This is a genomic window from Luteolibacter sp. (genome assembly GCF_058122085.1).
In genome coordinates this window covers 1-43,242 of the sequence record NZ_JBIKBQ010000012.1, presented here as the reverse complement: position 1 = coordinate 43,242, position 43,242 = coordinate 1, and the positions used below count along the sequence as shown (strand labels likewise).

At 62.2% G+C, this 43,242-nt stretch carries 39 protein-coding genes; 19 read left to right on the top strand and 20 right to left on the bottom strand.

Annotated features, from left to right (window positions below):
• From glgP to AC4DF4_RS03325, 8 genes are all read right to left on the bottom strand, one after another.
• Nucleotides 1-1,634, bottom strand: a 1,634-nt coding sequence (gene glgP, locus AC4DF4_RS03360) for an alpha-glucan family phosphorylase (protein ID WP_490046699.1), incomplete at its 3' end; no start/stop codon positions are given.
• A 49-nt stretch (nt 1,635-1,683) separates the two neighbouring features.
• A complete protein-coding gene (gene phoU / locus AC4DF4_RS03355) occupies nt 1,684-2,388 on the bottom strand; it encodes a phosphate signaling complex protein PhoU (RefSeq protein WP_490046698.1) in 705 nt (234 codons plus the stop codon).
• Between the two features lie 30 nt (nt 2,389-2,418).
• A complete protein-coding gene (gene pstB / locus AC4DF4_RS03350; protein ID WP_490046697.1) occupies nt 2,419-3,219 on the bottom strand; it encodes a phosphate ABC transporter ATP-binding protein PstB in 801 nt (266 codons plus the stop codon).
• 16 nt (nt 3,220-3,235) lie between these two features.
• The gene (gene pstB / locus AC4DF4_RS03345) at nt 3,236-3,994 is read right to left on the bottom strand and encodes a phosphate ABC transporter ATP-binding protein PstB (protein ID WP_490046696.1); all 759 of its coding nucleotides are present in this window, start codon (nt 3,992-3,994) and stop codon (nt 3,236-3,238) included.
• A gap of 2 nt (nt 3,995-3,996) precedes the next feature.
• The gene (locus tag AC4DF4_RS03340; protein ID WP_490046695.1) at nt 3,997-5,124 is read right to left on the bottom strand and encodes a PstA family ABC transporter permease; all 1,128 of its coding nucleotides are present in this window, start codon (nt 5,122-5,124) and stop codon (nt 3,997-3,999) included.
• 12 nt (nt 5,125-5,136) lie between these two features.
• The gene (gene pstC, locus AC4DF4_RS03335) at nt 5,137-7,044 is read right to left on the bottom strand and encodes a phosphate ABC transporter permease subunit PstC (RefSeq protein WP_490046694.1); all 1,908 of its coding nucleotides are present in this window, start codon (nt 7,042-7,044) and stop codon (nt 5,137-5,139) included.
• A 108-nt stretch (nt 7,045-7,152) separates the two neighbouring features.
• Nucleotides 7,153-7,962 (bottom strand): phosphate ABC transporter substrate-binding protein, encoded by an 810-nt coding sequence (locus AC4DF4_RS03330; RefSeq protein ID WP_490046693.1) that lies wholly within the window; start codon nt 7,960-7,962, stop codon nt 7,153-7,155.
• 38 nt (nt 7,963-8,000) lie between these two features.
• Nucleotides 8,001-9,299 (bottom strand): porin, encoded by a 1,299-nt coding sequence (locus AC4DF4_RS03325; protein ID WP_490046692.1) that lies wholly within the window; start codon nt 9,297-9,299, stop codon nt 8,001-8,003.
• A gap of 424 nt (nt 9,300-9,723) precedes the next feature.
• On the opposite strand from AC4DF4_RS03325, the gene AC4DF4_RS03320 reads away from it, so the two are divergent.
• The 8 genes from AC4DF4_RS03320 (at nt 9,724) to AC4DF4_RS03285 (ending at nt 20,207) form a co-directional block, all read left to right on the top strand.
• Nucleotides 9,724-10,335, top strand: coding sequence for an HNH endonuclease (locus tag AC4DF4_RS03320; RefSeq protein ID WP_490046691.1), 612 nt, complete (start codon nt 9,724-9,726; stop codon nt 10,333-10,335).
• A 337-nt stretch (nt 10,336-10,672) separates the two neighbouring features.
• On the top strand, nt 10,673-11,575 hold the full coding sequence (locus AC4DF4_RS03315; protein ID WP_490046690.1) for a cytochrome c3 family protein: 903 nt from the start codon (nt 10,673-10,675) through the stop codon (nt 11,573-11,575).
• A 115-nt stretch (nt 11,576-11,690) separates the two neighbouring features.
• Entirely contained in the window at nt 11,691-13,913 is a 2,223-nt protein-coding gene (locus AC4DF4_RS03310; protein WP_490046689.1) for a hypothetical protein, read from the top strand.
• A 37-nt stretch (nt 13,914-13,950) separates the two neighbouring features.
• A complete protein-coding gene (locus AC4DF4_RS03305; RefSeq protein WP_490046688.1) occupies nt 13,951-14,292 on the top strand; it encodes a c-type cytochrome in 342 nt (113 codons plus the stop codon).
• A 115-nt stretch (nt 14,293-14,407) separates the two neighbouring features.
• On the top strand, nt 14,408-15,904 hold the full coding sequence (locus AC4DF4_RS03300; RefSeq protein ID WP_490046687.1) for a NapC/NirT family cytochrome c: 1,497 nt from the start codon (nt 14,408-14,410) through the stop codon (nt 15,902-15,904).
• Between the two features lie 87 nt (nt 15,905-15,991).
• A complete protein-coding gene (locus tag AC4DF4_RS03295; RefSeq protein WP_490046686.1) occupies nt 15,992-17,161 on the top strand; it encodes a hypothetical protein in 1,170 nt (389 codons plus the stop codon).
• 20 nt (nt 17,162-17,181) lie between these two features.
• Nucleotides 17,182-18,330 carry a cytochrome c biogenesis ResB family protein gene (locus tag AC4DF4_RS03290; protein ID WP_490046685.1) on the top strand — a complete coding sequence of 383 codons (1,149 nt, stop codon included), beginning with the start codon at nt 17,182-17,184 and terminating at the stop codon, nt 18,328-18,330.
• The gene (locus tag AC4DF4_RS03285) at nt 18,327-20,207 is read left to right on the top strand and encodes a cytochrome c biogenesis protein (RefSeq protein WP_490046684.1); all 1,881 of its coding nucleotides are present in this window, start codon (nt 18,327-18,329) and stop codon (nt 20,205-20,207) included. The genes AC4DF4_RS03290 and AC4DF4_RS03285 overlap by 4 nt, the downstream gene beginning before the upstream one ends.
• A 9-nt stretch (nt 20,208-20,216) precedes the next feature.
• Here the strand turns inward: AC4DF4_RS03285 and purH are convergent, their stop codons facing one another.
• The 7 genes from purH to AC4DF4_RS03250 form a co-directional block, all read right to left on the bottom strand.
• Nucleotides 20,217-21,758, bottom strand: a complete 1,542-nt coding sequence (purH, locus tag AC4DF4_RS03280; RefSeq protein WP_490046683.1) for a bifunctional phosphoribosylaminoimidazolecarboxamide formyltransferase/IMP cyclohydrolase — start codon at nt 21,756-21,758, stop codon at nt 20,217-20,219.
• Nucleotides 21,759-21,864: 106 nt separating this feature from the next.
• Nucleotides 21,865-22,287 (bottom strand): hypothetical protein, encoded by a 423-nt coding sequence (locus AC4DF4_RS03275; protein ID WP_490046682.1) that lies wholly within the window; start codon nt 22,285-22,287, stop codon nt 21,865-21,867.
• A gap of 13 nt (nt 22,288-22,300) precedes the next feature.
• Nucleotides 22,301-22,762, bottom strand: coding sequence for a tRNA (cytidine(34)-2'-O)-methyltransferase (locus AC4DF4_RS03270; protein ID WP_490046681.1), 462 nt, complete (start codon nt 22,760-22,762; stop codon nt 22,301-22,303).
• A 9-nt stretch (nt 22,763-22,771) separates the two neighbouring features.
• Nucleotides 22,772-23,443: a hypothetical protein gene (locus tag AC4DF4_RS03265; protein WP_490046680.1), complete on the bottom strand. Its 672-nt coding sequence runs from the start codon at nt 23,441-23,443 to the stop codon at nt 22,772-22,774.
• A 29-nt stretch (nt 23,444-23,472) separates the two neighbouring features.
• Nucleotides 23,473-25,659: a DNA helicase RecQ gene (recQ, locus tag AC4DF4_RS03260; RefSeq protein WP_490046679.1), complete on the bottom strand. Its 2,187-nt coding sequence runs from the start codon at nt 25,657-25,659 to the stop codon at nt 23,473-23,475.
• Nucleotides 25,660-25,733: 74 nt separating this feature from the next.
• Nucleotides 25,734-27,416, bottom strand: a complete 1,683-nt coding sequence (gene lnt, locus AC4DF4_RS03255; protein ID WP_490046678.1) for an apolipoprotein N-acyltransferase — start codon at nt 27,414-27,416, stop codon at nt 25,734-25,736.
• A 42-nt stretch (nt 27,417-27,458) separates the two neighbouring features.
• Complete coding sequence (locus tag AC4DF4_RS03250) at nt 27,459-28,670, bottom strand: SulP family inorganic anion transporter (protein WP_490046701.1); 1,212 nt, start codon at nt 28,668-28,670, stop codon at nt 27,459-27,461.
• A 190-nt stretch (nt 28,671-28,860) separates the two neighbouring features.
• Here AC4DF4_RS03250 and AC4DF4_RS03245 point away from each other — a divergent pair, with 190 nt between their 5' ends.
• The 3 genes from AC4DF4_RS03245 (at nt 28,861) to AC4DF4_RS03235 (ending at nt 30,996) form a co-directional block, all read left to right on the top strand.
• Complete coding sequence (locus tag AC4DF4_RS03245) at nt 28,861-29,235, top strand: hypothetical protein (protein WP_490046677.1); 375 nt, start codon at nt 28,861-28,863, stop codon at nt 29,233-29,235.
• A gap of 16 nt (nt 29,236-29,251) precedes the next feature.
• Entirely contained in the window at nt 29,252-29,707 is a 456-nt protein-coding gene (locus tag AC4DF4_RS03240; RefSeq protein WP_490046676.1) for a hypothetical protein, read from the top strand.
• Between the two features lie 74 nt (nt 29,708-29,781).
• The gene (locus tag AC4DF4_RS03235; protein ID WP_490046675.1) at nt 29,782-30,996 is read left to right on the top strand and encodes a methyltransferase family protein; all 1,215 of its coding nucleotides are present in this window, start codon (nt 29,782-29,784) and stop codon (nt 30,994-30,996) included.
• Nucleotides 30,997-31,015: 19 nt separating this feature from the next.
• On the opposite strand, the gene AC4DF4_RS03230 is transcribed toward AC4DF4_RS03235, so the two are convergent.
• Entirely contained in the window at nt 31,016-32,383 is a 1,368-nt protein-coding gene (locus tag AC4DF4_RS03230) for a Fic family protein (RefSeq protein ID WP_490046674.1), read from the bottom strand.
• A 241-nt stretch (nt 32,384-32,624) separates the two neighbouring features.
• Between AC4DF4_RS03230 and AC4DF4_RS03225 the strand changes: the two genes are divergently transcribed.
• The gene (locus AC4DF4_RS03225; RefSeq protein ID WP_490046673.1) at nt 32,625-33,608 is read left to right on the top strand and encodes a hypothetical protein; all 984 of its coding nucleotides are present in this window, start codon (nt 32,625-32,627) and stop codon (nt 33,606-33,608) included.
• Nucleotides 33,609-33,620: 12 nt separating this feature from the next.
• Here AC4DF4_RS03225 and AC4DF4_RS03220 read toward each other — a convergent pair whose 3' ends face one another.
• Nucleotides 33,621-34,838 (bottom strand): glutamate-5-semialdehyde dehydrogenase, encoded by a 1,218-nt coding sequence (locus AC4DF4_RS03220; RefSeq protein WP_490046700.1) that lies wholly within the window; start codon nt 34,836-34,838, stop codon nt 33,621-33,623.
• 127 nt (nt 34,839-34,965) lie between these two features.
• Between AC4DF4_RS03220 and AC4DF4_RS03215 the strand changes: the two genes are divergently transcribed.
• From AC4DF4_RS03215 to AC4DF4_RS03200, 4 genes are all read left to right on the top strand, one after another.
• Nucleotides 34,966-35,769: a transporter substrate-binding domain-containing protein gene (locus AC4DF4_RS03215; RefSeq protein WP_490046672.1), complete on the top strand. Its 804-nt coding sequence runs from the start codon at nt 34,966-34,968 to the stop codon at nt 35,767-35,769.
• The gene (locus AC4DF4_RS03210; RefSeq protein ID WP_490046671.1) at nt 35,770-36,546 is read left to right on the top strand and encodes an amino acid ABC transporter permease; all 777 of its coding nucleotides are present in this window, start codon (nt 35,770-35,772) and stop codon (nt 36,544-36,546) included.
• Nucleotides 36,536-37,267, top strand: a complete 732-nt coding sequence (locus AC4DF4_RS03205; RefSeq protein ID WP_490046670.1) for an amino acid ABC transporter ATP-binding protein — start codon at nt 36,536-36,538, stop codon at nt 37,265-37,267. The genes AC4DF4_RS03210 and AC4DF4_RS03205 overlap by 11 nt, the downstream gene beginning before the upstream one ends.
• 75 nt (nt 37,268-37,342) lie before the next feature.
• Nucleotides 37,343-37,519, top strand: a complete 177-nt coding sequence (locus AC4DF4_RS03200) for an entericidin A/B family lipoprotein (protein WP_490046669.1) — start codon at nt 37,343-37,345, stop codon at nt 37,517-37,519.
• A 70-nt stretch (nt 37,520-37,589) separates the two neighbouring features.
• On the opposite strand, the gene AC4DF4_RS03195 is transcribed toward AC4DF4_RS03200, so the two are convergent.
• Entirely contained in the window at nt 37,590-38,195 is a 606-nt protein-coding gene (locus tag AC4DF4_RS03195) for a hypothetical protein (protein ID WP_490046668.1), read from the bottom strand.
• Between the two features lie 327 nt (nt 38,196-38,522).
• Nucleotides 38,523-39,095, bottom strand: a complete 573-nt coding sequence (locus AC4DF4_RS03190; protein WP_490046667.1) for a hypothetical protein — start codon at nt 39,093-39,095, stop codon at nt 38,523-38,525.
• Between AC4DF4_RS03190 and AC4DF4_RS03185 the strand changes: the two genes are divergently transcribed.
• The 3 genes from AC4DF4_RS03185 to AC4DF4_RS03175 all read left to right on the top strand — a co-directional run bounded on the left by AC4DF4_RS03185 (nt 39,094) and on the right by AC4DF4_RS03175 (nt 42,672).
• Nucleotides 39,094-39,633, top strand: coding sequence for a hypothetical protein (locus AC4DF4_RS03185; protein ID WP_490046666.1), 540 nt, complete (start codon nt 39,094-39,096; stop codon nt 39,631-39,633). The genes AC4DF4_RS03190 and AC4DF4_RS03185 overlap by 2 nt on opposite strands.
• 157 nt (nt 39,634-39,790) lie before the next feature.
• The gene (locus AC4DF4_RS03180; protein WP_490046665.1) at nt 39,791-41,635 is read left to right on the top strand and encodes a 2-oxoacid:acceptor oxidoreductase subunit alpha; all 1,845 of its coding nucleotides are present in this window, start codon (nt 39,791-39,793) and stop codon (nt 41,633-41,635) included.
• Between the two features lie 5 nt (nt 41,636-41,640).
• The gene (locus AC4DF4_RS03175) at nt 41,641-42,672 is read left to right on the top strand and encodes a 2-oxoacid:ferredoxin oxidoreductase subunit beta (RefSeq protein WP_490046664.1); all 1,032 of its coding nucleotides are present in this window, start codon (nt 41,641-41,643) and stop codon (nt 42,670-42,672) included.
• A gap of 17 nt (nt 42,673-42,689) precedes the next feature.
• Here the strand turns inward: AC4DF4_RS03175 and AC4DF4_RS03170 are convergent.
• Nucleotides 42,690-43,242 (bottom strand): glutamate ligase domain-containing protein (locus AC4DF4_RS03170; protein ID WP_490046663.1); only part of this gene is annotated, 553 nt, incomplete at its 5' end.

Sequence of the window (43,242 nt, the reverse complement as noted above, 5' to 3'; positions counted from 1 at the left end):
CCGTTGAGGGCGATGGCGTGGCGCATGATGTCGAGAAAGCGGTCTCGTTCGTTATAGTAAAGCGGAATCACGACGCGCTCGATTTTTTCATAGAGCGACGCGGCGTCGAGCGGCGTGGTTTGTGCCGGATCGGCCGATCGCGACAAGCTGCCGATGGCCCAGCCGGTGGTGCCCTCGATGCAGCCTTCGATCCACCAGCCGTCGAGGATGCTGAGGCTGGGCACGCCGTTGACGGCGGCCTTCATGCCGCTGGTGCCGGATGCTTCCAGCGGCGGGAGCGGCGTGTTCAGCCAGACGTCCACGCCCGCGGTCATCAGGCGGGCTAACTCCCAATCGTAGTTGGTGAGATAGGCGATCCGGACATGTCCTTGGAGCGCTTCGATGGCCCGGAAGATTTTGCGGATGGTTTCCCTGCCGACGGCGTCGCCGGGATGGGCCTTGCCGGCAAACACGACTTGGAACGGGCCGGTTTGACGTGCGATGGATTTGAGCCGTTCGAGGTCGTGCAGGAACAGGTCGGCCCGTTTGTAGTCGGCGATGCGGCGGGCGAAGCCGAAGGTGAGGATGTTAGGCTCCATGCCGGCGTTGGTCTCGCGGTTGACCCGGTCGAGAAGGGCGGCTTTGGCTTCGGCGTGGGCTTCCCAGACTTCCTCCGCGGGGAAGCTCAGCGCGTGGCGCAGGTTGAAATTGTCCTCCCGCCAGCCGGGGCTGTAGCGGTCGTAAAGCCGCTGGAAAGAGGGTGCGACCCAGGTGGGGGCGTGGACGCCGTTGGTGACGTCGTGGATTTTGTAGCCGGCGAACATGCGCTGGGAAACCTCCGTGTGTTTCTTGGCAACGCCGTTGATGTAGTGGCTGAGATTGAGCGCGAGGTAGGTCATGTTCAGGTCGCCGCCGCAGCAGAAAATTTCCCGCATCTCGCCCACTTCGGTGCGGCCGAGGGCGGCGGCGACCATGTCGAGCGGGAATCTGTCGTGGCCCGCGGGGACGGCGGTGTGGGTGGTGAAGACGCATTTCCTGCGGACGGACTCCACGTCGTCATGGTTGAAGGTTTCCCGGCCCGCGGCGAGCGCCTCCTCGTCTAGCAGTTCCATGGCGAGCAGGCTGGCGTGGCCTTCGTTCATGTGGTAGCGGGTGAGGTTGCGGTGGCCGAGTTCCCGCAGCATCCGCACGCCGCCGATGCCCATGACGATTTCCTGGCACAGCCGGTACCATTCGTTTCCGCCGTAGAGATGGTCGGTGATGCGGCGGTCCCATTCCGAGTTTTCCGGCAGGTCGGTATCGAGCAGATAGACCGGCACGCTGCCGCCTTTCGCGCCCTTGACGTCGTATTGCCATGCCCGGAGATAGATCGTGCGGCCGCTGATGACGACCGAGGCGCGGGGCGCGAGTTCCTTGAGGAAATTCTCGATTTTCCATTCACAGGACTGCTCGGTCTGCGAGCCGTCGGCATCGAGCCGCTGGAAGAAATAGCCCTTGCGGTGAAGCAGGGAAATGGCGGCCACGGGCAGCTGGCTGTCGGCGGCGGCGCGCAAGGTGTCGCCTGCGAGGATGCCGAGCCCGCCGCAGTAGGTGGGCATTTCCAGTTCCAACGCGATTTCCATGGAGAAATACGCGATCAGCCGGTCGGTGTTCATGCGCGGCGAGGAGCCTACACTCGCATCCGCGGATTTTCAAGAAGTCGGCTCAGCTTTGCGCCTCGCTGCCGTCGGCAGGAGGCTTCCGGTGTTCATGCCGGATGTCGCGGGCCTCGCCGAGGAAGACGGCGTCTTCGCCGATGTTGACGGCGAGGTCGCCGATGCGTTCGATCGAGCGGGCGACGAAGATGAGGTGCAGCAGGTTTTCCGAGCGGCCGGCGGAGCTTTCCAAGCGGCCGCTGAGCGAGGCGATCATTTGCTTGTGGAGGCGGTCGAGCTCCTTGTCGCGGGCTTTGAGGCTTTCGCCGAGTTCGGCGTTCGCGTCGGTGTAGGCGGTCAACGCGTCGCGCAGGAGCTTGTCGGCCAGCGTGTAGAGCGGCTCGGTTAGGGCGGCTTCCTCCAGCGGGGCGGCCTTGCAGATTTTCTTGGCGCGCTTGGCGATGTTGACCGCGTGGTCGGAAATCCGCTCCAGGTTGTGGGCCATTTTCATCGAGGTGATGACCAGCCGGAGATCCGAGGCGACCGGATGGAAGCGCACGAGGATGTCCATGCCTGCCTGGTCGATCTTGCGCTCGAGGTCATCGACGTCGGAGTCGTCGGCGATGACGGAGCGGGCGAGGTCGATGTCGCGTTCGAGCAAGGCGCGCATGGCGCGCTCGAGGTTTTGCCGGGTCAGGCTGGCCATCAACAAGACGTCGGCCTTGAGTGATTCCATCCCTTTGTCGAATTCGCGTAATATGTGCTGGCTGCTCATGGAAGTATGGTGGGTGGTCTGTAAATGGAATCAGCCGAAACGGCCGCTGATGTATTCCTCGGTTTTTTTGAGGCTCGGGTTGCTGAACATTTTCGAGGTGTCGGAATACTCGATCAGCTCGCCCATGTAGAAGAAAGCGGTGGTATCCGAAACGCGCGCGGCCTGCTGCATGTTATGGGTGACGATGACGAAGGTGTAGTCGCTTTTCAGATCCCAGATGAGGTCCTCGACCTTGGCGGTGGCAATGGGGTCGAGGGCACTGCACGGCTCGTCCATCAGGATGACCTGGGGCTTCACGGCGATGGTGCGGGCGATGCACAGGCGCTGCTGTTGTCCGCCGGAGAGGCCGAGGGCGGATTCCTGGAGGCGGTCTTTGACCTCGTCCCACAAGGCGGATGCCTGGAGGGCGTTCTCGACGGCGTGGTCGATCACCGACCTGTCGCGCTCGCCCCGCAGTCGCAGGCCGAAGGCGACGTTTTCGTAGATGCTGCGCGGGAAGGGATTGGATTTCTGGAACACCATGCCGACGTCGCGGCGGAGTTTTACCACGTCCACGGAGGGGTCGTAAATATCGATGCCGCTGATTTGGATGCCGCCGCGGGTGATGCGGGCGGCGGGGATCTCGTCGTTCATCCGGTTGATGCAGCGCAGCAAGGTGGACTTGCCGCAGCCGGAGGGCCCGATGAAGGCAGTGACGCTGTTCGCCGGGATTTCCAGCTTGATGCCCGTCAGCGCCCGTGACGCGCCGTAACAGAAATCAAGGTCGTGCACGGCGACGGAGGTGCCTGCCTCTTGGAGGCTTGCCGGCGGGTGATGCATGGTGTCGTGCATGGCTCTGGGTGGGAAATCAGCCGAAGGCTCCGGTGATATAGGCCTCGGTCTGGGGGTCCTTCGGTTTTTCGAAAATCTGCATGGTGGGGCCGAACTCGACGAGCTTGCCCAGATACATGAAGGCGGTCTGGTCGGAGCAGCGGGTGGCCTGCGCCATGTTATGGGTGACGATGACGATGGTGTATTGTCTTTTCAGCTCACGAATCAGCTCCTCGATTTTCAGGGTGGCGAGGGGATCGAGCGCGGCGCAGGGCTCGTCCATCAGCAGGATTTCCGGCTGGTTGGCGATGGCGCGGGCGATGCAAAGCCGTTGCTGCTGGCCGCCGGAGAGGCCGAAGGCGCTGGCGTGGAGGCGGTCTTTCACCTCGTCCCACAGCGCTGCGCTGCGCAGGGCGTTCTCGACGATGTCATCGAGCTCGGCGCGCTTGGTCGGGCCGGCGACGCGCAGGCTGAAGGCGACGTTGTCGTAAATCGACTTGGCGAACGGGTTATACTTTTGGAACACCATGCCGATGCGGCGGCGGAGTTCCTGGAGGTCGATGTCGCGGCGGTTGATGTCGATGTCGTGGATCAGGATGGAGCCGCCGGTGAGATGGGCGCCGGGGATGCGGTCGTTGATGCGGTTGAAGCAGCGGAGGAGGGTGGATTTGCCGCAGCCGGAGGGGCCGATGAAGGCGGTGACTTGGCGGGCGGGGATGTCCATGGTGACATCGTGCAGGACCTGTTTGCTGTGATAAGCAAACGACAGGTTCTTGATTTGAATGGCGGTGTTCATGCTTACCATTTGAGTTTCGCCCGGAGCTTGGCGCGCAGGATCATAGAGCCGAGCGAGAGGACGGCGACAAGCACGAGGAAGACGAAGACGGAGCCGTATTGGGCGCGCTGGGTGTATTCCGAGCTCGGGATGCGGGCGGCGAGGGTGTAGATGTGGTAGGGCAGCGCCTGGACTTGGGAGGAGAGGACATCGAACGGGCTTTTCAGTCCCTGCCAGGGGAGGTCGTCCTTGGCGGCGACGGCGGCGGTGAACATGATCGGCGCGGTTTCCCCGGCGACTCGGGTGATGGCCAGCAGCGAGGAAGTGAGGATGCCGGGCAGGGAAAACGGCAGCACGCATTTGCGGATGGTCTGCCAGCGGGTGGCTCCCATGGCCAGCGAGGCGTCGCGGAATCCCTGGGGGACGGCGCGCAGGGATTCTTCCGATGCGGTGATGATGACTGGCAGGATCATGCAGGCGAGGGTGGCGCAGCCCGCCATGAGCGACGAGTTCCAGCCTTGGAAACTCATGAACCAATCATTGAAATACAGCGGAATGGTGAGCAACGATCTATCGGAAGGCGTCGCGGTGATGACCGGCACGGCGAGCACGAAAACCGAGAAGCCGAAGAGTCCGAAGACGATGGAGGGGATGCCGGCGAGGTTGAGAATCGCCAGGCGGACCACGTGGATGAACGGGCTTTGCTTGGCGTATTCGGATAGGTAAATGGCGGCGCTGACGCCGAAGAACAGCGCGAGGATCATCGAGCCGAGCGTGAGCAGCGCGGTGCCGGCGATGGGGCCGGCGATGCCGCCGCCGGAGTAGGAGTAGGTTTGCTCGTTATAGATCGGGACGCCTTCGTGTTTGGCGAGGTAGGCGCTGTATTCCGAGGCGGGAAGCTGGTGGCGGGTGCCCTGGGCGTCGTCGAAGACGTGGAGCGTCTGGTTTTTCGCGGTGAGGAATTCGAAATCGACGAACGGAGCCTCCGCCTTGAACAGGACGGGAGCCCCGTCGATGATGATTTTTCCAAACAACAAGGCCGCGATGATGACGACGAAATAGGTCGCCCCCCCGAGCAGGGAGCGGACCACGAGGTCCTTGAAGTGCCCTTTGGGGAGGCCTTTGCGGATCAGTTTTTCCGGGTCGAACATGGAGTGGGAAGGTTAGTGCTTCATCTTGTTCACGAAGCGATGCGCGGTGGCGTTGATCGCCAGAACCACGGTGAAGAGCAGGATGCCGACGACGAACAGCGCGCGGTAGTGGACGCTGCCGAGCGGGACCTCGCCGAGCTCTTGGGCGATGATGCCGGTGAGGGTGTGGGCGGGTTGGAAAAAGGCGCCGAGGCCGCTGGTGAAATCCGGGATCTTGATCCGGTTGCCGGCGACGAGCAGGACGACCATGGTTTCGCCGATCACGCGGCCGAAGCCGAGCAGGACGGCGGCGAGGATTCCGGAAAACGCGGCGGGAATGACCACGCGGAAGGTGGTCTGGACCCGCGAGGCGCCGAGGGCTTCGGAGGCTTCGGCGTAGGCGGAGGGCACGTTGTTGATCGCGTCCTCGGCGAGCGAGAAAATGGTGGGGATGCTCATCAGCGCGAGCAGGCAGCCGGCGGTGAAGATATTGAGCCGCTCCTCGATGGGGAATCCGGGAATCCATTGCAGCGAATCCAGCATCGAGAGATCACGCAGCACCGTGCCGAAAACGAGGATGCCGATGAAGCCGAGGACGACCGACGGGATGGCCTGGATGAACTCGATGACCGGCTTGACGAGCGCCTGCTCGCGGCTGGAGGCGAATTGGTTGACGTAAACCGCCGCGCCGATGCCGCTGGGAATGGCGATGACGAGGGCAACGATGGAGATCATCAGCGAGCCGATAGCGAGCGGTAGAATCCCGTAGAAGTCCTGCCACTCGCCGCCGGTGACCCAGTCCTTGCCGGTGAGGAAAGAGGAGATCGCGGTGGAGAAGGGGACGGGGACGTCGTGTTTCCAGGCGTTGATTTCCGCGGGGGTTTTTTGGAGGTCGGCGATGAACAAGGGCCAGGTGTTGCGGGCGACTTTGAGCAGGCGCGCGGCCTCGGGCTGGGAGAGGGTTGCGGGGAGTTGGCTGACGATGCCGGCGGCTGCCTGTTGGAGCGCGGTGTGGGTTTTGACGCAGTCCGGGCGGCGTTCCAGCAGGATTTGGATGGGGCCTTCGACGTCCGGTTTGTCGGCGAGTGAGGCGTGGGCCTCGGCGGTGAGTTTCTCGCGTTCGGCGGGGTCTTTGGCGCTGGCGGCGGCGGCCAGAAGGGTCTTGCGGTCCTTTTCGAGGATGTCGGCGTTCTGGATCTTTTCCTTGGTGGCGGTGACGGATTCGGTCATTTCCGAGACCAGCGAGCTGAGGTCCGAGCCGGCGGCCTCGAAGGTGTCGATGGTGGCGCGCATGGCCTGCAGCGGCTCCGCCTGTTTTTCGCGGGCGGCGGCGAATTCCTCGGCGAGCGCGGTGACGAGGGCGGGGTCGTCGGTGGAATCGATGGCGCGGGTGCGGATGGATTCGATCAAACCGCGGCGCTCGTCGACCGTGAGGTGCGGGGTGGCGGGCAGCGAGGCGAGGGCCTTGAGTTTCTGTTGGTCGAAATTGGCCCTGAGGGCGGCGAGCATTTCCGGGTTGGGAGTGATCTCGGCCTGGGAGTTGCTGAGGACCAGGTCGCGGGTGGGGCCGGTCTGGTCGGTGTAGGCGTTGAAAAGCGCGCTGGCTTCCTGCGAGCGGCGCAGTTCTTTGGCGCACTTGCCATTGATTTCGGCGTAATACGCGCGGTTGAGCACGCTGGTGAGCTGCTCGTGGGCCGTCAGGTTTTTCCGGGAGAGATCGACGAATTCGAGGCCGGCGATGCGGTAAACCTGCAATTCCCGCTGGTAACCGGGGAAAAACCCGAGCCCTTCCTTGAGCAGGAAAATGATGATGAGCGCGAGGATGACGATGGTCAGCCCGGCGTTGGACGCGAAGAAGAACTTGATCGCCTTTTCGCCGGAGAAGCCCCGTTTTTGGAAACGGTGGGGCGGTTCAGTTGGTGGGCGGTCTTCCTGTGGCATGATTGTCGGCCGTCGTGGTAATTGGACTTTGGGCAATAGACAAGAAAATGAGCGCCGCAGGCGAGCCTGCGACGCCCATTTCATAGCAACCTACAACTTACACAAATTTCACAGGTCTCCGGCGGGGATGAACCCGACCTTGCGGACGATGTCTTGGCCGGCGGGAGACTCGACGTATTTCATGAAGGCCTCAGCCTCGGCGGTCGGTTTGTCCGGCGCGTAGAGGTAGCAAAGGCGGGCATAGACGTATTTCTTGGCGTTTTGAGCGACGGGCTCGACGCCGTCAATGACGAGGGTCTTGGTGCCTGCGGTCTTGGAGTAGGCGAGGCCGACGTAGCCGATGCCGTTCTTGTTCTTCGCCACTTCCTGGGCGATTTGCTCGTTACCGGCCATTTTCAAGGAACTGGACGGATAATCGCGGCCGCCCATGGCGAGCTTCTGCCAGTCCTTGTAGGTTCCGGAGGAAGTGTTGCGGGTGTAGATCGAGATCTTGCCGGGAGCGCCGCCGATTTCCGACCAGTCCTTGATTTGACCGGTGAAGATCTTGGCGACCTGGTCCTTGGTGAGCTTCGAGAGCGGGGAGTTCTTGTTCACGATGACGACGAGCATGTCGTGGCAAATGCCGTGCTCCTTGATGTAAACGCCCTTGGTGCGGCAGAAGGTGCGCTCGTCGTCCTTGATCTTGCGCGAGGACATGCCGATCTGGGCGGTCCCGTTGGCCAGCGCCGGGAAGGCGGTGGTCGAGCCTTCGGCGGCGATCTCGAATTTCACGCCCTTGTTGCCGGCGGCCTTGAAGCCTTCGGCTAACTGGGGGATGAGCTTGGCGCCGAGGGTGTCGCTGCCTTTGATGCTGAGGGTCTGCGCGGAGGCCATGGAAAGCATGGCGGCGGTGGCGAATAGCGTGCTGATGATTTTCATCTGGTTTTGGTGTTGGTGATTTGGGTCAATGAGAATTTTTAGAACGAGAAACGGAGGCCGCTCATGAAGGTGTAGCCGTCGTAGTCGCCGCCGCCGAGGGTGGAATATTCGACGCCGTTCATCAGCTTGAGCTTGTGGCCGTAAAGGTAGTAGTTGAGGCCGACGTAGGCCGAGGTGTAGGTGTTGCCTTTTTGGTCGCCCTCCGCCAAGCGCTCGTAGCGGGACGGCACTTGAATGTCGTCCGGATCGCTGCAAGTCGCCACTTGCAGGCGACCGACCAATTGGAGGCCTTCAGCGATGTAGTAGGACGGGATGATACTCAGGGCGAGCACGTCCGACTGGTCAATGGGCTTGGATTTCCCGTTTTGCTCGGCGTCTCCTTCAAAGCCGAATCCGTAGAGCAGTTCGGTGGTCAGGCCGAAGCGCCCGCTGGTGATGTCGTTGGTCAGGGCGATGGAATCGGTGAAACTCGGGGAGGTGCTCGGTTTGTATTCCTCGTCCGTGAGGTCGGCGAATCCCGGTTCGCTGTTGTGCATGTAGTGAATGGAGGCCACAGCGGTGTCCAATCCGGCTTGGGCGGAGTAGTCGTAACCGATTTTTCCGAGCACGACGACACCCTGATCGAAGCTTGAGAACTCGCGGACGCGGTCGCTGCCGTAAATTCCGAGTTCGTAGAGCCAGTGTTCTTGGATGCCTTTTCCGGAGACCCAAGCACCGGTGAGTTCGCCGGGGAAGAGGGTGTTGGAAATCAGGCTGCGCTCCATGGTGAGGATTTCCTTGGAGGAGATTTCCTGTTCGCGGCTGAACTTTACCTTGGTCTTGCCTGCGGAAATGTTGAGGGCGTCCGAAGGAGCGTAGGTGACGAAGAGATCGTAGATGTCTTTGTAGAAGGTGTTGTCGCCTGAGTTGTCTTGGCCGTCGTTATCGACGTTGATCTGGCCTTCGAACTTCCAGCTTTGGAACCACTTGGATTTGAATCCGAAGCGGGCGCGACGGGCTTCGATGTCGTTGCCCCAGACATTTTCGTCGTTGCCGGCGTCTTTGTAGTCGGAGGTGTTGAAGCTGTCGTCGTTCGACTCGCCGTAAATCGACTGCACCTGCAAGCGGCCTTGGAGTGAGAATTCCTGGAGGATCGGGTTGCTGTCGTCTTTATAGAGCGTGAAGGCGGACCAGGTGCGGTCCCAGGCAGTGTCGCCGGGGAATTTGCCGACCAGGAGGCCGGTGGCGGTGCTTGGGGAGGCGGGAGCTTCGGTGGTGGCGGCGGTTTCGCTGCCGGCTTGGGCGGCGAGACTGCCAAGTAGGCTGGTGGCGAGCAGGGTGCGTTGGATTGATTTCATGGATTGCATTTGTTTTTAGTGGCTTGTGTGACGAAATCGCGCGGATTTCGTCACACACGGACGCTAGGTATGGGTTTGGCGCGGATTTCCCAAGGCGGTCTTTGTGACAAAGTTGTCACAAAGCGCCCTGGGCCGCCATACTTGCAGCATGAAATAGGGGGTGAGGTCGTTCACTGCGGTCTTTCTGCGTGGCTGGGCATCGGCTGGACAGAGGGAAATTGTGACGAAACCGCCACGATCGGATATTGGCGGACCGGCATTGGAGCGGCGGGCACTGCGGAGCTCGCTGTTATCCAAGCCGCCGCCGGTGCTTTCAGCCCGTTTGATGAGCAAAGGAATTTGGTTCCGCCGGGGATTTCGCAACCTTTTGGGTTGCCGGGGCAGCGGGCTTTGCTAGCTTGCCGACGATTGATTGGGAAAGCTGATGAATGGCATACTCGAACATCCCGTGCTCGTCTTGAATCGGTTCTGGCAACCGATCCACACCTGTTCCGTCCGCCGCTCGCTGCATTTGCTCTGCATCGGCCATGCCCAAGTGGTGCAGGTGGAGGGCGAGGAGCGCTTCAATTCCCATGATCTTTCGTCGTGGATTTCCTACTCGGTCGGAAATGCCAGCGAGGAAATGATCCACGGCGCGAGGATCGCCATCCGCGTGCCGAAAATCGTCGTGCTCTCCCTCTACGACCGCTTGCCGCGGCTGGAGGTGAAATTCACCCGCCGCAATGTGTTCCTGCGGGACAAGTTCACCTGTCAGTATTGCACCAAGGTCTTGCCGGAAACCCAGCTCAACCTCGACCACGTCACGCCGCGCGACAAAGGCGGGCGCACCACTTGGGACAACATCGTCACCTCCTGTTTCCGCTGCAACACCCGCAAGGGCAACAAGCTGCCGCACGAGGCGAACATGCACCCGCAGAGCAAGCCGTTCGCCCCGCGCTGGCGGCCGCTTTTCGGCATGCACGAGAACGGCCTCGCCGACGAGAGCTGGAATCATTTCCTCCATCAGGACCGGGCCGAGACGCGCCGCTCGGCGTGACCGGCCGCCGCGCTTGTGGATTGATAGAAAAAGCCGGCGGGCTTGGAGACGGAGCCCGGAATTAAGGAGAATTCGAGCTGCTAATCAGAGGATATGCGTAGCGGATATGGCTGGACTCATCATCGTCCATGAGCATGAAGCCCAAGCAAGCATCCTCGAAGGCGGTCCTTCCGAATGCATTGCAACAATCCTTCCCGAAGATGCCGCGGGAGCAAGCATCGGCCCGCATGATTCTCCTTTAGGCATTGATATCACTCCGCATTTTTTACTACTGCTACCCAGTTCCATCCGATTCATCCATCTGATAGTGCTATTTACCCGCAAAAAACCAACCCCAATGAAGACACTCTGGAAACTTACCCGGCCTGCGGCTCTGAGCCGCTGGATTCGCAACCTCCGTAAAAACCTGTTGTGGATCGCGGGAGGAGGGGCTTCCACCGCGCTGATCCTGATTTCCTGCGGGACCACCGGCCGCACGATGATGGCCCCGCCCAGCATCGCCGGGGCCTCCTTCATCGGCTCGGAGGCCTGCTCGGAGTGCCACGAGAAAATCAACCGCGACTTCAAAACGGCGGATCACGCCAAACTCCAGGCCAAGGGTAAGAACGCCGTCGATATGGGCTGCGAGTCCTGCCACGGACCCGGCAGCAAGCACAAGGAGTCCGGCGGCGAGGACGGCACCATCGTCAATCCCCACAAATCCCCGGAAACCTGCTTCCAGTGCCACCTCGACAAAAAAGCCGAGTTCAGCCTGCCCTACGCCCACCCCGTGCTCGCCGGCAAGATGACCTGCTCGGATTGCCATGACCCGCACAAGGGTAATGCCGTCAAAGGCGGAGGCACACAGCTCCACGGCAATAACGAAACCTGCGCCGAGTGCCACAAGGCCCAAACCCAGCATTTCATCTTCTCGCACGATGCGGTGAAGGAAGGTTGCTCGACCTGCCACAACCCGCACGGATCGGTGAACCAGAAGATGCTCACCCAGCGCAATGGCACCCTGTGCCTCAAGTGCCACTTCGATTCACATACCTCGCCATTCACAGCCCCCAACGGTCAAGTGAACTCCGGACAAATGGGGCCCTCCGGCAGCCACGGTCCGACTGGAGCAGTCGTGTCGCCCAATGGGGCTTCACCATCCACCGCACCCACCAGCCGCTACAACCAAGGCACCTGCTGGAGCGCGGGCTGTCATGAGGCCGTCCACGGCTCCAATACCAACGTCGAACTCCGCTTCTAATCTTCAAAATCAACCCCAAACCACCCAGGATATGAAACCTGCAAGTTTCTCAAGAATCTTAGGACAATCCAGAACCCCGCGCTCGTTCCGTTTCGCGCTCGCCGCTCCGGCACTCGTGTTCACGATCACTGTTGCTCAAGCCGGGACCTCCCCGGCAGCCGCGCCGGCCGAGGAACCCACGAAAGAGGTCGCCTCAAACTGGATTGCCTTCACGATCGGTGGCGCCTTCGTCAGCGGCGATGAAGCCGGAATGATGCGCCGCACCCGAACCAACGGCGATTTCTACGGAGGTATCGACGAGTCACAATTCTCCAAGGAGCTCAACGACACGACCACTCTGACGCTCGATGGCCACGCGCTGCCGGGATTGGAGGACTACGAGTTCAACATGGACTTGCAAAAAGCCGATCTCGGTTACGTCAAGGCCGGATTCAAACAGTTCCGCACCTGGTATGATGCCTCGCCGGGTTACCTCGACGGTGCCAACATGGACGCCAGCAATGCTTCGGGGCTATTTGATGACGAGCGGTCGATTGACCGCGGCGAAATCTACCTGGAAGCAGGGTTGCGAAAGGAAGACCTGCCGGAAATCACCTTCTCATACCGCCACCTTTACCGGAATGGCGACAAGGATTCCACATGCTGGGGCGACAGCCTCAACAATAACAGTTGGGGCGGCGTTACGGGCAGCAATCCGGCATTCAAGTTCTTGCCTGCCCTCTGGGATATCGATGAAAGCACCGACATCTTCGAGTTGGATGGCGACTACACCATCGGCAACACGGAACTTGGAATGGGTCTCGTTTATGAGCATTATTCCCAAGATAATTCGCGCTACACTCCCCGCTATGGCACCAAGCCAAACGCGGCTCCTCCAACCGCGTCAGGCACTTCTGGCCAGTTGCTCGATATCACCCTCACCGAGCAGGTGAAGTCGGACATGTTCGGCGGCCATGTGAGCAGTGTCACCCGGTTCAATGACAAGGCATGGTTGTCCTTTGCGGCATCCGTCAGCAATCAGAACAGCGACATCGACGGTGGTTCGCGCGAGTATGGCGCCTATTGGGCGCTGCCGGAACAAACCATACCGGGGGGCAATACGGGAAGCTTAGCCAAGCGTGACTATGCCTACGACCAAATGAGTGGTGGCAGCAACACCGACCAGTTCATCACCAACCTCAACTTCATGTGGGTGCCGGTGCAGGACCTGACGGTCACTCCATCGTTGCGCTACGAAAAGGAGAATACGGATGTCATCAGCAAGTTCCGCGCTTACAACACCAACCAGTCATGGCTTGGGCTGGAGTCGCTTGCATCCTACACCGACATGGATGCCTTTGCCGAAGCCATCGACATCCGCTATACGGGTCTCGACAACATCGTGCTTTATGCGAAGGCCGAGTGGGAGCAGGAGGACGAGAATATCAGGCGGATCGACCGATACGCGGTTGAAGGAGTGGGGGTTCCCGACCCTGATCTTGACGGGGAATTCCTCGCGACTGACGTGGAAATCGACGAGCAGAAATACACCATCGGAGCGAACTGGTATGCGCTCAGCAACCTGAGTTTCTCGGTTCAGGGTTTCCATGAGAACAGGGAGCAGTCCCTGGATCATGACGAAGGTAACCAGCAGTTTCCCACGGGTATCCCGGGCAACACATGGACTCCCGGCGGAGCCAACAACTTCCGCCCCATCATGGTGGACCACAACTCCGAAATTGATGATCTGAACCTGCGGATGACCTGGCGCCCCATGAGCAATATCTCACTGGTTACCCGTTATGACTACGCCCACACGGAGTTTGAAAACCGGGGCATCAACTGGTCAAAGAACACGACTGCCAGCAGCAACATCGATCCTGCCATCATTTACCCGATCATCGAAAGCGGCGACGTCGCCTCTCACATCGTCAGTCAAAGCATGACATGGAGCCCAATGGCATCGATGTATGTGCAAGGGACTGTCAGCTGGATTAGCTCGGAAACCGACACTCCGGAGGAATACACCGGAGATTCCGACAACGACAGCCTCGTGGGCAGCTTGACAGCCGGCTACGCGATTGACGCCCGCACTGAGTTGACCGCGACCTACTCCTACTTCTCGGCCCACAACTATGTTGCCAGCCAGAGCTTCAACGGCTACCCGACCATGGGATACGGCTATGAGACCGAGGAGCACATGATCGCCCTAACCCTGACCCGCGTGATCAATGAAAACATGATCTGGAACCTCCGCTACGGCTTCATCACCAGCAACACCACCGACAATGATCAAAGCGGCGGCTACGACGATTTTGACGCGCACATGGTGTCAACGGGCTTGCAAGTCCGCTTCTGATCTGCCAGAACATTGTTGAAGCTTCCTGAAATTCCAAATGACCAACACCACTATGAAACTCCAAATCTCACTCTTCTCGATCGCCCTGTTGCTGGGAACTCCCGTCGCATTCGGTGATGCCGCGGCGCTTTACGCCAAGAACTGCGCTTCCTGCCATGCCAAGGACGGCAGCGGCGACACCAAGATGGGCAAGAAATCCGGCGCTCAGGATTACCGGGACGCCAAGGTCCAGGCCTCGTTCAGTGATGCCGAAGGTCTCAAGGCCATCAAGGAAGGCGTGACCAAGGAGGGTAAGGAAAAAATGAAGGCCTACGGCTCGAAGGTGTCCGATGCGGAAGCCAAGGAGTTGCTCACCTACATCCGCGCTTTCAAGAAATAGAAATTCACTCAACCCGGTGCCGGTCATCCGCTGCCGGAACGGTTCCAGCAGCGGAGTCCCGGTCACGGGACTCCGCTTTTTTAAACTCAGTAAAAGACCGCACACCCTCTAAATCATGACCGAAGAAACTCCGCCTTCCCCGTCCGACAGCCGTCTCAACCGTTTGCGCAACTGGCTCAGTCTGGCCGGGATGGTGCTCTCCATATCCGCATTTTTCGCGTTCGTCCTGCTGTTCGCCGTGGACTTGATGGCCACCCACGCGAATCCCTACATGGGCATTCTCGCGTATGTGGTCGCGCCGATGTTCTTGCTCATGGGCTTGGCTCTGATCCTGTTGGGATACATTCTGGAATCCCGCAGGATCCGCAAAGGACTTCCCGTCAAGCAATCCGCGTTCGTCCTGAACATCGACCTGTCCCGCAAGCGGGACCGCCGCCTGATGGTCGCCTTCGTTGGTGGCAGCCTCGGGTTCCTGTTTCTGACCGCGTTCGGCAGCTACGAGACCTATCACCTGATGGAGACGAATTCGTTCTGCGGCGAGACCTGTCATACGCCGATGGAGCCGGAATACAAGGCCTACCAGCATTCCGCCCACGCCCAGGTGGATTGCGTCGCCTGCCACATCGGCCCTGGCACCACCGCCTACATCCGCACCAAGGTCAACGGGGTGAAACAGCTCTATCACCAGATTCTCGGAGATTACGACCGGCCGATCCAGATCCTCAATCCGAACCTGCGGCTCGCTCAGGAAACCTGCCAGACCTGCCACTGGTCGCAGAAGCATTTCGGCGATGTCCACAAGACCTACCGCCATTTCCTCGCCGACGAGACGAACACTCCGTTCACCGTGCAGATGATCCTCAAGGTGGGTGGCAGCGATCCGGTGCATGGTCCGGTCCAAGGCATCCACTCCCACATGAATGTCTCCAACAAGATCGAGTTCATCGCGCTGGATGACCTGCGCCTGAACATTCCCTGGGTGCGCGTGACCGATGCCAATGGCAAGGTGACCGAATACCGCACCGAGGAATTCAAGGATGACATTTCGAAACACCCGATCCGCAGCATGGACTGCATGGATTGCCACAACCGGCCCGCGCACAACTTCGCGTCGCCGAACGACGCGGTGGACCAGTCGATCGCGATGGGTCGCATCGATCCGGCGATTCCCTGGGCCAAGGCCAAGGTGGTCAAGGCCCTGGCGGCTTCCTATGCCACCCGCGAGGAGGCCCGCGAGAAGATCGCGGCTTCGCTGCTCGCCGAATATCCGGATGACAAGCGCGTGGACGCGCTGATCACGGAAACGCTGGCGATCTATCAAAACAACTTCTTCCCCGAGATGAAAGCCGATTGGCGCGCCCACCCGAATTTCATCGGCCACAAGGATACCAACGGCTGCTTCCGCTGCCACGATGGCAAGCACATGGCGGCGAACGGCTCCGACTCGATCAAGGGCAGCGATTGCAACGCCTGCCACCTCATCGTTGCCCAAGGCGCAGGCCAGGAACTTGAAAAGGTGAATTCGAAAGGCTTCGAGTTCTTCCACGTGGACTCGGAATACACCGAACCCAACTGCGCCGAGTGCCACAACGGGCAGATCCAGGAGGAATAATCGTCTGATTTTCCGCTCCTTTTTTGCTCATCAATTGACGCTTTCATTTCCACGGTGAAGCTTCGTTCCTGTCAGCATTCATTGCCCATGAAATTCTCGAACCTCTGCCTGGGATTGCTCGTCCTGTCCGCCGCCGCTTGCAAACAGAACCGTGAGATCAAGGTTTACCGCGTCGCCAAGGAAACTCCGCCCGTTCTCTCCCAGTCCGCCACGTCGGCGGATCCCCACGCCGGTGTTCCGGGCATGATGCCCGGCGGTGTCATGCCTTCCGGCCCGGCGGGCGATCCCCATGCGGGACTAACCGCCGATCAGCTGGCAGGCACGCGCCCGGGCGGTGGTTCTCCTCAGGTCACGGACGCTCCGCCGGCCCATTGGAAGAAAATGCCCGCCACTTCCATGCGGCAGGCCAGCTATCTCGTGGAAGGGGAAGGCGGCGCAGTCACTGATATTTCCCTCGTGATCCTTCGCGGCGCGGCCGGCGGCACCCTTGACAATGTCAACCGCTGGCGTGGCCAACTCGCCCAGCCCGCCATCGACGAGGCCACTCTCAAGCAGACTTCGAAAACCGTCGTCACGCCCGTCGGCGAAGCGGTGGTGGTGGAGATCGAAGGACTTGCTCCCAGCGCGGACGCATTGAAAGACGGCGGCATGATGGGGGCGGTTGCTAACAAGGGCGCGGACGCGTGGTTCTACAAGATGCGCGGCAACTCCGCCCTCACGGCCGCCGAGAAGGAGAATTTCATCAAATGGATGCAATCCGTGAAGCCCGCGGCCGAGACCGCCCCCGCTCCGGCAGCACCCGCCGCGGTTCCACCCGCCGCCGCCCCGCCTGGCGACGGCAGTCTCGGCTGGCAGCTTCCCGTCGGCTGGACGCTGGTCCCCGCCACCAGCTCGATGCGTTATGCGACCTTCGGCATCACGGATGCGGACGGCGCCAAGGCGGAAATGGCGATCACCCATTTCCCCGGCGATGTCGGCGGCGATCTTGAAAACGTCAACCGCTGGCGCCAGCAAGTCGGCCTGCCCGCGGTGGATGCGGCCGGCCTGGCCGCGCTGGTTTCCAAACTAACCGCCGGTCCCAAGACGATCTCGCTCATCGACGTCACCGGCCCGCAGAACCGCCTGGCCGCGGGATGGACCCGTCACGGTTCCGACACCTGGTTTTTCAAACTCACCGGCCCGGACGCGCTCGTCGGCGCGGAGAAAGCAAAGTTCACGGCCTTCCTTGAGTCCGTGCGTTTCAACAAACCCGAATGATGAGAGTTCTCAATCGATTTTTGGAAGGGATCTCCTCGTTGCGTCTCACGCTCTACGGTCTCTCGGCGGCGCTGGTGCTGGTCTTCGCCGGGACATTGGCGCAGGTGCGTTACGGGCTCTTTTTCATCCAGGAGGAGTATTTCCAAAGCTGGTTCATCTGGTGGTCGAGCTCTCCGGACGGCTTCAGGATTCCGGTTTTCCCCGGCGGCCACCTGATCGGCGCGGTGCTGCTGGTGAATCTAATCGCCGCGCACGTCCGCCGCTTCAGCTGGACGTGGAAGAAGTTCGGCATCCAGCTCACCCATCTCGGCCTCATCATCATGCTCGCCGGCGGCCTCGCCACCGACTTGTTCTCCGTTTCCAGTTACATGCGCCTCAAGGAGGGTGAAACCAAAAACTACTCGGAAGACAGCATGCGCATGGAGCTCGCGGTGGTCGATCTATCTGATCCGGACACTGACCAGGTCACCGCCGTGCCGGGGGATGTCCTCGCGGACGGCGGCTCCATCACCGATGGGTCGCTGCCATTCCGCATGGTCGTCCGGAGTTTCTACCGGAACTCGGAACTTAAAATGACCGGCGAGGGCACGGGAGCTTCGGTTCCCGCCTCCAGCAAAGGAGCTGGCGCGCGGATTTCCGTGAAACCCGCTCCCCGCGCCACCAAGATGAACGACCGCGACGTGATGAGCGCCGTGCTGGAAATCATTCCGCAAAAAGGCGAAGCCTCGCTCGGCACCTGGCTGGTCTCCGACGCCATGGCCGCGCCCCAGAATTTCGAGGTGGACGGCCGCCAGTGGAGCATCCAGCTCCGTCCGGCCCGCTACTACAAGCCTTACAGCATGACGCTGAAGGACTTCACCCACGAGGTCTATCCCGGCACCCAGATCCCGAAGAATTTCTCCAGCACGATCAACCTCGCCGACGACGTGAACCACGAGCGCCGCCAGGTGCTGATCTACATGAATCACCCGCTGCGCTATCTCGGCGACACTTACTATCAGTCCGGCTTCGAGCCCGACAACAGCGGAACGGTCCTGCAAGTGGTCCGGAACCCGAGCTATCAGGCACCCTACATCGCCTGCGTGATCGTGGCCATCGGGCTGATCTTCCAATTCACCCTGCATCTCACCGGGTTCGCCCGGCGCATCAAGCCAGCCGCCTCCAAATGAAACGTTTTCTTCCTATCATCGTTCTGGTTCTGGCAGGTCTGTGGCTGGCGTCGTCCTGGGTCACGCCCAAGCCGAAGTCGAATGACTTCGACCTCCGGACCTTCAGCCGCCTGCCGGTATTGGTCGGCGGGCGCGTCAAGCCGCTCGACACCGTGGCCCGGAATTCCCTGCTCATCATGAGCGGCAAGCAGACGCTGCGTCTTGAAAACGGCCAAAAAATGGAAGCCTCGCGCTGGCTGGCGGACGTGCTTTTCAACGCCCCGGTGGCGGACCGGTATCCGGTGTTCGCCGTGCACAATCAGGAGGTTCTGGGAATGCTCGGCATGCCCCAGGCGGACAAGCGCTACTGCACCTTCGAGGAGCTCCACCCCTATCTGGAAAAAATCGACGAGGAGGGGAAAATCAGCGCGGAGATGGAAGCCGCCCAGCGCACTCCTTTCCAAACGGCCATCTTCAACCTGCGCAACGCGCTGATTTTCTATCAGCGGCTCGGATGCAGCGTGCAGCCGGAAAAAGCCACCCGCTTCGCTGACGAGATCAACACCTATGCCAAAGCCGTTGCGACCGCGTCATCCTCGCTCAAGCCGGGCGCGCCGCCTGCGGACAAGGACCAACTCGCGCTGCTCAAGACATCGGTCGCCCGTTACGAATCCCAATCCCAAAACGCCTATATGCTCGCCGTGGTTCCGTCCGCGGGCGGGCAGGCTGCCGATTGGCTCACCATCGGCGCCGCCCTGATCCGGGTGGATTCGCCGCAGTCCATTCCCGCTTCCGTCGCCGCCTTCGCCGATCTGGGCGACGCGTTCCGAGCGGGCGATCACGCCGCCTTCGCGCGGGCCGCCAGCGAATACGCGGGCTGGCTCGGCATCGAACAACCGGCTCTGGCCGGACGCTCCGCTTACGAATGGCGCTTCAACCACATGGAGCCGTTCTATCAAAGCATGGTGCTGTATGTCGCTGCATTCCTGCTGGCCTGCACGTCGTGGCTCGTTTGCCCGCAGGGCCTGCGCAAGACGGCGTTCCTGTTGCTCCTGCTAGCGCTCGCGGTCCACTCGTTCGGCATGTTCTCGCGGATGTGGCTGCAAGGGCGGCCACCTGTGACCAATCTCTACTCCTCTGCCATCTTCGTCGGCTGGGGCGCGGTCCTGATCGGCTTGGTGTTGGAGCGCATTTTCCGCGATGGCATCGGCGCGGCCTGCGCGGGCATGGTCGGGTTCATCACCCTCATCATCGCGCACCATCTCGGTTCCAGCGGAGATACGTTGGAAATGATGCAGGCGGTCCTTGATAGCAACATCTGGCTGGCCACCCACGTCGTGGTCATCACCGCCGGCTACTCCGCGATGTTTCTCGCGGGATTTCTCGCCATCGCCTACGTGGTGCTGGGTTTCTTCACCCGCCTGCTGACGCGTGAAACGGCGCAGAAGCTGGCGCGCATGGTTTACGGCGTGGTCTGCTTCGCCACTCTTTTCAGCTTCGTCGGCACCGTGCTCGGCGGCATCTGGGCCGACCAGTCGTGGGGCCGCTTCTGGGGCTGGGATCCCAAGGAAAACGGCGCGCTGCTCATCGTATTATGGTGCGCCCTGATCCTTCACGCCCGCTGGGGCGGCTTCATCCGTCAGCGCGGCTTGATGGCCATGGCCATCTTCGGCAACGCGATCACCGCCTTCTCGTGGTTCGGCGTGAACATGCTCGGCGTGGGTCTTCATTCCTACGGATTCATGGACAAGGCGTTTCCGTGGCTGCTGGGATTCGTCGTTTCCCAAGGCCTGCTAGTGGTGCTCACCCGCCTGCCCGCGAGTTGTTGGAAAAGCTTCCGCAACGCCGAGCCGCGCGACGCGAAAGCCGCGGGCTTCGATGTGGCGGCCGCTTCCTGAGCCGCAAAATCAATGCCTGAAATGGCGGTGGCCGGTGAAGACCATGGCCATGCCCGCGGCGTCCGCGGCGGCGATGACTTCCTCGTCGCGCATCGAGCCGCCGGGCTGGATGCAGGCGGTGGCCCCGGCGTCGATGGCCGATTGCAGGCCGTCGGCAAACGGGAACATCGCGTCGGAGGCGACGATGCTGCCCTTGAGATCGAGACCGGCTTCCTTGGCTTTCCAAATCGCGATCCGTGAGGAATCCACGCGGCTCATTTGGCCGGCGCCGATGCCGAGCGTGCGGTCCGAGCTGGAGTAAACGATGGCGTTCGACTTCACGTGTTTGACGATCCGCCAGCCGAAGCGCATGGCGCGCATTTCCTCCTGGGTCGGCGGGCGTTTGGTGACGACTTTGGATTCGAGGTTTTCGAGGCCGAGCGCGGTGTGGTCGCGGTCCATGACCATGATGCCACCGGGGCAGGAGCGGATGACCGGCGACTTTTTCTCATCGCGGTAGGCCTCGTTCATTCTCATGAGGCGCAGGTTTTTCTTTTTCTGCAGAAGCGCGCGCGCGTCGCTCTCGAACTCGGGGGCGATGATGACATCGGTGAAAATCTCGGAAATCACGCGGGCCAGCTCCAGCGTGAGCGGGCGGTTGCAGACGATGACGCCGCCGAACGGCGCCTGACGGTCGGTTTCAAAAGCTTTCTGCCAGGCGGCTCGCAGGTCCTCGTCGTCCTGGCCGACCCCGCACGGATTGGTGTGCTTGAGGATGGCCACTGTCGGGCGGACGAAATCGAGAATCAGGTCCGCCGCGGCCTCGATGTCGAGGACGTTGGTGTAGCTGAGCTCCTTGCCTTGGACTTGGGTGAAGAAATCGTTGAAATGGCCGTAAAGCGCGCACTTCTGGTGCGGGTTGTCGCCATAGCGGAGTTCCTGTTCGAGCGGCAGGCTGAGGGTGAAATTACAGCAGGTGCCGGTCCGGCATTGGCCGAGGTAGTTGGTGATGGCCGCGTCGTATTGCGAGGTGCGGAGGAATACTTTCACCGCGAGCTGCTCGCGAAAACCCTTGGTCGTATTGCCTTTGTTTTCCTTCATTTCATCGATCACCCGCGGGTAGTCGGCGGGATCGACGATGACGGTGACGCTCGCGTGGTTCTTCGCCGCGCTGCGCAACATCGAGGGGCCGCCGATGTCGATTTTCTCGATGGCTTCCTCCAGCGTGACGTCCGGCTTGGCGACGGTTTCCTCGAACGGATAGAGGTTCACCACGACCAGGTCGATCGGCGGGATGTTGTTCTCCTTGGCCTGTGCGATGTGCGAGGCGTCGTCGCGGCGCTGGAGCAGGCCGCCGTGGACTTTCGGGTGCAGGGTTTTCAAACGGCCGTCGAAAAGCTCCGGCGCGCCGGTGAATTCCGAGACGTCGATGACTGGCAATCCGGCTTCCCGCAGAGTCACGGAGGTTCCGCCAGTGGAAAGGAGTTCGACTCCCATTTCGTGGAGCTCCTTCGCAAATTCGGCCAAGCCGGTTTTGTCGGAGACGGAGAGGAGAGCGCGGGTGATGGCCATAAATAAAGTCTTTCGCGGTGTGGGAGTGAGTTCGGCGGGGTGCCGGTCACCCCCAACCCCGTAACCAACCCGCCGCTCACGGGCAAGCGGAATAGGCGGACGGGAATCAAGACAAGGACGTGCGGAATTCGCGGAACGCCCGCGCTTCCTCGTCGCACGCCACCCCGGCCAGGATGTGCCCGGCGAGACTGCGGATGATTTTGGCTTGGTAGGACTCAAATACTCCGGAGAAAATCAAAAGCGGTAGCATCGTGCAAAGAATCACCGGCACCAAGACAAGCGAGGCGCCCAGATTGACGAGGAAAGGCCACAAGCCGCGTTCGAGGTATTTGCCGAAGTATTGAAAATCGAACGGCGGGAATTTCCCCGGCTCTTCGCGATCCCCGCGCGCCCACAATCCGGTGACTTGCCAGCCCGTCAGAACCAGAGGGCCGACCAGCGGGATGAGGATCGCGACCGCGCCGAGCAGGAAATTTGATTTCCACTGCGGGCTTTTGAAAAAATCGCTGACGGAGGCGTTGTAGTTCATGAAAGCAGGGAGATTACCAAGCCGGGTCCTGCTGGCGGACGGCCTCGTAGAGCACGATGGCGACAGCGGTGGATAGATTCAGGCTGCGCGTGCCGCCGGGTTCCATCGGAATCCGCAGCGCGTGATCACCGGCTTCCGCGACAAGATTCTCCGGCAGGCCGCGGGTTTCGCGGCCGAAGACGAGGTAGTCGCCGGGTTGGAATTCCGCCTGCCACGGCGAGGTGGTCGCCTTGGTGCTGAGGAACCAGAACCCCGCGCCGCCGTCGGCCGCGGCGCGCAGCTCGTCGAAGGATTTCCAGACGCGCAGCTTCACATCCTGCCAGTAGTCGAGGCCGGTGCGGCGGACGTATTTGTCTTCGAGGGAAAATCCTAACGGCTCAACCAGCTGCAGCGTCGAGCCGGTGGCCAGCGCGAGCCGGCCGGCGGCTCCGGCGTTGTGGGGGATCTCGGGCTCGATGAGGACGATGTGAAACATGGCGGCGATTTACGCGGGCTCCCGGCGTCTCGCCAAGGTGATGGACAGGCCGAGAACGCCGATGAAGATGAGATAGAAGGCGAGCAGTTCCAGATAGCTTCTGCAGATCCTTGGAACTTCCGGCGAGAAGGCGGCACCGAGGGTGGCCTTCCAAAACCGCGCGCTGCCGATGACGTGGTTGAACACATAGATAATGAGCAACGCCGAGCCGATCAGCCCCGAGCCGGCGTGATTTCCCATGGTGGAGAAGAAATGAAACATGATCCGCCGGTGGCGATAGATGGTGACGAGCGCGCATAACAGAATGAAGCCGACGACCCATCCTTCCGGGAAGTTGACGCGCATGATTCCTGAAATGAAATCGTCGATCTCACCCACGAAGGCGGCGAACAGTCCCAAGGCGAGAACCCGGCAGACCGGGCGATTCGGCCCGGCATGGGTGGACGCGCCGAGGATCACGGCGGCGGCGGCGGCGAGCAGGAAGGCTTGAAGCAGCTCGACCGTGCCGCGCTCGATGGGCACCGAGGGCCGGTTGGGCAGCCATGCGGGCAGCAAGATGGCCACCGACCCCCCGCAAATCAGTACCACCCGCAGGAGGGTGCCTGACCAGGATGGATTTCGCTGCGGTTTGAGGTTTTCGCCGGGCATCGGCCCGATGCCTAAGGGTTTCGGCGCTTGCATGCAAGACTGATGCGGATCTGCGGAGGGAATCACCCGGCGCTCTCCAGCCGTGCCGAGATCGCCCGGTAAAGCCGGAGCTTGCCGTAGCTGACGCGGCCTTCAAGCTGTTCGAACACCGGTTTGAGCGATGTCTCATCGTAGCCTTCGAGGGCGGCTTGCATCTGTTGTTCCTCGGCGGCGGTGTAGAAGGCGCGCGGGTCGAGCGGTTCGCCGTTTTCGATGGCTTGGGCGAGGTGGTTCTCGATGGTGGTTTCGGCGAGGCCGCGGGTTTCCACGATCTGGGCGATGGACTTGCCGCTTTTCCAGAGCTCGAGTGTTAGCTGGGCGGTGCCGTTGAGAATCCCCGGTCCGCGGGGCTTGGGATCGGGCGCGGCGGCGGGCGCGAGCGGGGCGAATTCCTGGGGCGGATTTCCGGCGAGCCATTGGCGGATCGCGGTGAGAAACGCCTCGCCATAGTCCTCGCGTTTTTTGTCACCGACGCCGGGGGCGCGGAGCAGCGCGGCGGCGTCTTGCGGATAGTCGCGGCTGAAATGGCGGAGCGTGACGTCGGAAAAAACCACGTACGGCGGCACGTTCCGGGCGTCGGCGAGCTCCTTGCGGAGGACGCGCAGGCACTCGAACAGGCCGGGGTCGCAGGGGATTTCGCCGCTGCGGACGGCGGACTTGGCGCGCGGGGTTTCCAGCGCGCGGGTGAGCATGACGGTCTCGCGCTTTTTCAGGGTGTCGATGCCGAGTTGGCTGACGCTGACGGTGGGGAATTTGTCCGCGCTTGCGGCTAACAAACCGAGCCGCAGCAACTGCCTGCCGAGGTCCACCCAATACGGCCGCGGCTGGTCCTTGCCGATGCCGTGGGTGGTGAGCGCGTCGTGTTTCCAGCGCAGGATTTTCTCGGACAGGCCGCCGGTGAGGACTTCTGAAACGTGGTTGAGGCCGACGCTGAAATTCCCGGCCTGGCGGATGCGGAGGACGCAGCTGAGGAGCTTCTGGACATCCGTGGTGGCGTCCCATTTCTCGCGGGGATGAAGGCAGTGGTCGCAGCCGCCGCAGTTTTCCGCAGGCCAGATTTCGCCGAAATAACCGAGCAGGCCGATGCGGCGGCAGGCGTCGTTCTCGGCGAAATGCGTCATCTGGTCGAGCTGGCGGTGCGCCACCTCGCGGGCCTGTTCGTCGGGGATTTTCTCGAGGAATTTGAGCAGCTTCATCACGTCCCCGCGGGAGAACAGCAGCAGGCAGTCGGCGGGCAGGCCGTCGCGGCCGGCGCGGCCGGTTTCCTGATAGTAGCCCTCGATGTTTTTCGGCAGGTCGGCGTGGATGACGTAGCGGACGTTGGGTTTGTTGATGCCCATGCCGAAGGCGACGGTGGCGCAGACGATCTTGGCCTCGTCGCGGAGGAAGGCGTCCTGGTTTTTCGCGCGCTCCGCCGGATCGAGCCCGGCGTGATAGGCGACGGCGGAAAATCCCTGCGCCCGCAGCGTGGCGGCGAGGGCTTCGGTGCTTTTCCGCGACTGGCAGTAAACGATGCCGGAGTCCTCGGGCCGGGCGCTCGCGAAATTGCAGAGCTGCGCCGCGGCACCGGCCTTGGCGATGACCTGGTATTTCAAGTTCGGGCGGTTGAAGCTCGCGAGAAAGACCGCCGGATCGCGGAGTTCGAGTTGTTTGACGATGTCCAGGCGCACGCGCTCCGTCGCGGTGGCGGTGAGGGCGAGCACGGGGATGTGAGGAATCAGCTGCCGCACTTCCTTGAGGCGGCGGTATTCCGGGCGGAAGTCGTGGCCCCACTCGCTGATGCAGTGCGCCTCGTCCACCGCCAGCGCGGCGATTTTCCAGCCCTTCAGGCACGCCAGGAAATCCGGCAGCATCAGCCGTTCCGGCGCGACGTAGAGCAGCTGGTATTCGCCCGCATCGAGCGCGTCGAGCCGCCGCCGCGCCTCGTTTCCGTCCAGCGACGAGTTGAGAAACGTGGCCGCCACGCCGCTGGCTTCGAGCTGGTCCACCTGGTCCTTCATCAGCGCGATGAGCGGCGAGACGACGACGGTAAGGCCTTCGCGGACAAGGGCGGGCAGCTGATAGCACAGGCTTTTCCCCGCGCCGGTGGGAAGAATCGCGACCGCGTCCCGGCCCTTCAGCGAGGCTTCCATGATTTCCCGCTGCAGCGGGCGGAATCCGTCATAGCCGAAGGTCTGCTTGAGGCGGCTGGATAACAATTGAAGGCTCATGGCATCAGTTGAAGCGTGATCGCTTGAACAGGTCAAGATGGAATTGGCCGGCAGCGAAAAAGACCCGGCTGAACCTAACTTCCCGCAGCCGCCCGCCCTGATTTCCGGGTGAAGACCGCCACGATCAGCCCCGTCGCCGCCAATCCGAGGATGCCCCAGTCACCGATCACCGCGAAAAGGGAAAAACTCGGATTCAGCGGGATCTTCAACTCGGTGAGCAGCGAGCCGCGGGTGAAATGACTGCCGTTTTCATCCGTCAGAATCTGCTGCTTCCAGGAATTAGGATCATCGGCAGACCCGGTGGAATCGAGCGCGGCGCTAACGCCGCTGTTCGCGCAACGCAACATCGGCCGCCGCAACTCGATCGCTCGGAAGCGCGCGTTGGCGAAATGCTGGGCCGCCGCCGGGGACTCCTTGAACCAGCCATCGTTGGTCACGTTGATGATCACCTGCGGCCCCGGCCGGGTGAATTTCCGGACCAGCCTGCCCACGGTGTCCTCGAAGCAGACCGTGGGGATCGCGCCGATGACCGTCCCGCCCGCGGGGATCGGCAGCGGCTCGACGGAATCACCCGGCGTGAAGGAGCCGCCGAATTCCACGCCGGCCTGCTGCTCGTAGATTTTCTTCAGAAACGGGATCGAGTCCACGAACGGGATCGTCTCGCCGAAAATCACCAGATGCCGCTTGCGGTAGGTCTGGAGTTCGTCTTCCGGCGACATCACCGCGATGGAATTGTAGGCGCGGCCCTTCGTTTTCATCACCAGCTGGTCGCCGGATTTTTCCGCCTCCAACTCGTTCACGCCGTAGATGAGCGAAAACGGACCCGCGGTGCGGACCTGTGAGATCGTGTCGAGGTTGATCTGCCAGGTCCCCCACTCGCCGGACTCCGTGCGGAGAATGCGGCCCGTCAGCGCGCTTTCCGGCCACATCACCCAGTCCGGCCACTTGGGGGAAATTTCGCCCTGCGGCGACTTCAGCGCATCGAGCGCTTTCAGGGTTTCGTCCTCATACGCCTGGTGGACCTGCAGGTCGGTCCACAGCACCCGCGCCGCGTCCTGCGGGATGTTGATCTGCACTAACATCGTCTTCAGCCGCACCGATTCCGCGCGCGCCTCGCTGGCGATCCGCGCCCTGCCATAGCCATACATGGAAATCACCAGCATGCCCGCGACCGCCAAATCCCAGCGCATTCCGGGCTGCCGCCGAATCAACTGCCGGCCCGCTTGTGCCACGACCGACTGGAAAAACACCAGCATCAGCGAAAGCCCGGTCACGCCTAGCAGATCCGCCGCCTGCGCCATCACCCGCGCCTCGTGGAAGGCCACGCCCAGCCCGTTCCAACCGAAGCCCGTGAACAACCAGCCCCGCAGCCACTCCAACCCGGCCCACACCGCGCCGAGACAAAATGCCACCCGCAGGCTCGCCCCGGCACTTTCCGCTTTCCCGAGCTTTGCCGCAAACGCCCCGAACAATCCCCAGAAAATCCCCAGATACAAAGGCAGCAGCACCATCCCGAGCGGCGACACCACCGCCAGCCACCGGAGCTGGATCAGGCAACACACCACCCCCGCCAGATACCCGAGCGCGAATCCCTTCCAGCCCGCGCGTCTCCCCTCAACCAGGCCTAACGCTATCAGTAATGGCAGCATCGCCACCCACGCCAGCGCCGATAAATCAAACGGCGGAACCAAGCCCGCCACCAGCAAGCCGCTGAGCACCGCCGCCGCGATCCGCATCCATCCCGAGCCGTTTCTCATGCCGCGAGCATCACCGGACACCGCCGCTTGGTCCACTGCGAATCAATCATTCCCGCCTTCGGAAGTTTCCGCGAGCAGGACAAGCGCGCGCAGCACCGCCGCTTCCAGGCTCGGCTGGATATTCTCCTCGCCGATGTGGCGATGGAAATCCGCGCGCGCCATCAACTGCGCCGGCTGGTCGCGAATCCCGCAGAGAACCAGCGTTTTCCCCGCCGCCTTGAGTTTGACCGCGAGATTCTCCAACGCGTGCAGCCCCGTGCCGTCGATGGCGTTCATGTTCCGCAAGCGCAGCACGACCACTTTTGACAAGCCGTCGATCCGCTCCTCGATGAGCGAAACCTTGTCGGTCGCGCCGAACAAAAACGGCCCGTGAATCCGGAAAACCGCCACACCTTCCGGGATTTCGTTAGTCTGCAGGCTGTGCGCGAAGCCTTTGCGGATGTATTCCGGCGTGACCTCGGAGACGGTCGTGGTCGTCGTCACCCGCCGGATGTAGAGCAGCCCCGCCAGCATCATGCCGGCGGCCACGGCGACTGTCAGATCGGCGAAGACCGTTAGTAAAAGCGTGATCAGCCACACCGAGGCGTCCGCCTTGCCGAGTTTCAGGATCGAGGGGATTTCCGCCCACTCGCCCATGTTCCAGACCACGATCATCAGGATCGACGACAACAGGCACAGAGGAATGTGTTTCGCCAGCGGCGCGGCAAACACCAGAATCGCCAGCAGCGTGAGCGCGTGGATCATCCCCGCAACGGGCGTCTTCGCCCCCGAGCGGATGTTGGTCGCGGTGCGGGCGATCGCGCCCGTCGCCGGCAGGCCGCCCACCAGTGGCGAGAAAATGTTAGCCATGCCCTGCGCGAACAACTCCACGTTCGGGTTGTGTTTGTCCCCGCTCATCCGGTCGGCCACGGTCGCGGAGAGCAGCGACTTGATGGCTCCGAGCATCACGCCCGCCATCATCGTGCACATGAAAAGCCCGTCGATCTCGTGTTTCGCCACGATGCCCGAGATCACGACCACGAAGGCCCCGGTCGGTCCGCCGATCTGGGTCATCGAGCCGCCGAGTGCGGAAATCAGAAACCCGGCGACCACCGCGCAATACAAGCCCGACTGCGGCGGCACGCCGGAGGAAATCGCGAAGGCCATCGCCAACGGCAGCGCGACCAGCCCCACGGTGACCCCGGCCACCAGATCGCTGCCGAATTTCCGCCAGCTGTAATCGCGCAGCGCGAGAACGGATTTCGGCAAAAACAACGATTGCCGCGGCAGTGTGAGGACAAATTCATGACAGAGGATCCGCAAGGCGTCCGCCGACCGAGCCCGGCCGTCACCTGTGCTGCCGGAAACTAGAATTTCCCCGCAGAAAAGCCAGAGGGAACCCAGGCATCCGCAGACGAACCAATCTTTTCTTGAATTTTCAGAATTTACTGAAAATATGAGGCTCGTGCAGGACAAACCAGCGCTGAGCCCCGAATCCAAAAACCCGCCGCCGCGCCAGGTCGGCCCGTATGTCTGGCTCTGTCTTGCTGCGGGACTCGCGTCGGTTCTCTATCGGGTGCTGGTTCTGGGACAAAAGGAGCAGAGCGCGCTGATGTTCATCGGGCTTCCCACGGCGCTGGCGATGTTGATCACGTTCCTGCCGAGGTCCTCCAGCGCCACCGGCATGATCATGAAAGGGATCAGCCTCTTCCTTCTGTTACTCGGGATTTTGTTCATCGAGGGCTTTGTCTGCATCCTGATGGCCGCGCCGTTTTTCTATGCCCTTGGGATTCATCGTCGGAATTTTCGCCTACAAGGCGAGGGCGCGCCGGGAGTTTGAAAAGCGGTTCCGACTCATGGTTTTACCCGCGCTGGTGCTGATGAGCCTGAAGGGTGTGACAGGCCTGCTTTCCTTCCCTCGGGACGAGGTCGTCACCGTCAGCCGGGAGGTGGCCCTTGCTCCCGCAGCCGCCTGCGCGCAGCTCGCCCGCGGCCCGCGGTTTGTCCTCTCCGAGCTGCCGTCGTTTTTGAAACTCGGGTTTCCCGCGCCCCACCGGATCGACGGCGGCGGGCTGGAGACCGGCGACAAGTGGCTCATCCACTTCGCCGGCGGCGAGGGGAAACCCGGCGATCTATCAGCGGAAGTGGTCGAGAGCGGACCGGACCACATCCGCGTCGCGCGGGTCGCGGACACCAGCCACATCGCCCATTGGCTGGATTGGAAAGACGCCGCGTGGAAGATAGAGCCCAGCGGAAACGGCTGCCGGGTGACCCTGACGATGCGCTACTGCAGGCTGCTCGATCCCGCGTGATATTTCAAACCGATCGAACGCTACGGGGTCAAGAAGGCGGGCGAATATTTCCTCGCCCAAACCTACAAAGCCCCGTGACCCGCGAAGGGGCGATTCAGATAGCCTGCCTTTACGGCCCCCTCGCGGGCACCGCATTGTTAGCCTGGTGGGCTCGCCCGGGGAAATGGTTGTCCACCGGGCTGCTCTTCTCCCTGTCATGGAATGCCGCCATGCTGCCATGGCTCGACGCCCTGGCCCGGGCGGCGGGACTTTGGGACTATCATTCCCAAGCGCCTGCTCTCGGCGGGATGCCACTGGCACTCTATTTCGGCTGGGTCATCGCCTGGGGGATTTTCGCGCCTTTGCTTGCCCACGCGCTTGACGGGCGCGTGTGGGTCACGGCGGCGGTCTTGATCGCCATCGACCTGCGGGTGATGCCGGAAATGAGACCCGTGCTCGAACTCCATCCGCTGTGGTTTGCGGGTGATTTCCTGATGGCGGCGTGCCTGCTAGTCCCCTCGCTTTTCATCTCGAAATGGACGGCGGCGCGCACGCACGTCGGGCTCCGCTGCGCCATGTTAGCCCCGGCGTTCGGCGGGATATTTCTGGGCATTCCGCTGCTCGTCGTCTGCGGCGACCTCACCGGGATCATGGCTCGCTGGCATTCGCTCTCCGTCCCCGGACTGACCGCCCTGCGGGATCTGGCGCTCAGTGGTGGCGGCACGCCGGTTCCGCTCGACCCGCCCCGCCGCCTCGTGACGCATGGGATTTACGCCTTCGTCCGGAACCCGATGCAACTTTCCATGACTTCGTTGCTTCTGCTGGAATCCATTTTTCTCCTGAGTCCGTGGCCCGCCATTCTCGCTCTGATAGGCGTTGTCTATTCGGAAGGACTCGCGCGGTGGTCGGAAAACCAGGACATGCGGGATCGTTTCGGAGAGGATTGGCCGAGCTATCACGACTCGGTCCGGTCGTGGTGGCCCCGCTTGAATCCTCGGATCGGAGAGCCATGCGAACTCTGGCTGGATCAGCGGTGCGGCCCCTGTTCCGAGGTCGCGCGGTGGTTCCAACTCCGCCACCCGCACCGGCTCGAGCTCCGCGATGCAAACGCCTGGACCGGCCCGCCACTGGTCCGCGTGACCTGGCGTCATCCATCGTCCGGGCGCCGCGAGAGCGGGGTCCGGGCCATCGCGATGGCGCTGCAACACCTTAGCCTGCCGTGGGCGCTCATCGGCTGGGTCGCGGGGCTTCCCGGCATTTCCCACTCGCTGCAAATCTGCTTCGACGCGGCGGGGACAGCAAAGCGTTAGGCAGGCGCGATGCCTGGTTTCAACTCCAGCCTTTGCTCCACGCATTGAATTCCGAAGGCCTGAGCCGGTAGCGCGCGATGTTTCCACCATGCAGGCAGCCGAGCTCGGTTTCCACGACCTCGATGAACTTGGAACGCTCCGCCTGCGGAATGACCCTCTCCGCCTCTGCGGCGATCCACTTCGTGGCGGCGCGTTTGTCCATCACTCCCAGCACGACCTCCCGCACGAAACTCCCGATCGCCGCGCGATGACGCAGGCGGAAGGGATCGGGATCGCCCAAAGACTGCCGCACCGCCGAGTAGCGCGCACAAGACCGCCGGTAGGCCCAGGCAAAAACGTCACGCAGGTATTCGACGCGGTTCAACTCGTAAACACCTAGCAGCCCGCCGATATAATCATGCGAATCCACATCCACGAACGACAACGGACAAAGGTTATAGCGGATGAGCGGGATGTTCGCCGCCAGCCGCGAAACCCGCTTGTTGACGTCTTCGAACGGCTGCAAGTAAGGCAGGTGCACCATGGCGAAAAACGCCTGCTCGAACGGATTCCGCACGGCGGCGGCCTTCACCAGAATTTGCTCGAACCGCTCCTCGATTTGTTGAGGCACCTCCAGCGGATGAAAAACCGTCCCGCTGATCCCGACAGGCCGCGAACGCACGCGCCCGCTGGCCGCGGGATCGGGCAGCAGGTTGTCGGATAGCAGGGCGTGGAGATTGCAGATCGTGTAGCGGTTGAAATCAATTTCTCCCGCTTCTTCGGCCAGCATCTCGATGGCGGCCTTGTGGTTGAGGATCATCTGCGTTTCCTGGCTGGCTTTGCCCTCGGCGTCTTCGCCGAATTCAAGCAGCCGCTGGGTTTCTAGCAGCGAGTAGGTGTTGCCTTCCAGCCGGCTGGAGTTCCACGAGAGATCAATGAGCAGGCGGTCCATCACCTGCCGCATGTAGGTGCCGGCGGGAAGCGCGCTCAATCCCACCTGGCCGAGATCTTCGAGTTCTTTCCGCAAGCTTTCCGGCAGGTAAAAGGTGTGATTCGGCTGATAGGCATCGAGAAACGCTCCTTGATAGCCCACAGGTGTCCGCTGCGAAACGGGAAGTTGGATGACCGCGCGGATTTCCCGGGCGGCGGGTGACAGCCAGTCATTCCGGGTTTTGTAAACGGGCGGCTCTTCCCGCATCATGGAGGTCATCGGGAAATGATCGGGTTCCGGGACAAGATAACGCCGGGCGCGCCCCTGGCCTTTGGGCGCGAGGCGGTTTTCCGAGACGAGTTGGTCGAGCCGCCGCTGCAAGGTGCGCTTGGGGAATCCGAGTGCGGGTATTGCGAGCAGTTCTTTGACGGACGCGCCGGATGGTCGCGCCGCGATGATGCGGTGCAGATGATCCAATTCTTGGGCTGGAATTTGAAGTGGCACGATTATGATTTAAGTGACACGATAAGCGGATAATCGCGCCAAATCCGACACTTTTATGGCACGATTATACGAATCGTGCCAGTAAAATTTCCAATTTTTCCAAGATCATGCCACTTAAAAGCTTCGATTACGTGCAATGACTCGGTCCTACGTTCGGTTTCGGCTGTCGGTTTCGGCTTGGCAGCCGGGCCCGGATGAGGCCACCGTGTGGAGCATGAAATTCAACCTCCTTCCGTTGGCAGGCGCTGTGTTTATTTTCACCTTCGGAATCGGTTCCGGACAAACCTCTCCCGCCATCGATTTGGAGGCTCGCAAGGCTTCGGTCGTCAATCTGGAGTCCCACATCTCCCAGCGTGAATCGCGCTTGGAGGAGCTCCGCCAGGACATCGCGATCCTCGACGGCCGCATCGAAAAGCGCGTGGACGAGTTGGTCAAAATGCTCGCAGACACGACGGACTCGCAAGACTCCAAATGGAAGGTCTCCCAGATGAAACTGGACGCGATCCAAGGTCTCAGGCGCTCCATCGAGCTCTATGCGGGCAAGCGCAGGGAAATGAGCGAGAGGATCAAGAAAGGCGATGAGGCCGCGCTCGCCGATCTCGGGAAATTCGACCAACGGATCAACAACCGGATCGCCCAAATCGTGGAGCTCAGCAAGTCGTTTCCCGCCCACGAGGATGTGAAAAAATACGATTCCGACGGCGGTTCCTACTGGGATGGCTACTACAATGAAAACTCACGGATCAGCGAGGAATGGAAACAAAGCCGCCGTGACAGCGTTCAAGGCAAGAAACAGCGTGACGAGATCAACGCCGCCATCCGCGAGGGCATCGAGCGCCTCGACCAGCGCCGCCGCTCGTTGCAGGGCGCGCTCGCCAATCGCAATCCATCCGACTCGGCCCGCAAGCTTTACACGCAGGAGCTTGGCCAGATCGACGCCCAATCGGAGAATCTGAAAAAGCAACTCGCGGAGATCACCATGTCCACCGGCGGCGCGACCCGCCAACCGAGTCTCGACGAGGCCGTCGGTCTCGGGCAATTGCTCGACGACGCGCGCAAGGACCTTCGTTCGGATCTTTCCACTCTCTTCCGGCTTTATGACGAATTCGACCGCGAGCGCGCTTACCTCGCCGGGCTGAAGGAAAACCTGACGGCGCGCAAGGCCTGGCTGGAAAAGAACGCTCCCGCTGCGAACTAACTTGCAGGTCGGTCAGCCTCTCACCTGTCCGTTTCCGCGGACGCGATACTGGTAGCTGGTGAGCTCGCGCAGGCCCATCGGCCCGCGGGCGTGGAGCTTGTCGGTGGAAATGCCGATTTCCGCACCGAAACCGAACTCGCCGCCGTCGGCGAAGCGGGTGGAGACGTTGTGGAAAACGCAGGCGGAATCGACCTCGCGCAGGAATCGCTCCGCCGCCATCTCGTCGCGGGTGACGATGACATCCGTGTGATGCGAGCCGTATCGGTTGATGTGGGAAACGGCGTCTTCGAGCGAGCCGACGATCTTGATGGATAGAATGAGGTCGAGGTATTCGGTGCCCCAGTCCTCCTCGGTGGCGGGCAGAATGTCTGTGAGATGCTTGCGGGTTTCATCACAGCCGCGGAGCTCCACATTTTTCGAACGCAGTGCGGCAGCGGCTTTCGGGAGGAATGAATCGGCGATCTCGCGATGGACGAGCAAGGTTTCCAACGCATTGCACACACCGCATTTCTGCGTCTTGGAATTCACCGTGAGCGCGACGGCCATTTCCTGATCCGCGGCGGCATCGGCGAAGAGGTGGCAAATTCCGTCATAGTGTTTGATCACAGGCATGCGGGCCAGCGAGACGACGGTCTCTATCAATCCCTTGCCGCCACGCGGGATAATGAGGTCAAGCCACTTGTCCATGCCTGCCAGAACGGCGACGCTCTCCCGGTCGGTGAACGGGATGAGCTGGATCGCGTGCTCGGGCGCGCCTGCGGCGGCGAGGGCTTCCGCGATGGCGACGTTTGAATGGATCGCCTCGCTGCCGCCGCGGAGGATGGTGGCGTTACCAGTCTTGAAACACAGCACGGCGGCGTCGGCGGTGACGTTCGGGCGACTCTCGTAGATAATTCCGATGGTGCCGATGGGCACGCGGATCTGCTCGATGCGAATCCCGTTGGGCCGCTCCCACGAATCTAGAACCTGTCCGACGGGATCGGGCAGCGTCGCGACTTGATCGATGCCGGCTGCCATCGCCTCGATGCGTTTTTCATCCAGCATGAGCCGGTCGAGCATGGCGTTTGAAAGCCCTTTTGCCCGTCCGGCTTCGAGGTCCTTCGCGTTCGCAGACAGCAATTCCGGCACCCGCTGGCGGATGGCGGCGGCCATCTCGCGGAGAATCGCGTTCTTCTCGTCGCTGGAAAGCTGGGCGAGTTTGTATGCGGCCGCTCGCGCTTGGCGGCCCATTTGATGGATGGTTTCCTGGATGCTGGACACGCGAGGAACCTATGCCGAAGGAACCCGGACTCAAGGTGCAATTGCCGCCCCGGAAAACCGCACTTCCGCTCGGCGCGTTTCTAGCTACCGTCGCGCCATGATTTGCCGCAGCCGCTTTTTGATCATCACCGCGTGCGTTCTCGCCGCCGTCGGATGCAGCGGGAAATCCAACAGTTCCGGCAAGGGCGCGGTCTTGCGCGTGGGAATGGATCTGAGCTATCCGCCGTTTGAAATGCAGGACAAGTCGGGGACTCCCGACGGCGTGAGCGTGAAACTCGCCGAGGCGCTCGCCGCGCATCTCGGGCGGCCGCTCAAGATCGTGCCGATGGAATTCTCCGGCCTGATCCCCGCGCTCAAGACGGGCAACATCGATCTGATTCTTTCCTCGATGACCGCCACCGACGAGCGCCGACAGTCGATCGATTTTTCCAATCCCTACGCCTTCACCGGTCTCGCGCTGCTGGTGCGCAAGGACTCGGATATCCAGTCGGTGGAGGACTTGAAAAAGCCGGGCCGCTCGGTCACGGCCAAGGCAGCCACGACCGGCGAGACGTGGGCGATCCAGAATCTACCGGGCGCGAAGCGGGTGGTGTTCGAGGACCAGACGGCTTGCGTGTTAGAGGTCGTGCAGGGCCGGGCGGACGCCTTCATCTACGACCAGCTCAGCATTTACCGATACGCCGAGGAAAACAAGGCGACCACCCGCGGCTTGTTGAAGCCGTTCGTCGAGGAATCGTGGGCCATCGGCATCGCCAAGGGCAACGACGCGCTGCTCTCGCGGGTCAATGCCTTCCTCGACGAGTTCCGCAAGCAGGATGGCTTCGGGAAACTCGGCGAGCGCTATTTGCACGACGAGAAGAAGTTCCTCGAAGCGTCCGGAATCCCGTTCATCCTCCGCTAAATGACCCGCCGCCAGCTGATCGCCAATGCTTTCGTCGCCCTCGCGCTGGTGGCGTTGGCCGGCTGGCTGTGCACGGCGGTGTTCGCGATGTTAGGCACGCGGACCGATTGGTCGAAGGCGTGGGAATACCGTGAAACCCTGTGGCGCGGGTGGCTGGTGACCTTGCAGATTTCCCTCGCGGCGCTGCTAGGCAGCATCTTCTTCGGGCTGCTCTTCATGCTCGGCCAGCGCTCGCCGCTGGTGGTCGTGCGCTGGACTTGCCGGGCGTTTCTGGAGTTCGTGCGGGACACGCCGCTGCTGGTGCACCTGTTGTTCGGTTATTTCGTGATCTTCGCGCCGCTGATCTCGCGGCCGCTCGGCGAGCAGGGATTCGACGACAAGCTGATCATCGGCGTGCTGCTTCTATCCGTTTTCGAGGGCGCCTACCTCGGCGAAATCCTGCGCGGCGGCGTCGAGAGCATCCCGCGGACGCAGTGGGAAAGCGCGCGGGCGGTGGGGTTCAGCCCGTTCCAGGTCTATCGCTACGTGATTTTCCCGCAGGCCTTGCGCCGCGTGCTGCCGGCGATGGCGGGCTTGTTCGTCTCGCTGATCAAGGACTCGTCGCTGCTCAACGTGATCGGCGTGACGGAGTATTTTTATAACACCAAGAACTTCATCTCCCGTTCCTACGCCGGGCTGGAGGGCTACGTGCCGCTGGCGCTGGGCTATCTGATCCTCACGCTGCCGGTCGCATGGTTGTCGCACTGGTTGGAAAAACGCTTCCGTCATGAAACTTGAAGTCACCGGCCTGACGAAATGTTACGGCAAGACCCGCGCGCTCGACGGGCTCTCGCTGGCCGTGGAATCGTCCCGCGTGCTGGTCCTCATCGGCCCGTCCGGTGGCGGGAAAAGCACGCTGCTGCGCGTGCTCGGCGGCTTGGAAATCCCGGATGCGGGCGCGGTGGAAATCAACGGTGACCCGCTTCTGCCAGATCCGGCCGCGCTTCAGGCTTACCGCCGGAGAAACGGCTTTCTCTTCCAACAGTTCAACCTGTTTCCCCATCTCACCGCCCGCCGCAACATCGCGCTGCCATTGGAAAAAGTGCACGGCCACTCGCCCGCCGAGGCGCAGGAAATGGCGGAACAGGCGCTCGCCCGATTCAGCCTGCTCGACCACGCCGACAAGCTGCCCGCGCAGTTGTCCGGCGGCCAGCAGCAGCGCGTCGGCATCGCCCGCGCGGTGGCGCGGCAGCCGGAAATTTTGTTCCTCGACGAGCCGACTTCCGCGCTCGATCCGGAGATGACCGCCGAGGTCCTGGAGCTCATCCAGGAGCTCGCGGAAGCCGGCCAGGACATCATTCTCAGCACCCACGAAATGGGCTTCGCCCGCGCCGTGGCCGACCAGGTCGCGTTCGTCGCCGCAGGGAAAATCGAGGAGGTCTCGCCGCCAGCCAGCTTGTTCGGCACGCCGCAGTCCGCGCTCTGCCAGCGCTTCCTCTCGCGGGTGATGCGTTACTGAGGCCCGGCGGATATATTAAGCAATCTTTACAATATCCGCTTGCAGGCCCGGAAAATTGGCGTATCAAAAACCTCGATGAAAATAACTCTCTTAATCACGGTTTCCGCTGCGGCCATGTTGTTCAGTTCCTGCAATACCATGATCGGCCTCGGCCGTGACATGCGGATGTGCGGCGAAGGCTTGGAAAAAACCGCCAGCAAAACCTCAGGCGGCTCTTCCAGTGGCGACACTTCCGGCGCTCCCGTTTACTGAACCCCTTCAAACCAAAACGGCGGCCTCCCGCATTTCGCGGGGGGGACGCCGTTTTTGCGTCGAGCGGAAATCAATACCCGCGCCAGAAGGCAAAGGCGCAGACGAGCGTCGCGATGCCGTAGCCGAGGCCGGCGAGGGAATACAACGTCCAGCGCTTTTGGTCGGCCGTCACCCACGTCACCGCGTCGCGGAACAAATACGGCATGCCGACCCAGAACAGCGAGGCGGTCAGCATGGCGTAGGCGAAAATCGGCACCAGCAGGCGTGATTGCGGGTCCTTGAGAAACGCCGCTCCGAGCAGCGGCGCGGCGGCCATCAGCCCGAGCAGCCCGAGCGCGCGGACGGCGAGGAAATCCCGCACGCTGATGCAGACGAGCACCAGCGAGACCGGGACCAGGATTTGCAGAAGTCCCTTCGCGCTGTTGAATTCGCCCAAGTCCATCGTCAGCGCGCTGAGCTTGCCGAGGCCGGACGGCGCGATGAGCAGCCAGAACCAGCCGAGGCCGATTCCCAACAGGATCTGCCCGATGTTCTGATTGCGCGGAAATTTCTTCAGGAACTCCTGCACGGCGGCCGGTTTCGCCAGCATCAGCGCGTGAATGCCGATCAGCCAGACGGCCAGCACCAGGCCAGTGGTGAAAAGCGGCAGGAGTTGGTAAGGGTGCATTGGATCCATGCGGCCACCGGACTACGGCGGGGGTCCGCAACATTCAAGCGCCATCTCTCCGGCGCGGATTGATGAAATTCTCACGCGATCCGCATCACCCGTTCACAAACCGGCGCTTGGCTCTCCGGCATGCACCTCCGCCAACTCATCCAGCCCGACGCCGATTGGCTGGACGCGCCCTCGCCGCGGCGGGTCGCACGGGTCGCGCTGACCGCCTGCGCCGGGCTGGCGATTTACGGGTTCACCGTCGGCTTCTGGCGCGATCCGCTGATGGGCGGCTACGTGGCGGTGAAACTCCCGCTGCTCATCGCGCTCACGCTCGGTTGCAATGGGTTGTTAAACGGACTTCTCGGCCTGCTGCTCGGCACCGGCCTCGGCTTCCGCCAGTCGCTGCTCGCCTTGCTCACCTCGTTCGCGCTGGCCGCCTTGATCCTCGGCTCGCTCGCGCTGGTTACGTTTTTCCTGGCGTGGAACGCCCCGCCGCCCGACTCGCCGGGGGCGAAAAACGCGCACGCCGCCTACCTCGTCGCGCACACCGCGTTCATCGGATTCGCCGGCATCACCGCGAATCTCCACCTCCACCGCCTGCTCGCGGTCAAGGCCCCCACTCCGGCCGCCGCCACCGCCACCCTGCTCGCCTGGCTCGCCTGGCTCGGCGGCAACGGGTTTCTCGGCGCGCAATTCTCGTGGATCCTGCGGCCGTTCTTCGGCACCCCCACCATCAAGGTCGAGTTCCTCCGCGACCATCCGCTGCACGGAAATTTCTACGACACCGTCTGGCATGCCATCGACAAAACCAGCGGCGGCCACGGCCTGCCCGCGCTTTGCGTCATCCTCGTTTTCCTGCTCACCCCGATTCTCCACGCCATCCACAACAACCACCAAACCACCAAACCACCCCACGACCATGAATCCACACGAAATCCCCAACACCGCCCAACCCCCGCCGCTCGAAGCCCCGCTGCCGGAAAAACTCGACCTCAAGAGCCTCTTCGAAGCCCTGCTCCGCCGTCCCCACACCCTCGTCGCCCGCCTCGCCGAGCCCCACCACGGCGCCACCGGCCGCTTCGCGATCATGGCCGTGGTCTCCATCCTGCTCTTCGGCTTCATGGGCAGCCTCGCCATCGGCGCGTGGGTCGTCGCCGTGTTCTTCGCGCTGCGGTTTTTGAGATCCGTCATCTTCGCCACCGGCGGCACCCAGAAAGCCCCGCTCACCATCTGGAGCATCGTCTTCCTGATCGTCACCCTGCAAATGACCACCTCCCTCCGCCCCATCCTCGGCCGCTCCGACGTCCGCCTCACCCAGGAGAAAAAATTCTTCCTCCAGCACTGGGGCGACACCTTCGGCACCTCGCTCAAGCCGCAAACCGCCGCGAAACCCGCCCCGGAAAAACCCGCCGATCCGGCCTCCACCCCCGGCGGCCGCAATCCCTACATCGAAAACTAAACCGCCATGGACACCCATCCCGATCCCGCCCCGGTTCCCCCGCCGCCACCCGCTCCATCCACCGCCGACCCGGACGAAATCCGCCTAACCCACATCGGCGATTGACGCCTGGAGGATGAGATTCTTAAGTGGATCAGATTCAAATTCAATCCATCCCATGACCCCATCCACCCGCGGCTTCCGCGAGATGAAATCCGTGGTAGTCCGCTTCGCCGGTGATTCCGGCGACGGAATGCAAATTGTTGGCGAGCGTTTCACCGACACCAGCGTCACCGTCCCCAACGCGATCGCGACTTTCCCGGATTACCCGGCGGAAATCCGCGCGCCGATCGGCACCATCGCGGGCGTGTCCGCCTTTCAAGTCCACTTCGGCAGTGTGACCGTGCTCACTCCGGGCGACGAGCCCGACTCGCTGGTGGCCATGAACCCCGCCGCCCTCGCCGTCCACTTGATGGACCTCGTCGAGGGCGGGCTGCTGATCGCCAATTCCGCCGCTTTCACCCCGGAGAACCTGGCGATGGCCGGCTACACGTCGAATCCGCTCGAGGACCCTGCGATCCAGAAAAAATACGAAGTCCTCGCGCTCGACATCACCGGGCTGGCGGTGGAGTCGCTCAAGGACAGCCCTCTCACCATGAAGGAGAAGCTCCGGACCAAGAACTTCTTCGCGCTCGGCTTCACCTACTGGGTCTATGGCCGGCCGCTGGAGCCGACCATCGACTACATCAATTCCAAGTGGGCCAAAAAAGCGCCCGACCTCGCGGAAGCTAACATCCGCGTCCTGAAAGCCGGTTATTTCCTCGGGGAAACCACCGAGACCACCCGCAACCGCTACATGGTGGCGCGGGCGGAGGTGGCACCCGGCACCTACCGCAAGATTTCCGGCAACGAGGCGCTCGCCCTCGGCCTGATCGCCGGAGCGAAAAAGGCCGGCCGCGACCTGTTATTCTCGGGCTACCCGATCACGCCCGCGTCCTCGATTCTCGAAACCCTGGCAGGCTACAAGCACTTCGGCGTGAAGACCGTGCAGGCGGAGGATGAAATCGCCGCCATCGGCGTGGCGCTCGGCGCGAGTTTCGCCGGCCAGATCGGCATCACCGGCACCAGCGGACCGGGCATGTGTTTGAAGAGCGAGTTCATCGGCCTCGCCATTTCCACCGAGCTGCCGCTGGTGATCGTCAACGTCCAGCGCGGCGGCCCCAGCACCGGATTGCCCACCAAGACCGAGCAATCCGACCTGCTGCAGGCGCTTTACGGCCGCCACGGCGAGAGCCCGCTGCCGGTCGTCGCGGCGAACTCCCCGTCCGACTGCTTCCGCGCCGCCTTCGAAGCGGTGCGCATCGCCTTGGAATACTCGACGCCTGTCATCCTGCTCAGCGACGGCTATCTGGCTAACGGTTCCGAGCCGTGGAAAGTGCCGGACGAAGCCTCGCTGCCGGAAATTTCCAAGCCCTTCGCCGATCCGTCGAAGCCCTACGTCACCTTCGCCCGCGATCCGCAAACGCTCGCCCGCACCCAGGCCATCCCCGGCCAGCCGGGACTCGAGCACCGCCTCGGCGGACTCGAAAAGGACACCAAGGGCAGCATCAGTTACGACTCGCTGAACCACAGTGAAATGACCCGCCTGCGCGCCGCCAAGGTCGAGGCCGTGGCCAAGAGCATCCCGCCGCTCAACGTCACCGGCGAACGGCAGGGGAAAATGTTAGTCCTCGGCTGGGGCGGCACCCACGGCGCGATCACCTCGGCGGTCGAGTCACTCCGGCTCGAAGGCTTCGAGGTCAGCAGCGCCAACATCCGCTACCTGAACCCGCTGCCGCCCGACCTCGGCGATCTGCTCAAGGGCTTCGACAAGGTCCTCATCCCGGAACTCAACTCCGGCCAACTCTGCATGATCCTGCGGGCACGCTACCTGGTAGATGCCGTCTCCATGTCGAAAATCATGGGACGTCCCTTCAAAGTCAGCGAAATCCGCGAACGCATCCTTCAACTCATCAACGACTGATCGCCATGGCCACCGAAATTCAAAACATCCCCGCCGTGCCGGAGCTCAACCGCAAGGACTTCGTCACCTCCAACGACGTCCGCTGGTGCCCCGGCTGCGGGGATTACGCCATCCTCAACTCGCTCCAGCGCACGCTGCCCGAGCTCGGCATCGCGAGGGAAAACTTCTGCATCATCAGCGGCATCGGTTGTTCCAGCCGCTTTCCCTACTACATGAACACCTATGGATTCCACACGATCCATGGCCGCGCGCCGACCGTCGCCACCGGCGTCAAGGTCGCCAATCCCGATCTATCGGTGTGGATCGTCACCGGCGACGGCGACGGACTGAGCATCGGCGGCAACCACCTGCTGCACCTGCTGCGGCGCAACCTCAACGTCACCGTCCTGCTGTTCAACAACCGGATTTACGGCCTCACCAAGGGCCAGTATAGCCCGACCTCGCCGGTCGGCACCAAGACCAAGACAACTCCGTTAGGCTCGGTGGACTATCCGCTCCATCCGCTGCTGTTCGCGCTCGGCGCCGAGGCCACCTTCATCGCCCGCACCGTGGATAACAACCCGAAGCACATGGTCGCCACTTTCAAGGCCGCCCACGAGCACCAGGGAGTTTCATTCGTCGAGATCCTGCAAAACTGCGTGATCTTTAACGACGCGGCGTGGGACCCGGTTTACGGCAAGGAAAACCGCGACAACCAGATGCTCAACCTCGAAGCCGGCAAGCCGCTGCTCTTCGGCAAGGACAAGGAAAAGGGCATCCGCCTCAAAGGCCTCGTGCCCGAAGTCGTCGATGCCGCCACCGCCGCTCCGGGCGAGATCCTCGTCCACGAGCCCGACCACGCGAGCCCGCTCTACTCACAGATGCTCGCCACCATGGGCCTGCCGGATTTCCCGACGCCCATCGGCGTGATCCGCCAGATCCAGCGCCCGACCTACGAGTCGCTGATCCACGACCAGGTGGAAGCGGCCAAGGCGAAAAAAGGCAACGGGACCTGGGAGGAACTGCTCCACGGCGGCTCCACCTGGACAGTGGAGTGAGGCCGGCGGTCATGAAATCACTGTGAGCTCGGCTGGAACTTCCCGGAAGTTAGGAAGGCCCGCGCCTCGCCGACGAGAAAGAGCGAGCCCGCCACGAGGACGGTTTCGCCGTGCGAGCTCGCTGCGGCGAAGGCGTCTTCAAAACTCCCGAACGTCTCGTGAGGCGGCGCGCCCGCTGGCAGATCGCCCGCGAGTTGTTCGGGGGAAACCGCCCTCGGCGTATCGACGGGGCAGAGGAAAATCCGCGAGGCGAGCGGGGCGAGGATTTCCAGAATGCCGGCGATGTCTTTGCCGCCCACGGCGCTGAAGACGAGTGCGGCTTGCTTGCCGGGAAAGCCGCGCCGCCAGGTTTCTGCGAGAACTTCCGCAGAGTGCGGGTTGTGCGCGCCGTCCAGGACGACGCCGGGCCGGATGATTTCAAAGCGCCCCGGCCAGCTGACGTGGCGGAGGCCGTAGCCGACGCTGTCGGAGCTGAGAGGGATGCCCAGGCGATGCAGCGCGGCCACCGCGAGCGCGGCGTTCCATGCCTGGTGCTCGCCCGCCAGCGCCATCGGATAGCCTAGCAGCGGT

What these genes read in the sequence shown, in the direction of transcription:
- phoU (WP_490046698.1), bottom strand. Translation starts at nt 2,388, where the DNA reads ATGAGCAGCCAGCACATATTACGCGAATTCGACAAAGGGATGGAATCA.
- pstB (WP_490046697.1), bottom strand. Translation starts at nt 3,219, where the DNA reads ATGCACGACACCATGCATCACCCGCCGGCAAGCCTCCAAGAGGCAGGC.
- pstB (WP_490046696.1), bottom strand. Translation starts at nt 3,994, where the DNA reads ATGAACACCGCCATTCAAATCAAGAACCTGTCGTTTGCTTATCACAGC.
- AC4DF4_RS03340 (WP_490046695.1), bottom strand. Translation starts at nt 5,124, where the DNA reads ATGTTCGACCCGGAAAAACTGATCCGCAAAGGCCTCCCCAAAGGGCAC.
- pstC (WP_490046694.1), bottom strand. Translation starts at nt 7,044, where the DNA reads ATGCCACAGGAAGACCGCCCACCAACTGAACCGCCCCACCGTTTCCAA.
- AC4DF4_RS03330 (WP_490046693.1), bottom strand. Translation starts at nt 7,962, where the DNA reads ATGAAAATCATCAGCACGCTATTCGCCACCGCCGCCATGCTTTCCATG.
- AC4DF4_RS03325 (WP_490046692.1), bottom strand. Translation starts at nt 9,299, where the DNA reads ATGAAATCAATCCAACGCACCCTGCTCGCCACCAGCCTACTTGGCAGT.
- AC4DF4_RS03320 (WP_490046691.1), top strand. Translation starts at nt 9,724, where the DNA reads ATGAATGGCATACTCGAACATCCCGTGCTCGTCTTGAATCGGTTCTGG.
- AC4DF4_RS03315 (WP_490046690.1), top strand. Translation starts at nt 10,673, where the DNA reads ATGAAGACACTCTGGAAACTTACCCGGCCTGCGGCTCTGAGCCGCTGG.
- AC4DF4_RS03305 (WP_490046688.1), top strand. Translation starts at nt 13,951, where the DNA reads ATGACCAACACCACTATGAAACTCCAAATCTCACTCTTCTCGATCGCC.
- AC4DF4_RS03300 (WP_490046687.1), top strand. Translation starts at nt 14,408, where the DNA reads ATGACCGAAGAAACTCCGCCTTCCCCGTCCGACAGCCGTCTCAACCGT.
- AC4DF4_RS03295 (WP_490046686.1), top strand. Translation starts at nt 15,992, where the DNA reads ATGAAATTCTCGAACCTCTGCCTGGGATTGCTCGTCCTGTCCGCCGCC.
- AC4DF4_RS03285 (WP_490046684.1), top strand. Translation starts at nt 18,327, where the DNA reads ATGAAACGTTTTCTTCCTATCATCGTTCTGGTTCTGGCAGGTCTGTGG.
- purH (WP_490046683.1), bottom strand. Translation starts at nt 21,758, where the DNA reads ATGGCCATCACCCGCGCTCTCCTCTCCGTCTCCGACAAAACCGGCTTG.
- AC4DF4_RS03275 (WP_490046682.1), bottom strand. Translation starts at nt 22,287, where the DNA reads ATGAACTACAACGCCTCCGTCAGCGATTTTTTCAAAAGCCCGCAGTGG.
- AC4DF4_RS03270 (WP_490046681.1), bottom strand. Translation starts at nt 22,762, where the DNA reads ATGTTTCACATCGTCCTCATCGAGCCCGAGATCCCCCACAACGCCGGA.
- AC4DF4_RS03265 (WP_490046680.1), bottom strand. Translation starts at nt 23,443, where the DNA reads ATGCAAGCGCCGAAACCCTTAGGCATCGGGCCGATGCCCGGCGAAAAC.
- recQ (WP_490046679.1), bottom strand. Translation starts at nt 25,659, where the DNA reads ATGAGCCTTCAATTGTTATCCAGCCGCCTCAAGCAGACCTTCGGCTAT.
- lnt (WP_490046678.1), bottom strand. Translation starts at nt 27,416, where the DNA reads ATGAGAAACGGCTCGGGATGGATGCGGATCGCGGCGGCGGTGCTCAGC.
- AC4DF4_RS03240 (WP_490046676.1), top strand. Translation starts at nt 29,252, where the DNA reads ATGGTTTTACCCGCGCTGGTGCTGATGAGCCTGAAGGGTGTGACAGGC.
- AC4DF4_RS03225 (WP_490046673.1), top strand. Translation starts at nt 32,625, where the DNA reads ATGAAATTCAACCTCCTTCCGTTGGCAGGCGCTGTGTTTATTTTCACC.
- AC4DF4_RS03220 (WP_490046700.1), bottom strand. Translation starts at nt 34,838, where the DNA reads ATGGGCCGCCAAGCGCGAGCGGCCGCATACAAACTCGCCCAGCTTTCC.
- AC4DF4_RS03215 (WP_490046672.1), top strand. Translation starts at nt 34,966, where the DNA reads ATGATTTGCCGCAGCCGCTTTTTGATCATCACCGCGTGCGTTCTCGCC.
- AC4DF4_RS03210 (WP_490046671.1), top strand. Translation starts at nt 35,770, where the DNA reads ATGACCCGCCGCCAGCTGATCGCCAATGCTTTCGTCGCCCTCGCGCTG.
- AC4DF4_RS03205 (WP_490046670.1), top strand. Translation starts at nt 36,536, where the DNA reads ATGAAACTTGAAGTCACCGGCCTGACGAAATGTTACGGCAAGACCCGC.
- AC4DF4_RS03200 (WP_490046669.1), top strand. Translation starts at nt 37,343, where the DNA reads ATGAAAATAACTCTCTTAATCACGGTTTCCGCTGCGGCCATGTTGTTC.
- AC4DF4_RS03195 (WP_490046668.1), bottom strand. Translation starts at nt 38,195, where the DNA reads ATGGATCCAATGCACCCTTACCAACTCCTGCCGCTTTTCACCACTGGC.
- AC4DF4_RS03185 (WP_490046666.1), top strand. Translation starts at nt 39,094, where the DNA reads ATGAATCCACACGAAATCCCCAACACCGCCCAACCCCCGCCGCTCGAA.
- AC4DF4_RS03190 (WP_490046667.1), bottom strand. Translation starts at nt 39,095, where the DNA reads ATGGTCGTGGGGTGGTTTGGTGGTTTGGTGGTTGTTGTGGATGGCGTG.
- AC4DF4_RS03180 (WP_490046665.1), top strand. Translation starts at nt 39,791, where the DNA reads ATGACCCCATCCACCCGCGGCTTCCGCGAGATGAAATCCGTGGTAGTC.
- AC4DF4_RS03175 (WP_490046664.1), top strand. Translation starts at nt 41,641, where the DNA reads ATGGCCACCGAAATTCAAAACATCCCCGCCGTGCCGGAGCTCAACCGC.